55 protein-coding genes (2 of these 55 running past the window's edge) are annotated in these 55,622 nt (G+C 64.6%); 22 read left to right on the top strand and 33 right to left on the bottom strand.

Annotation, left to right across the window (positions count from 1 at the left end):
* The 4 genes in view from DUGA2_RS01115 to DUGA2_RS01100 are tightly spaced (at most 23 nt apart) and all read right to left on the bottom strand, a layout consistent with a single transcriptional unit that may run on beyond the window.
* Positions 1–165, bottom strand: the 5' portion of a protein-coding gene (locus DUGA2_RS01115) for a hypothetical protein (protein ID WP_008448473.1). It extends 123 nt beyond the left edge of the window; the window shows 165 of its 288 coding nt (coding positions 1–165); it begins with the start codon at positions 163–165; its stop codon lies off the left edge, out of view.
* Between the two features lie 23 nt (positions 166–188).
* Positions 189–965: an enoyl-ACP reductase FabI gene (gene fabI, locus DUGA2_RS01110; protein WP_070266695.1), complete on the bottom strand. Its 777-nt coding sequence runs from the start codon at positions 963–965 to the stop codon at positions 189–191.
* Positions 962–2,155, bottom strand: a complete 1,194-nt coding sequence (locus tag DUGA2_RS01105) for an acetate/propionate family kinase (RefSeq protein WP_070266694.1) — start codon at positions 2,153–2,155, stop codon at positions 962–964. The genes fabI and DUGA2_RS01105 overlap by 4 nt, the downstream gene beginning before the upstream one ends.
* A gap of 4 nt (positions 2,156–2,159) precedes the next feature.
* Positions 2,160–3,110, bottom strand: a complete 951-nt coding sequence (locus DUGA2_RS01100; protein ID WP_083296154.1) for a phosphate acetyltransferase — start codon at positions 3,108–3,110, stop codon at positions 2,160–2,162.
* Between the two features lie 165 nt (positions 3,111–3,275).
* Here DUGA2_RS01100 and DUGA2_RS01095 point away from each other — a divergent pair, with 165 nt between their 5' ends.
* On the top strand, positions 3,276–6,188 hold the full coding sequence (locus DUGA2_RS01095) for a VIT domain-containing protein (protein ID WP_070266692.1): 2,913 nt from the start codon (positions 3,276–3,278) through the stop codon (positions 6,186–6,188).
* On the opposite strand, the gene DUGA2_RS01090 is transcribed toward DUGA2_RS01095, so the two are convergent.
* The 4 genes from DUGA2_RS01090 to DUGA2_RS01075 all read right to left on the bottom strand — a co-directional run bounded on the left by DUGA2_RS01090 (position 6,181) and on the right by DUGA2_RS01075 (position 9,002).
* Positions 6,181–7,065: a hypothetical protein gene (locus tag DUGA2_RS01090; protein WP_070266691.1), complete on the bottom strand. Its 885-nt coding sequence runs from the start codon at positions 7,063–7,065 to the stop codon at positions 6,181–6,183. The genes DUGA2_RS01095 and DUGA2_RS01090 overlap by 8 nt on opposite strands.
* A complete protein-coding gene (locus DUGA2_RS01085; RefSeq protein ID WP_083296153.1) occupies positions 7,062–7,616 on the bottom strand; it encodes a sigma-70 family RNA polymerase sigma factor in 555 nt (184 codons plus the stop codon). The genes DUGA2_RS01090 and DUGA2_RS01085 overlap by 4 nt, the downstream gene beginning before the upstream one ends.
* A 94-nt stretch (positions 7,617–7,710) precedes the next feature.
* Entirely contained in the window at positions 7,711–7,893 is a 183-nt protein-coding gene (locus DUGA2_RS01080) for a hypothetical protein (RefSeq protein ID WP_070266689.1), read from the bottom strand.
* The gene (locus tag DUGA2_RS01075; RefSeq protein ID WP_070266688.1) at positions 7,890–9,002 is read right to left on the bottom strand and encodes a PepSY domain-containing protein; all 1,113 of its coding nucleotides are present in this window, start codon (positions 9,000–9,002) and stop codon (positions 7,890–7,892) included. The genes DUGA2_RS01080 and DUGA2_RS01075 overlap by 4 nt, the downstream gene beginning before the upstream one ends.
* Before the next feature lie 122 nt (positions 9,003–9,124).
* Here DUGA2_RS01075 and DUGA2_RS01070 point away from each other — a divergent pair, with 122 nt between their 5' ends.
* Positions 9,125–11,305, top strand: coding sequence for a TonB-dependent siderophore receptor (locus DUGA2_RS01070; protein ID WP_070266687.1), 2,181 nt, complete (start codon positions 9,125–9,127; stop codon positions 11,303–11,305).
* Positions 11,306–11,308: 3 nt separating this feature from the next.
* On the opposite strand, the gene DUGA2_RS01065 is transcribed toward DUGA2_RS01070, so the two are convergent.
* From DUGA2_RS01065 to DUGA2_RS01055, 3 genes are all read right to left on the bottom strand, one after another.
* Complete coding sequence (locus tag DUGA2_RS01065) at positions 11,309–12,703, bottom strand: DUF2799 domain-containing protein (RefSeq protein WP_070266686.1); 1,395 nt, start codon at positions 12,701–12,703, stop codon at positions 11,309–11,311.
* Between the two features lie 73 nt (positions 12,704–12,776).
* Positions 12,777–14,153: a cell wall metabolism sensor histidine kinase WalK gene (locus DUGA2_RS01060; protein WP_070266685.1), complete on the bottom strand. Its 1,377-nt coding sequence runs from the start codon at positions 14,151–14,153 to the stop codon at positions 12,777–12,779.
* The gene (locus tag DUGA2_RS01055; RefSeq protein WP_008448446.1) at positions 14,150–14,806 is read right to left on the bottom strand and encodes a response regulator transcription factor; all 657 of its coding nucleotides are present in this window, start codon (positions 14,804–14,806) and stop codon (positions 14,150–14,152) included. Before DUGA2_RS01055 ends, DUGA2_RS01060 begins: the two co-directional genes overlap by 4 nt.
* 169 nt (positions 14,807–14,975) lie before the next feature.
* On the opposite strand from DUGA2_RS01055, the gene DUGA2_RS01050 reads away from it, so the two are divergent.
* From DUGA2_RS01050 to DUGA2_RS01030, 5 genes are all read left to right on the top strand, one after another.
* Positions 14,976–17,720, top strand: coding sequence for a TonB-dependent receptor (locus DUGA2_RS01050; protein ID WP_070266684.1), 2,745 nt, complete (start codon positions 14,976–14,978; stop codon positions 17,718–17,720).
* Positions 17,707–18,852, top strand: coding sequence for a DUF5009 domain-containing protein (locus DUGA2_RS01045; protein WP_070266683.1), 1,146 nt, complete (start codon positions 17,707–17,709; stop codon positions 18,850–18,852). The genes DUGA2_RS01050 and DUGA2_RS01045 overlap by 14 nt, the downstream gene beginning before the upstream one ends.
* 11 nt (positions 18,853–18,863) lie before the next feature.
* A complete protein-coding gene (locus DUGA2_RS01040) occupies positions 18,864–19,925 on the top strand; it encodes an acyltransferase family protein (protein ID WP_070266682.1) in 1,062 nt (353 codons plus the stop codon).
* Between the two features lie 217 nt (positions 19,926–20,142).
* Positions 20,143–20,862, top strand: a complete 720-nt coding sequence (locus DUGA2_RS01035; RefSeq protein WP_070266681.1) for a PEP-CTERM sorting domain-containing protein — start codon at positions 20,143–20,145, stop codon at positions 20,860–20,862.
* Positions 20,863–20,931: 69 nt separating this feature from the next.
* Positions 20,932–21,741: a sterol desaturase family protein gene (locus DUGA2_RS01030; protein ID WP_229214558.1), complete on the top strand. Its 810-nt coding sequence runs from the start codon at positions 20,932–20,934 to the stop codon at positions 21,739–21,741.
* Here the strand turns inward: DUGA2_RS01030 and DUGA2_RS01025 are convergent.
* Positions 21,725–23,263, bottom strand: a complete 1,539-nt coding sequence (locus DUGA2_RS01025; protein WP_070266679.1) for a GMC family oxidoreductase — start codon at positions 23,261–23,263, stop codon at positions 21,725–21,727. The genes DUGA2_RS01030 and DUGA2_RS01025 overlap by 17 nt on opposite strands.
* Positions 23,238–24,395, bottom strand: a complete 1,158-nt coding sequence (locus DUGA2_RS01020; RefSeq protein WP_070266678.1) for an NAD(P)-dependent alcohol dehydrogenase — start codon at positions 24,393–24,395, stop codon at positions 23,238–23,240. The genes DUGA2_RS01025 and DUGA2_RS01020 overlap by 26 nt, the downstream gene beginning before the upstream one ends.
* 145 nt (positions 24,396–24,540) lie before the next feature.
* On the opposite strand from DUGA2_RS01020, the gene DUGA2_RS01015 reads away from it, so the two are divergent.
* A complete protein-coding gene (locus tag DUGA2_RS01015) occupies positions 24,541–25,032 on the top strand; it encodes a hypothetical protein (protein ID WP_070266677.1) in 492 nt (163 codons plus the stop codon).
* Positions 25,033–25,067: 35 nt separating this feature from the next.
* Here DUGA2_RS01015 and fusA read toward each other — a convergent pair whose 3' ends face one another.
* Positions 25,068–27,179, bottom strand: coding sequence for an elongation factor G (fusA, locus tag DUGA2_RS01010; protein ID WP_008448431.1), 2,112 nt, complete (start codon positions 27,177–27,179; stop codon positions 25,068–25,070).
* A gap of 195 nt (positions 27,180–27,374) precedes the next feature.
* Between fusA and DUGA2_RS01005 the strand changes: the two genes are divergently transcribed.
* From DUGA2_RS01005 to DUGA2_RS00990, 4 genes are all read left to right on the top strand, one after another.
* A complete protein-coding gene (locus DUGA2_RS01005) occupies positions 27,375–28,448 on the top strand; it encodes a phospholipase A (protein ID WP_070266676.1) in 1,074 nt (357 codons plus the stop codon).
* 72 nt (positions 28,449–28,520) lie between these two features.
* Positions 28,521–28,877, top strand: coding sequence for a helix-turn-helix transcriptional regulator (locus DUGA2_RS01000; protein ID WP_070266675.1), 357 nt, complete (start codon positions 28,521–28,523; stop codon positions 28,875–28,877).
* Positions 28,864–29,322, top strand: a complete 459-nt coding sequence (locus tag DUGA2_RS00995; protein WP_070266674.1) for an SRPBCC family protein — start codon at positions 28,864–28,866, stop codon at positions 29,320–29,322. The genes DUGA2_RS01000 and DUGA2_RS00995 overlap by 14 nt, the downstream gene beginning before the upstream one ends.
* A gap of 18 nt (positions 29,323–29,340) precedes the next feature.
* Positions 29,341–30,000, top strand: coding sequence for a glutathione S-transferase family protein (locus DUGA2_RS00990; protein WP_070266673.1), 660 nt, complete (start codon positions 29,341–29,343; stop codon positions 29,998–30,000).
* An 18-nt stretch (positions 30,001–30,018) separates the two neighbouring features.
* Here DUGA2_RS00990 and DUGA2_RS00985 read toward each other — a convergent pair whose 3' ends face one another.
* From DUGA2_RS00985 to DUGA2_RS00975, 3 genes are all read right to left on the bottom strand, one after another.
* On the bottom strand, positions 30,019–30,219 hold the full coding sequence (locus DUGA2_RS00985; protein WP_070266672.1) for a hypothetical protein: 201 nt from the start codon (positions 30,217–30,219) through the stop codon (positions 30,019–30,021).
* 132 nt (positions 30,220–30,351) lie between these two features.
* Positions 30,352–30,600, bottom strand: coding sequence for a hypothetical protein (locus tag DUGA2_RS00980; RefSeq protein ID WP_008448427.1), 249 nt, complete (start codon positions 30,598–30,600; stop codon positions 30,352–30,354).
* A 59-nt stretch (positions 30,601–30,659) separates the two neighbouring features.
* Entirely contained in the window at positions 30,660–31,583 is a 924-nt protein-coding gene (locus tag DUGA2_RS00975; RefSeq protein WP_070266671.1) for a methyltransferase domain-containing protein, read from the bottom strand.
* A 199-nt stretch (positions 31,584–31,782) separates the two neighbouring features.
* Here DUGA2_RS00975 and DUGA2_RS00970 point away from each other — a divergent pair, with 199 nt between their 5' ends.
* On the top strand, positions 31,783–32,496 hold the full coding sequence (locus DUGA2_RS00970; protein WP_168167745.1) for a PEP-CTERM sorting domain-containing protein: 714 nt from the start codon (positions 31,783–31,785) through the stop codon (positions 32,494–32,496).
* On the opposite strand, the gene DUGA2_RS00965 is transcribed toward DUGA2_RS00970, so the two are convergent.
* On the bottom strand, positions 32,497–33,174 hold the full coding sequence (locus DUGA2_RS00965; protein WP_070266669.1) for an ankyrin repeat domain-containing protein: 678 nt from the start codon (positions 33,172–33,174) through the stop codon (positions 32,497–32,499).
* A 7-nt stretch (positions 33,175–33,181) separates the two neighbouring features.
* Positions 33,182–33,961, bottom strand: a complete 780-nt coding sequence (locus DUGA2_RS00960; RefSeq protein ID WP_070266668.1) for a TatD family hydrolase — start codon at positions 33,959–33,961, stop codon at positions 33,182–33,184.
* A gap of 68 nt (positions 33,962–34,029) precedes the next feature.
* Here DUGA2_RS00960 and DUGA2_RS00955 point away from each other — a divergent pair, with 68 nt between their 5' ends.
* On the top strand, positions 34,030–35,037 hold the full coding sequence (locus DUGA2_RS00955) for an alpha/beta fold hydrolase (protein ID WP_070266667.1): 1,008 nt from the start codon (positions 34,030–34,032) through the stop codon (positions 35,035–35,037).
* Between the two features lie 15 nt (positions 35,038–35,052).
* On the opposite strand, the gene DUGA2_RS00950 is transcribed toward DUGA2_RS00955, so the two are convergent.
* Genes DUGA2_RS00950 through mltG form a run of 5 tightly spaced genes read right to left on the bottom strand, consistent with a single transcriptional unit; the run spans position 35,053 to position 38,692 of the window.
* Positions 35,053–35,574 carry a GNAT family N-acetyltransferase gene (locus DUGA2_RS00950; RefSeq protein ID WP_070266666.1) on the bottom strand — a complete coding sequence of 174 codons (522 nt, stop codon included), beginning with the start codon at positions 35,572–35,574 and terminating at the stop codon, positions 35,053–35,055.
* A 34-nt stretch (positions 35,575–35,608) separates the two neighbouring features.
* A complete protein-coding gene (locus DUGA2_RS00945) occupies positions 35,609–35,992 on the bottom strand; it encodes a PilZ domain-containing protein (RefSeq protein ID WP_008448417.1) in 384 nt (127 codons plus the stop codon).
* Between the two features lie 10 nt (positions 35,993–36,002).
* Entirely contained in the window at positions 36,003–37,034 is a 1,032-nt protein-coding gene (locus tag DUGA2_RS00940) for a DNA polymerase III subunit delta' (RefSeq protein WP_070266665.1), read from the bottom strand.
* A gap of 41 nt (positions 37,035–37,075) precedes the next feature.
* Positions 37,076–37,699, bottom strand: a complete 624-nt coding sequence (gene tmk / locus DUGA2_RS00935) for a dTMP kinase (protein WP_070266664.1) — start codon at positions 37,697–37,699, stop codon at positions 37,076–37,078.
* Between the two features lie 3 nt (positions 37,700–37,702).
* Positions 37,703–38,692, bottom strand: a complete 990-nt coding sequence (gene mltG, locus DUGA2_RS00930; RefSeq protein WP_141753151.1) for an endolytic transglycosylase MltG — start codon at positions 38,690–38,692, stop codon at positions 37,703–37,705.
* A gap of 157 nt (positions 38,693–38,849) precedes the next feature.
* Between mltG and DUGA2_RS00925 the strand changes: the two genes are divergently transcribed.
* The 5 genes from DUGA2_RS00925 (at position 38,850) to DUGA2_RS00905 (ending at position 44,790) form a co-directional block, all read left to right on the top strand.
* Positions 38,850–39,866: a folate-binding protein YgfZ gene (locus tag DUGA2_RS00925; protein WP_070266663.1), complete on the top strand. Its 1,017-nt coding sequence runs from the start codon at positions 38,850–38,852 to the stop codon at positions 39,864–39,866.
* 1 nt (position 39,867) lies between these two features.
* Positions 39,868–40,155 carry a DUF4936 family protein gene (locus tag DUGA2_RS00920; protein WP_070266662.1) on the top strand — a complete coding sequence of 96 codons (288 nt, stop codon included), beginning with the start codon at positions 39,868–39,870 and terminating at the stop codon, positions 40,153–40,155.
* A complete protein-coding gene (locus tag DUGA2_RS00915; RefSeq protein WP_070266661.1) occupies positions 40,146–40,889 on the top strand; it encodes an NRDE family protein in 744 nt (247 codons plus the stop codon). The genes DUGA2_RS00920 and DUGA2_RS00915 overlap by 10 nt, the downstream gene beginning before the upstream one ends.
* A 59-nt stretch (positions 40,890–40,948) precedes the next feature.
* A complete protein-coding gene (locus DUGA2_RS00910; protein ID WP_141753150.1) occupies positions 40,949–41,752 on the top strand; it encodes a hypothetical protein in 804 nt (267 codons plus the stop codon).
* A 131-nt stretch (positions 41,753–41,883) separates the two neighbouring features.
* Positions 41,884–44,790 (top strand): TonB-dependent receptor domain-containing protein, encoded by a 2,907-nt coding sequence (locus tag DUGA2_RS00905; protein ID WP_070266659.1) that lies wholly within the window; start codon positions 41,884–41,886, stop codon positions 44,788–44,790.
* Here DUGA2_RS00905 and DUGA2_RS00900 read toward each other — a convergent pair.
* The 3 genes from DUGA2_RS00900 to DUGA2_RS00890 are packed head-to-tail and all read right to left on the bottom strand — an operon-like array spanning position 44,787 to position 45,929.
* A complete protein-coding gene (locus DUGA2_RS00900) occupies positions 44,787–45,269 on the bottom strand; it encodes an SRPBCC family protein (RefSeq protein ID WP_070266658.1) in 483 nt (160 codons plus the stop codon). The two genes, DUGA2_RS00905 and DUGA2_RS00900, sit on opposite strands and share 4 nt — an antisense overlap.
* A gap of 11 nt (positions 45,270–45,280) precedes the next feature.
* Positions 45,281–45,715, bottom strand: coding sequence for a GNAT family N-acetyltransferase (locus DUGA2_RS00895; RefSeq protein WP_070266657.1), 435 nt, complete (start codon positions 45,713–45,715; stop codon positions 45,281–45,283).
* Positions 45,693–45,929 (bottom strand): hypothetical protein, encoded by a 237-nt coding sequence (locus DUGA2_RS00890; RefSeq protein WP_070266656.1) that lies wholly within the window; start codon positions 45,927–45,929, stop codon positions 45,693–45,695. Before DUGA2_RS00890 ends, DUGA2_RS00895 begins: the two co-directional genes overlap by 23 nt.
* Between DUGA2_RS00890 and DUGA2_RS00885 the strand changes: the two genes are divergently transcribed.
* Entirely contained in the window at positions 45,928–47,013 is a 1,086-nt protein-coding gene (locus DUGA2_RS00885; protein WP_070266655.1) for a tartrate dehydrogenase, read from the top strand. The two genes, DUGA2_RS00890 and DUGA2_RS00885, sit on opposite strands and share 2 nt — an antisense overlap.
* 51 nt (positions 47,014–47,064) lie before the next feature.
* Here the strand turns inward: DUGA2_RS00885 and DUGA2_RS00880 are convergent, their stop codons facing one another.
* Genes DUGA2_RS00880 through DUGA2_RS00855 form a run of 6 tightly spaced genes read right to left on the bottom strand, consistent with a single transcriptional unit; the run spans position 47,065 to position 53,185 of the window.
* Positions 47,065–47,970 (bottom strand): SDR family oxidoreductase, encoded by a 906-nt coding sequence (locus DUGA2_RS00880; protein ID WP_070266654.1) that lies wholly within the window; start codon positions 47,968–47,970, stop codon positions 47,065–47,067.
* Positions 47,970–48,977, bottom strand: coding sequence for an NADP-dependent oxidoreductase (locus tag DUGA2_RS00875; protein ID WP_070266653.1), 1,008 nt, complete (start codon positions 48,975–48,977; stop codon positions 47,970–47,972). The genes DUGA2_RS00880 and DUGA2_RS00875 overlap by 1 nt, the downstream gene beginning before the upstream one ends.
* A 2-nt stretch (positions 48,978–48,979) precedes the next feature.
* Positions 48,980–49,762 carry an SDR family oxidoreductase gene (locus DUGA2_RS00870; protein ID WP_070266652.1) on the bottom strand — a complete coding sequence of 261 codons (783 nt, stop codon included), beginning with the start codon at positions 49,760–49,762 and terminating at the stop codon, positions 48,980–48,982.
* A gap of 10 nt (positions 49,763–49,772) precedes the next feature.
* On the bottom strand, positions 49,773–50,075 hold the full coding sequence (locus DUGA2_RS00865) for a Dabb family protein (protein WP_070266651.1): 303 nt from the start codon (positions 50,073–50,075) through the stop codon (positions 49,773–49,775).
* A gap of 26 nt (positions 50,076–50,101) precedes the next feature.
* Positions 50,102–52,003 carry an acyl-CoA dehydrogenase gene (locus DUGA2_RS00860; protein WP_070266650.1) on the bottom strand — a complete coding sequence of 634 codons (1,902 nt, stop codon included), beginning with the start codon at positions 52,001–52,003 and terminating at the stop codon, positions 50,102–50,104.
* Between the two features lie 3 nt (positions 52,004–52,006).
* A complete protein-coding gene (locus DUGA2_RS00855) occupies positions 52,007–53,185 on the bottom strand; it encodes an acetyl-CoA C-acyltransferase (protein WP_070266649.1) in 1,179 nt (392 codons plus the stop codon).
* A gap of 203 nt (positions 53,186–53,388) precedes the next feature.
* On the opposite strand from DUGA2_RS00855, the gene DUGA2_RS00850 reads away from it, so the two are divergent.
* Both DUGA2_RS00850 and DUGA2_RS00845 read left to right on the top strand, forming a co-directional pair.
* Positions 53,389–55,086, top strand: a complete 1,698-nt coding sequence (locus tag DUGA2_RS00850; RefSeq protein ID WP_070266648.1) for an MFS transporter — start codon at positions 53,389–53,391, stop codon at positions 55,084–55,086.
* Between the two features lie 126 nt (positions 55,087–55,212).
* Positions 55,213–55,622 carry the start of a hypothetical protein gene (locus tag DUGA2_RS00845; protein WP_141753149.1) on the top strand. It continues 637 nt past the right edge of the window, so only the first 410 of its 1,047 coding nucleotides appear in the window; the start codon lies at positions 55,213–55,215; its stop codon lies beyond the right edge, outside the window.

Genomic DNA, 55,622 nt, shown 5'->3' with positions numbered 1-55,622 from the left:
CCATACCCGTTCGTAGGAATCGGCCACGTCGATCAGCGCCCATGGGTTGTCGTCCATCCCCTCGCGCACCATGTTGACGTGGGTGACGTGGAAGAAGCGCGCCAGGCCTTCGGCGACACTGGTTTCGGTAGCATCGCCATGCAGGCCGGATAAGATGATTTGCATCTGCCGCTCCTTTCTGGTCGCCGTCAGGCGATGATATTCAGGCCGCCGTCAACATACACTGTGCTGCCAGTCAAACGATGCGCATACGGCGAGGCCAGATAGGCGCAGGTATTGCCGACATCGAGAATATCCACCAACTGCCCCAGCGGCGCTCGCGCCACCGCATCCCCGAGCAGCAGTTCAAAGTCTTTCAGGCCGGAGGCGGCCCGCGTTTGCAGCGGCCCCGGCGAAATCGCGTGGACCCGAATGCCCCGATGTCCCAGCTCGTAGGCCAGGTAGCGGCACGACGCTTCCAGCGCGGCCTTCACCGGGCCCATGACGTTGTAGTTCGGGACCACCTTCTCGGCGCCGTGATAGCTCATGGCAAACATGCTGCCGCCGTCCGTCATCAGCGGCGCCGCCAGCTTGGCCATGCGGACGAAGGAGTGGCAGGATACATCCATCGCCTGCAGGAAGCCGTCGAGCGAGCAGTCCAGCAGCCCGCCCTGCAGATCCGCCTTCGGCGCGTAGGCTATCGAGTGCACCAGGATATCGAGCTTGCCATGCCCGGACAGCGCCGTGAACACAGCTTCCAGTTGTCCTGGCTGCGTAACGTCCAGCGGCAGCAACTGCGCGTCGATTTCGGCGGCCAGCGGCGCCACGTGCGGCAAGGCTTTCTCGTTCAGATAAGTGAGCACGACTTCCGCACCGAGCTTGCGGAAAGCCAGCGCACAGCCCCACGCGATCGAATGCTCGTTGGCGACGCCGACGACCAGCGCCCGCTTGCCGGTCAAAATGGGATATACCGTTTCCGTATTCATGCTTGCTCCAGCAAGGTCAATGTGTGGCGGGCGATCATCAGTTCTTCGTTGGCCGGAACCACCCACACCGGCACCTTGCTGCCGGCGGCGCTGATGCGCGCGACGCCGCGCGGATTGGCGGCATTGGCGGCGGCGTCCAGTTCCACGCCCAGCCAGGCGGCGTCGCGGCAGACGGCCGCGCGCAAGGCGACGCTGTTCTCGCCTATGCCGCCGGAGAACACCAGCGCATCCAGTCCGCCCAGCGCCGCCGCCAAGGAACCCAGTTCGCGGCCGATGCGGTACACCATCAGATCGATGGCCGCCCGGGCGCGCGGATCGTCGCTTTGCTCCAGTGTGCGCATGTCCGACGAAATGCCGGAAACGCCGAGCAGGCCGGACTCCTGGTACAGCAGCTTCTGCACCGCGCCCACGTCCATGCCCAGTTCATCGATCAGGTAGAGCACCACGCCGGGATCGAGCGCGCCGCAGCGGGTGCCCATCGGCAGGCCATCGACGGCGGTAAAGCCCATCGAGCTGGCGACGCTGCGCCCGGACGCCATGGCGCACATGCTGGCGCCGTTGCCCAGGTGCGCGGCCACCACCTTGGCGCCCGCCAGCGACGGATCGGCCTCCGGCAGGCGGCTGGCGATATATTCGTACGACAGGCCGTGGAAACCGTAGCGCCGCACGCCCTGCTCCGTGATCCGCGCCGGCAGCGCGAACGCCTGCGCCTGCGCCGGCTGGCCGACGTGGAAGGCGGTGTCGAAGCAGCCCATCTGCGGCACATCCGGCGCCATCGCCATCACCGCGCGCACGGGCGCCAGGTTGTGCGGCAGATGCAGCGGCGCCAGCGGGATCAGTTTTTCCAGCGCCTCCAGCACCTTCACGTCCAGCCGCTGCGGCCCGCTGTAGGCCACGCCGCCGTGGACGATGCGATGGCCGACGGCCACCACGCGGTGGCCGTCCAGGTGCGTTTGAGCGAAGTCGATCAGAAAGCGCATGCCGGCTTCGTGGTCCAGTGGCGCGGCTGGCCAGCTGCGCTCACCGATGGACTGACCTTGCGCGTCCTGCGCGCTGAAACGCGTGACCCCGCTATACAGGTTTTCGATCTTGCCCTTGAATGTCAGCGCCAGCGCGGCGCCGCTGAACAAGGAAAACTTGATGCTCGACGAGCCGGCGTTGATGACGACGATGCTATCGTTGGGTGCCATGCGGTCAGCCTCCCAGGATGCGTTTGCCGGCCAGTTTGCTGTGCGCCACCAGCACCGCCACGGCGCAGGAAGCCAGGCGCGCGGCCACGGAATCGGCACGGCTGGTCAGGATGATCGGCACGCGGGCGCCGAGCACGATGCCGGCCGCCGCCGCGCCGGCCATGAAGGTCAGGCTCTTGGCGAGCATATTTCCCGCCTCCAGATCCGGCGCCACGAGTACGTTCGCCCTGCCCGCAACCGGCGACACCAGGTGCTTGATCTCGGCCGCTTCGGGGTCGATGGCGTTGTCCATCGCCAGCGGGCCGTCGAGGATGCCGCCGGTGATCTGGCCACGGTCCGCCATTTTGCACAGCGCCGCCGCATCTATGGTGGACGGCATCTTGGCGCTGACCGTCTCCACGGCCGCCAGTATTGCCACCTTCACCGGATCGAACTTGAGCACGTGCGCAAGGTCGATGGCGTTCTGGATGATATCGACCTTGTCCTCCAGCGTGGGATTGATGTTGACCGCGGCGTCGGTGATGATCAGCGGCTCGCCGCGGCCCGGCACGTCCATCACGAAGCAGTGACTGAGGCGGCGCCCTGTGCGCAAGCCCGTATCGCCGGCCACCACGGCGCCCATTAATTCATCGGTGTGCAAGCTGCCCTTCATCAGCACCGCAGCCTGGCCTTCGCGTATCAGCTCCACCGCGCGGAACGCCGAGGCGTGACTGTGCTCGGTATCGACCAGCGGCAGCGCCGAAATATCCAGTTTCGCCTCCTGCGCCGCCTGGCGGATGCGCGCCTGCGGGCCAACCAGGATGGGAAGGATCAATCCCATGCTGGCCGCATCCAGCGCGGCCTCCAGCGCATGGCGATCGCAGGCATGCGCCACGGCGACCTTCACAGGGCCGACTTTGCGCGCTGCGGCAATCAGGATTTCGTAGTACGGGTGCGGCGTGTTCATGGCAGTCATCTACTCTCCTCAGCTGTAAGCCTGGGAAATGATAGCAACAAATACAAATAAAGCAATTGAATATTGCTGCGGTGCCGCATACATTTTTTTGGTCCTGTTTAACCCCGTCCGCCGCGCTGCGCCGTTACATGTAGGACGCCGGGCTTTTCCGGCAAAGGAGATGTCATGTTGCGCCCACTGTTTGCGGTTTTCTTATTGAGTGTATCGATGATGGCGCAGGCGCGTACGCCACTGCCGCCCATCATGCCGCCACAGCTGATCGTCCCGCGAGCGCAGACGCCGGTGCGCCTGCAAAGCCTGCATATCACCGCCGACATCAACGGTGGCCTCGCGCAGACCACGGTGGAGATGGTGTTCTACAATCCCAACGCGGTGCAGCTGGAGGGCGAGCTGCAATTCCCGCTGCTGCCCGGACAGCGCGTGACCGCTTTCGCGCTCGATATCGACGGCGCGCTGCGGCCAGCCGTGCCGGTCGACAAAGCCAAGGGCCGCCTGATCTTCGAGCAGGTCGAACGCACCCGCGTCGATCCTGCGCTACTGGAAGCCACGCAGGGGAACAACTTCAAGCTGCGGGTCTATCCGATCCCGCCGCACGGCACACGCACGGTGCAGCTGAAATATGCGGAACCACTGCCTCGCCTCGATGCGCAACGCCTGTATCGCCTGCCGCTGGCCTACGGTGCGGGCGTCGACGAATTTGACCTGGCGCTGAATGTTCATGGTGCGGCCGCACCGCCACAAGCGCGCGGTGCGCTGGGCAGCGTGCAGTTCGAACGGCAGCAGGACGGCTATCGCGCCCGCATCGCCAGGACCAGCTTCCGCGCCGACGGTACGCTGGAACTGGCGCTGCCCACCACGGAGCAGCCGCAGACCTTTGTGCAGGAGTTCGACGGTGACACCTTCTTCCTGAGCGAGATCGCCGTCACCGGCGATAACTCGCATCCGGTACGCCCGCCGCCTGCCGTACTGGGACTGTTGTGGGACAGTTCAGGTTCAGGCGCGCAACGCCAGACCGATGCCGAACTGGCCGTGCTGGATCAGTACTTCAGGACAGTGCGCAATGTGGACGTACGCCTGTTCCGCCTGCGCGACCGCGCCGAGGCCAGCCAGCGGTTCCGCGTCGTCAACGGCAACTGGAGCGCTTTGCGGGCAGCGCTGACCGCCACCGCCTACGATGGCGCCAGCGCCCTGGGCGCGTGGAAGCCGGAGGCGGACGTCAGCGAGTATCTATTGGTCAGCGACGGGCTGTCCAATTATGGTGATGCGCCCTTCCCGGCACTGGCTAAGGGGCAGCGTCTGTATGCTTTGAACTCTGCGCTGGTGTCGGATAGCGCGCGGCTGTCCGCACTGGCGGAGCGCAACGGCGGCCGGCTGGTCCAGTTGCAGGCGGGCCAGCCGGCGCAGGCTGCACAGGCCTTGCTGGCCGATGAACTGCAATTGAGCGACATCTCTGCGAGCGGCGCCAAGGACATCTCATTCGAGGCTCGCGAGCCGCAGGACGGCATGCTGCGCGTCGCCGGCCGCCTGACGCAAGCCTCGGCCGAGCTGACGCTGACCTTGGCGCAGCAGGGCAAGAGCCGCACGATCACGGTCCCTGTCAGCGGGAACGCGCCCTTTCATCCACTGGCCGCCGGCATGTGGGCCAGCTACCGCCTGCATGCGCTGGAAGCGGACTACGATTTGAAACGCGGCGAAATCCGCCGCCTGGGCCAGCGCTTCGGCATGCCGACCCGCGAGACCTCGCTGCTGGTGCTGGACAGGCTGGAAGACTATCTGCGCTATGACATCGAACCGCCTGCGGCCTACAAGGAAGCCTACGCCAAGCTCAAACAGAGCCGCTGGACGCAGCGGCGCCTCATCGCCACGCAGCACAGCGACCAGATCGTGCGCGAGTTCGAGCAGAAAATCGCATGGTGGGAAAAGAGCTATCCCAAGTCCGCCCGGACCAAGCAGGCAGACCTCAAGCCCATGGACGATCCGCAAGTGGAAGCCGCTCCCGTACTGATGGACGCTGCGCGCACGCTGTCCGCGCCGGTTGCGTCGCCACGCGCCATGGGCTCACCACCGCCGCCAGCCCCGGCCCCGGCGCCCGCCGCCTACGGCCGCGCCGATCTGCGCAGGTCCGAGTCGGCCGCAAAACCATACCCGGCGCAGGGCAACGAGACACCGAATGCCGGCATCCAGCTCAAGAAATGGTCGCCGAACGAACCATACCGGGCGCGCATGAAAGCCGCCAAGGGCGCGGACCTGTATGCCGTGTACCTGGACGAGAAGCCCAACTACACCAACAGCAGCGCCTTCTTCCTGGACAGCGCGGACATGCTGCTGGAGCAAGGGCAGCGCGACCTGGCCTTGCGCGTGTTGTCGAATCTGGCGGAGATGGATCTGGAAAACCGCCAGGTCTTGCGGATACTGGGCTACCGCTTGCTGCAAGCGGGGGAACCTGCGTTGGCTATCCCTGTCTTCAAGCAGGTACTGCGCCTGGCCGAGGAAGAGCCGCAATCGTATCGCGACCTGGGCCTGGCATATGCCGCCGCCGGGCAGGTGCAGCCTGCCGTCGACCAGTTGGCCGAGGTGTTGAACCAGCCATGGGATGCGCGCTTCGCGGAGATCGAGCTGGTGACGCTGGCCGAGTTGAATGCCATCGTCGCCAAGGCCGCCGTCAAGCCGGACACCAGCCGTGTCGATCCGCGCCTGCTGCGCAACCTGCCGTTGGCCTTGCGCGCGGTGCTGACCTGGGACGCGGACAATACCGACATCGATCTGTGGATCACCGATCCGAATGGCGAGAAGTGCTATTACGCCAATCGCTACACCTACCAGGGCGGGCGCATGTCGCGTGACTTCACCGGCGGGTATGGTCCGGAAGAGTTTTCGCTGCGTGTGGCCAAGCCTGGCAAATACCGGGTGGAGGTGAATTCATTCGGCCACCGCCAGCAGATCGTGGCGGGAGCAACCACCGTGCAGCTGCGCTTGAGCACAGGCTTCGGTACGGCCAAACAGCGCGATCAGATGGTGACGCTACGGCTGCGCGATACCGGCAGCACGGCGCTGGTGGGAGAGTTCGAGGTCAATTGACGGTTTCGAGTTGTCGCTGGAGTTCTGGCGACACTTCGACGTCGGGATAGCGCATGCGGAACTTGAGCCATTCCGCATGCGCTTCTTTCGTTTGCCCGGCCTTCAGCATTTCCGCCATGCGGGCCAGCCATGCGGGTGCCGACAACGCCGCGGATACGGACATCACTTCAGGCCCAGGCAGAGCCGCATGCGCAGGGACGGGAGCGCGTGCAAGCACCGGCGCTGGCGCGGAAAAAGACAGGGATGACTCCGGCGGCGCCGGCGGCGGAGCGGAGCGCATCGCCAGCGACGGTACGGGCGCGATGTCCGCCATCGGCGCAGGCTCCGCCAATGGCGGCATGGAGGCGGCAGGCTTCGCAGCGCGAACGGGGGCCGAAGCGACAGATAGCCTCGGCGGAGGCGGAGGCGGCTTTGGCGCCTGTGCCGGTACCGGCGCCGCCGCTGGTTCGGCGATGGCCACGGTTGTCTCAGCCACGTCCCGATTCGGCGCTACCTCCGCCATTTTCGCAGCAGGTGGCGCGGATTCCTGAACAACGCCGTCCTGCCGAACCCCAGGCTCAAACGCCTGTGGCATCAAACCGCGGACCATGAACAAAGCCAGCACCACGCTGGCCGCAAGCCCCAACGGCACCCGCGCACGCCGCAGGTAATGCCGCGCAGGCGGAGCTACCGGCGCCCCGCCATGCACCGCATCGTTGGCGGACGCACCCGCCCGCGCACCGTCACCCAGGTCGGCGGCAGCCCGCGCCAGGATAGCGGCAGACAAAGCCTCCGGCACCGGCGGTTGCGGCAGCCTTTGCAGCTGACGCGCCAAATCCCCCTCCCCCTTGAGGAAGTCTTCGAACGCCGCATCGTCAGTGTGATCTTGTGGATTCATGCTCTCGCCTCTTCGGCCGCCGGCGCCAATTCCTGGCGCAGTTTGCGCATCGCATAACGCAGACGGCTCTTCACCGTCTCCACCGGCGCCGCCACCAGCTCCGCGATCTCTTCCAGGCTCATACCGTTAAATTGCTGCAGCACCAGCGCTTCGCGCTGATCGACAGGCAGTTGCCGTATCATCGCATGCAAATGGCTGGCCTGCTGCTTGCGTTCCAACTCTCCGTCCGGAGCCAGTCCGTCGTGCGCCCCATCGGCGACATGCTCGAACCAGTCGTCCTCCCCGCCATCGCTGGCCAGCAGCAGATGTTCATTCAAGCGTATCAGGTCGATCAAACGGTTGCGCGCGATTTGAAAAAGATAGGTGCGGAAGCTGGCGCCCGGCTCATACCGCGCGCGGGCCTGGTGAAGATTGGCCCAGCTGTCCTGCATGATGTCATTGACCCACTCACGCCGTGGCGAACGCCACGTCAGAAACAGATACAAGCCCTGGCTATGGCGCCGATACAGTTCCGCGAACGCAGCCAGATCGCCATCGCGATAGCTGAGCATGAGAACTTCATCGGATCGTGGGGCGGACATGCCACCATGATAACGCAAGCCCCGCGCATCGCAGGCCTGTCTGTTGTTACAAATTATTGCCGCGTCATGAGGTCCGGGCGCGCCGGCGCAGCCCGTGCCAGGCGCCGATCAGCACCGGAATGGCCAACGCGACGGCGGACGCCAGGTCCCATAAGCCGTCGCCAACCAGCGCGCAAACCAGGCCGGCGGTGGTCAACACGGCCAACAGGATCGGTGCGCCCCACAGGCGCATGAACGGGCTTTTCATAGTGCGGCTCCCGCAGGTTTTGCGCTGACGCCGCGCTTAAGCCACAGATATAGGCCGCTCCCCAGCACGATGATGGTGGCCACGTCCAGCAAGGCCCATAGCAGCTGCATCCATCCGCCGCCGTAGTCGCCGAAGTGCAGCGGCTGCGAAATCAGCAGCACCGTCAGATACCAGGGCAGCGCGCGGCGGTCCGTGACGGCAGTGGTTTGCGCATCGATCAGCACAGGCTTGTACAGGCGCGAAGTCAGCGCCGTATCGCCGCGCATGAAGACGCCGTAGTGATGCGGGCTCGCGAACGGCGTCCCCGGGAAAGCGACGAAGCCGATCTTCATGCCCGGCTCCGCGGCGACGGCGTTGGCCAGCGACTTCTGCATCGATCCCAGCACCGCCGGCGGCGACTGCCCTTTGTACGGCGCGATCATTTCCGCCATCTCGGTGAACTGCCAGTACTTCAACAGCAGATCGGCCCAGGTGTTGATCATGCCGGTGGCGCCGACCACCAGCGCCCATGTCAGCGTGACGATGCCCAGCAGGTTGTGCAGGTCCAGCCACTTCACGCGCGGACCGCGCTCGCGCCGCACTTCGCCGAAATCGAGCTTGCGCATGAAGGGCGCATACAGCACCACGCCGGAGATGATGGCGATCACCAGCAACAGCCCCATCAAACCGAGGAACAGCTTGCCCCACAAGCCCGCGTACAGGTCCACGTGCAGATGGAACATCACACCGATAAAGCTGTCCTCAAAGCTGGGCTGCGCCAGCACCTTGGCCGTGCGGGCGTCGACGGCGACGGACTTGTAGCCCTCATCGGTAGGATTGTCGCCCAGCGTCAGGTTCCAGATGTCCGGTTCGTCCGCCTCCTGCGACATGTACATCATCATTTTGCCGGGGTACAGGGCTTTGCCGGCCGCGATCACCGTGTCCAGGTCGGCCTTCGGCGTGGCGGGCGACATCTGCGGCGCTTCGATGCCGTTGCCAAGAAGATGATCGATCTCGTGGTGATAGATGAGCGGCAGGCCGGTCAGGCAAAGCAGCAGCATGAATACGGTGCAGACCAGGCTGCTCCATTTGTGTATCCACGCCCAGCGGCGGACAGTAATCGGTGTCATTTTGAAATCAATTCAGTACTAGAACTACAATGATAATGCAAATCACTCTCATTTAGTGGCGATAATTGACGCACATGGATATAATTGAGAATCACTCTCATTTACTTAATAGAAGCGTAACCATGCAAATGCCTAACCTGCCCCTGTCGCCGTTCGCCCTAGCCGCCATGCTGATGGCCACCGCCTCCGTCCACGCGCAAACAGCGCCGGCCGCAGGCGACGCCAACATCCAGACCGTCGTCATCAGCGCCTCCGCGGATGCTTCGGCCGACGGCCTGTCCAAGGACTACGCGGGCGGCCAGATCGCACGCGGCGGCCGTCTCGGCTTGCTGGGCAACGTGGACATCATGGACACGCCATTCAACACGCTGAACTTCACGCAGGCGCTGATCCAGGACCAGCAGGCGCGCAGCGTGGCGGACGTGCTGCAAAACGATCCATCAGTGCGCGTGGCGCGCGGCTTCGGCAACTACCAAGAGCTGTATGTGATCCGCGGCTTCCCCGTCAACTCCGACGACCTGGCCTACAACGGCTTGTACGGCCTGCTGCCGCGCCAGTTCGTTGCGTCTGAACTGCTGGAACGCGTGGAAGTCTTCCGTGGCGCGAACTCCTTCCTCAACGGCGCGGCGCCGGGCGGCGGCGGCATCGGCGGCTCGATCAACCTGCTGCCTAAGCGCGCAAGCAACAACCCGTTGACGCAGCTGACGGTGGGCGTGGAATCGGGCGGACAAGGTTACTTCGCCGCCGACATCGGCCGCCGCTTCGGCCCCGGCGGCAATACCGGCATTCGCGTCAACGCCGCGCGCCGCGATGGCGACACCGGCATCGACCGCGAACACCGTGAGCTGAACGTGGCATCGGTCGGCGTCGACTTCCAGGCGCGCGATTTCCGCCTGTCCGCCGACGTCGGCTACCAGGACCACAAGCTGAAAGGCGCGCGCCCAAGCGTGACCGTCAACACCGACATCGCCCTGCCCGCCGCGCCTGACGCGGGCAGCAACTGGTCGCAGAAATGGACGCACTCCAACGAGCGCGATACCTTCGGCACCCTGCGCGGCGAAGTCGATCTGGCCAAGGGCGCGGTGGCATGGGCCGCCTTCGGCGCGCGCAGCGGCGACGAATCCAACATCCTGGCCGCACCGACGGTCAGCAAGACCGACGGCGCCGCCAGCATGTACCGCTTCGACAATGAGCGCCGCGACAGCGTGCGCACCGGCGAGATCGGCGTGCGCGCCAAGCTGCGCAACGGCAGCGTAGGCCATAGCCTGAGCGCGACCGCGTCGGCCTACTGGCAGGAGTCGCGCAACGCCTACGCGTTCAGCAGCTTCGCCGGTTTCGCCACCAATATCTACTCGCCGGTGGATGTGGCTGCGCCGGCCGCAGACTTCTACAAAGGCGGTGTGCTGGGCGATCCCAAATTGACCAGCAAGACCATCCTCTCCAGCTACGCCGTGGCGGACACGCTGTCGCTGCTGGACGATAAGCTGCTGGTGACGGTGGGCCTGCGCAACCAGACAATCAAGTCCGACAGCTACAACTACGATACCGGCGCGGGCACGGACCACTACAACGAAAGCAAAGTGACGCCGGTGGCCGGCATCGTCTACAAGGCCGCGAAGAACCTGTCGCTGTACGCGAACTATATCGAAGGCCTGCAGCAAGGCCCTACGCCATCCGGCGCGGGCGTCACCAATTTGAACGAGCTGTTCGCACCGTATGTCTCGAAGCAGAAGGAAGTCGGCGTCAAATATGACGGCGGCACGCTGGGCGCCACCGCCGCGCTGTTCAGCACCAACCAGCCTTCGGCTTATGTGGAGAACAACCGCTTCGGCGTGTACGGCGAGCAGCGCAACCAGGGCCTGGAGCTGACCGTGTACGGCGTGCCGATGCGCGGCCTGCGCCTGCTGGGCGGCCTGACGCTGCTGGACGCCACCCAGCGCGTGACCCAAGGCGGAAAAAATCAGGGCAAGGACGTGATCGGCGTTCCCGGTACCCAGCTGAACATCGGCACGGAATGGGATGTGCCGGGGGTGCATGGCCTGAACCTGAACGCCCGCGTGCTCTACACCTCGTCGCAATACGCGGACGCCGCCAACCAGCAGCAGCTGCCGGCGTGGAACCGCCTGGACCTGGGCGCCAGCTACGCCACCCGCATCGCCGACCGCAACGTGACCTTCCGCGCGCGCGTCGACAACGTCGCCGACAAAAACTACTGGGCCTCGGCCGGCGGCTATCCTAACGCCGGCTATCTGGTTCTGGGTGCGCCGCGCACGGTCGTGATGTCGGCGTCGGTGGACTTCTAAGCCTTAGTAGATCTCGCGGCGCAGGCGCTGCATTTGCTGGTCATGACGCTCCACCCAGCGGCGGGCGTCGTCCAGCTGGCGCTCAAGGCGCTGGGCATAGTCCGACAGGTCGCGGCGTTCCTGCTCGCGGCGGGCGTCCTGCTTCCTGGTGTCGTCGGTGATCACGCGGTCCTTGGCCTCCAGGTTGGAGCGGATCTCCCGCTCCAGGCGGTTCAGGCGATGATGGAGATCGCTCAGACGCCCTGAGATCTCGTTGACATCGTTGATCGCCTGTTGGCGCTTGGCCGCCGTGATCTCGTAATCCTGGCCGCTGACGTAGGCATGCTTCAGCTGGTTGCGCAGTTCAACGCGGCAGACATCGACCGCCATGCCGCTATTGGCGCGGCCGCGTTCAAACGCGTTCTCCGGCACGCAGTACTTGGCGTTCTGATCGTCCCAGGCCGCCGTGTACAGCTCACGCGTGGCGGCGATGACGAAAACGCCGTTGCGGCCCGCGTTGGCGATGCGGTCATCCAGCTGGAACGGCTTGCCGTAGCCGTCATCGGCGCCGGCCTGGCGCCAGTAGTCGGTCAGGCGCGCTTCCCAGGCCTGGCGGTACTCCGACTCGAAAATCTTCAATCCCTTGGCGCGCGCCTCCTTGCTGCGCATGGCGAAGTCCTTGCCGCTGACGGCATCCTGCGTGCCGAGGTTGCGCCAATAGTTGACGATCTCCGCGTTCCACGCGGCGCGGTAGACTTCTTCCTGCACCTGCACGCCGGCGCTGCGGGCGGCCGAGGCGCGCTGGCGGAACTCGCTGTCCGGCGTGCCGTTGCGGGCGTCGGTGTAGCCGGCGTCCTGCCAGAAGGTGCGGTTGCCGATCTGCCAGCCGTTGGTGTACGCCGCTTCATCGAACCGCAGCTGCATGCCGGCGGCGCGTGCGCGCGCGGCATCCTTTTGCGTGGCCAGCGGCTGGCCGTCGGTGCCGGCGTGCTTGCCCTGGTTTTTCCAGTACTCCGAATTGCCGATCGCCCAGCCGGCATCGTAGGCGGGACGGTTCAGCGGTGTCTTGTGTTTGCGGACCTCATCGCTGGCGGCATGCGCTTCGTATTGCGCCTGCAGTCCCTTGCCGCCGTCATTCTGGCCGAGCTGCGACCACAGATCCCAGTTCCCCTGCGCCCAGCCGGCGGTGCACTGCGCCTCGGCGCCGATGGCGGCGGGTTTCTTGTCGTCGGCGTGATCGTCGCAGAACTCCTTGCGCTCGATGTAATCGGCCGGCTCGCCGGCCACGCCGTCCTTGTGGCCGATGGCGGCCCAGTCGCCGACTTTGCAGTCGGCGATGCGCTGCATGGTGGATTGGCAGCCGGCCAGCAACAGCGGCAAGGCGAGGATCAGCGGGCGAAAGCGGGTCAGATAGTTCATGGCGGCGTATGAGAGTGCGTATCGGAGTCTAAGCGGCCAAATTATATGGCATAAATAGCAAAGAAAATATACGTCACTCCCTTACGCCGTCAAAGCTGGCCTCCACCTGCAATCCTGGACCATCGTCGCGGTTGGCCAGATGGATGCGGCCCTGGTTGCGTGCCGCCGCCCGTTCGGCGATCGCCAGCCCCAATCCGCTTCCGGCCTGGTCCTGGTCCGGCAGGCGGAAAAAGCGTTCGAACACCTTGCGCTGCATCTCCGGCGCGATGCCCGGCCCCTGGTCGGCGACCGACAGCACGATGCGGCCGTCCGCCTCGGCTATGGCAACCATCACGCGGCCGCCTTCAGGCGAATACTTGACGGCGTTGCTGACCAGGTTGTCGATCAGCGAGGCCATGCTCTCCAGATGCATGGCCAGCATGCAGCGTTCCGGCGCCTGCAGTTCGATCTCCACATGGCGGGTGGCGGCGATCTGCCCGGCCTGCGCCAGGCGGTCCGCCACCAGCTCGACCAGGTCGCGCGGCATCAGGCTGGTGTGATCGCGGTCGCCGCCGGACCGGGCCAGGGCCAGCAGCTGGTGCACGGTGTGCGTGGCGCGTTCCACCCCCGTGCGCAAGCCCTGCCCCGCGTCTTCCACCCGCTGCGCCGTGCGTGTCGTGGTCAGCGTATCGGCGTTGATCTGGATGATGAACAGCGGCGTCTTGAGTTCATGCGCCGCATCGATGAGGAATTCCTGTTCGCGTTCCAGCCGCTCGGTCAGCCTCTCCATCAGCCGGTTGACCGAGCCGACCAGCGGCGAAAGCTCCAGATATGGCGAAGGCGCCAGCGGCGACAGATCGGTGGCCGAGCGTTCCTCGATCTCGCCGACGATGGACTTCAGCGGCCGCAGCCCGACCCGGATGATGAACCAGGCCGGCAGCAGCAGGAACGGAATGCTGAACAGCAGCGGCGCAAAATAGTAGCCGATGCTGGACACCTGCAGCATCCATTCGCCGATCACCTCCGTCGCCATGCGCACGGTGACGCCGGTGGCGGCATCGGTTTCGACCGAGACCACCCAGCCATCCCTGAGCGGCTGGCCGTACGGCCCGGCGGCGGCGTCGGTCGGCGGAAGGCCCTGGTCGGCGGACGCGTACACCAGCGCACCATGCCGCCACACCTGCGTTTGCAGCGCCGGGATGTACCAGCCCAGTTCCGTGTACAGCGCATAGTGCAGCTGTTCCATCTTGTGCACCAGGGGCTTGATCTGCTCCGGCGGCCGTTCGCCGACGGTCTGCATCAGCACCATGATGCGCAAGGCGCTGGCGCGCAGTTCGCGCTGCATGTCGCGCCGCTTGCTGGTGCGGGTTTCGTAGACGTCCAGCGCCAGGTTGGCCAGCCAGATCAGCAGCATCACCGATATGAAGCCGTACAGCAGGCGCTTGAACAGCGAGCGGTTATGCCGCGTCATTTGTCGACCACATAGCCCACGCCGCGCACGGTGCGGATATAGCCTTCGCCGATTTTCTGCCGCAGGTGCGACATGTGCACGTCCAGCGCCGCGCCTTCGCTGTGCGGCAGCGCGCGCGATTCCAGCTCGCGCCGCGTCAGCACCCGGTCCGGATAGCGCATCAGCGCGTGCAGCAGCGCGAACTCGGTCTTCGACAAGACCACATTGACGCCGCTGCGCGTGAGCAGCATACGTTTATCGTCCAGCACCAGGTCCTTGACCTTCCATACCGGCTCGCCGGATTCGCTCCATCCGGTTGCCCGCCGCATCACCGCGCGCAGCCGCGCCAGCAGTTCCGTGACGACAAAGGGTTTGACCAGGTAATCGTCGGCGCCGCGATCGAGGCCGTTCAGGCGGTCCTCCAGGCTGTCGCGCGCCGTGATCACCAGGATGGGCAATGTATGGCCGCCGGCGCGCAGTTCGCGCAGCACGTCGATGCCGTTCCCGTCGGGCAGGCCCAGGTCCAGCAGCACGGCGTCGAACGGCTCGGTCTCGACCCAGTGGCGCGCGTCGCTGGCACGGCGCACCCATACCACTTCCTGTCCCGCATCCTGCAAGGCCGCTTGCAAGGCCTTGCCCAGTTCCAGGTCGTCTTCGACCAGGCATATCTTCATGTGTCGCTACCTCTTTCGTGAAGCCCGTATCTACGCATCTTCTTAGCGAACTGTCAATCGCCTGCGCGCCACAACGTTAGGGAAACCTTAAGGTTCCTTTTGGATTTCATTAAGGAAGACTGCGGACAATCTGCCCACACTAAAACAATCTTCAAACGAGGGAGACTAGATGGACAGCAAAGCAGGGATGAAAACGGCGCCTACGCCGATCGCGTCGGCAGTGGCGTTGATGCTGGCATGCGCAGCATCGGCGACGCCGGCACTGGCGCAGCAGGCGGCGGACGACAGCGGCAAGCAGCTGGAACAGGTGGTAGTCACCGGTATCCGCGCCTCCCTGCAACAGGCGCTGACCCGCAAGCGCAACAGCGATACGCTGTCCGAAGTGGTATCGGCCGAGGATATCGGCAAAATGCCGGACAAGAACGTGGCCGACGCCATCCAGCGCGTACCGGGCGTGAACATCTCCTCCTCCGCCGGCGGCGAAGGCGGCTTCGCGGAAAACGACCGCGTGAGCATCCGCGGCACCAGCTCCAGCCTGACGCAAACGCAGGTCAACGGCCACACGATCGGCACCGGCGACTGGTTCGTGCTGGACCAGGCGGGCGCGGTGGGCCGCAGCGTCAGCTACGCGCTGCTGCCGTCGGAGATCGTCAGCGCCGTCACGGTGCAGAAAAGCCAGCAGGCCGACATGGTCGAAGGCGGCGTGGCCGGCTCGGTCAATATCGAAACCCGCAAGCCGCTGGACTTCAAGAAGCAGCTGACGCTGGAAGCATCGGCGCAAGCCATCTACACCGACCTGCCGAAGAAAACCGATCCGCAACTGAACGCGCTACTGGGCTGGAAGAACGACGCCAAGACCTTCGGCGTGCTGGTGCAGCTGTTCTCGGAAAAACGCCATGAACGCCGCGACGGCCAGGAGTTCTATGGCTACACCCCCATCGCCGCCGACAGCAACGCCGCCAAGGCGCATCCCGAACTGGCGGGCATACTGGCGCCGGCCGGCATCAGCGCCTCGCTGTTCGAGCAGACACGCAAGCGCACCGGCGGCGCCTTCGACCTGCAGTTCAAGCCGAGCAAGGACCTGACCTTCGACATCAACGGTTTCAGCTCCACGCTGGACGCGGCCAACTACAACCGCAGCTTCTACAACAACATCGCCGCCAACATCAACGCCACCAATGCGGACACCGGCGCCTCGGTCGGCGTCATCCCGTCCGCCTACACCATCAAGAGCGGCACGCTGGTGGCGGCGACGATACCGGCTTCGCAATATCCGGGCGTCAGCGCCACGCAGACCTACAACTCGCAGCTGTACTCGGCCTTCGGCGACCAGATCTACCGTCCCGGCTCGACCTCCTCGTCGGCCTACATCGACCTCGATGGCAGCTACAAGGTCAATCAGGACCTGCGCGTGACCGGCTCCGTGGGCTACACGCGCGGCTCCGGCAAGACCCCGGCCGATATCGGCTACGAGGCCGGCCTGACGGGCGCCGGGTCCAGCTACACCTTGAACGGCCTGTCGCCGGCCACCATGTCCTTCCCCGGCGCGGACACGTCCAAGTTCACCAACTACGTCACCGCCTCCGCCTGGGGCTCGCACGTGATCACCAAGGACAGCGAAAAATACGCGCAGGCCGACGGCGAATTGCGGCTTGACCGCGGCGTATTCGAATCGGCCAAGTTCGGCGTGCGCTACGCCGAGCACCATCGCAGCGTCAGCCAGCCGGAGAACCGCAGCTGCAAGGCCTGCGACGGCACCACCTCGGCGCCGCTGCCCGCGTGGAGCGGCACCACCTATCCGTCCAACTTCGGCAACGGCATCAGCAACGCCGCCGACTTCCTGCGCAACGTCTGGCAGATCAGCCCTGGCAATATCGTCGCCTGGGCGGACAAGTACGACCTGGCCGGCGGCCCGACCACCCAGAACTGGGCCGGCGAGATGGATGTGAGGGAAAAGTCCAGCGCCATCTACGCCATGGTCAACCTGGCCGGCGACGGCTGGCGCGGCAATGTCGGCGTGCGCTACGTGCACACCAACCAGGCCACCATCACCAACATTCCCGGCGGCGACCATCCTATCGGCCAGGACAACATCAACGGCGTCTACACGCCGACCTTGAACAAGAGCGGCTACAACGACGTGCTGCCTAGCGCGAACTTCAAGATCGACCTGTCGCCAAACCTGGTGGGTCGCGCCGCTATCGCCAAGACCATGGCCCGTCCCGACTTCAGCGCCATGGTCGGCGCCGTGACGCTGAACGACACCAACCTGACCGGCAGCAGCGGCAACGCCAACCTGAAGCCGGTCCGTTCGACCAACTACGACGTCGCGCTGGAATGGTACTTCTCGCCCAAATCGCTGCTGTCGGCCGGCTTGTTCTACATGGACATGTCGTCCTACGTCACCTTCGGCACGGCCAACCTCACCTACTTCAACAGTTCGTTCAAGCGCTTCGACAGCTACGCGATTTCGTCGCCGACCAATAACACCGCCAAGAACAAGGGCGTGGAGCTGGCCTACCAGCAGTACCTGTTCGGCGGCGTCGGCGTGGTGGCCAACTATACCTACACCGACGGCACGGCGGGCGACGGCAAGCCGGTGGTGGGCAATTCGAAGAACACCTACAATGCCGAGACCTACTACGAGGACGACCGCCTGAGCGCGCGCCTGGCCTACACCTATCGTTCCAGCTTCTCCGGCGGCTTGTACAACAGCTTCCCGCAGGTGATGGCGGGCACCGGCAACCTGGCGGCGTCGGTCAGCTACAAGATCAACGAGAACCTGTCGATCACCTTCGATGCGCTGAACCTGAACAACGCCGTGCTGCGCTACTACGGCGAAAACAAGGACCAGCCTATCGCCTCGTATTCGAACGGCCGCCAATACTACCTGGGACTGCGTGGCAAACTCTAAACCCGCGCGGATACTGGCGATCGACGCCTTCCGCGGCATCACCATCCTGGTCATGATCTTCGTGAACACGCTGGCGGGCGTGCGCGGCATGCCCGCCTGGATGGAGCATGCCCCCGCGGACGCCGACGCCATGACCTTCCCGGACGTGGTGTTCCCGGCCTTCCTGTTCATCGTCGGCATGTCGATACCGTTCGCCATGGCGCGGCGGCAGGCGGCGGGCGACACGGCGGCGGCCCGCTGGCTGCACGTGCTGGCGCGCGCCGCCGGCCTGCTGGTGCTGGGCGTCTTCATGGTCAACGCGGAAGGCGGCTACAACGAAGCGGCGATGGGCATGTCCATCCATTTGTGGTCGCTGCTGTTCTACGGCTGCGCCATGCTGGTGTGGATGGTCTACCGGTTCAAGAGCAAGGCGCTGGCCTGGGCCTTGCGGGCGGCCGGCGTCGCCGGCCTGCTGGCCCTGGCGCTGGCGTTTCGCGGCGGCCCCGATGGCAGCCTGCGTCTGGCGCCGCAATGGTGGGGCATACTGGGACTGATAGGCTGGGCGTACCTGTACAGTGCCGTGGCATGGGAGCTGACACGCGCACGCCTGCTTCCGCTCGCCGCGCTGGTGCTGGCCTGCACAGGCCTGTACTGCGCCACCCATGGGGATTCCCCGCAGGCCGAAAACGCGGTGCACACATCGATCGCGCTATGCGGCATGCTGACGGCGCAGATCGTCTTCGGCCGCCAGCGCGGCCGGCCGTTGCGCGATGCGCTGCTGCTGGCGGCGGGATTGGCGGCGCTGGCCTTGCTACTCCAGCCCTACTTCAAGATATCGAAGATCCAGGCCACGCCCAGCTGGGCGCTGTACAGCTCCGCCATCTGCGTGCTGCTGTTTGCCGCGCTGTACTGGGTGGTGGACCTGAAGCGCCATGGCGCCTGGACCGCGCTGGTCCGCCCGGCGGCGGCCAACCCGTTGCTGGTCTACCTCATTCCCTACATCGTCTATGCGCTGATGCAGTACCTGCAACTCGCGTTCCCCGGCGTGCTGGATTCCGGCTTGCCCGGATTTTTCTGGGCCATCGCCTACGCCATGTTCGTCATGGCGCTGGCCGCTGGCCTCAACCGCTTGCACATCAAACTGCAGCTCTAAAACATACAACTATGCGCATCAATTCTATCGACGCAGTGCGCGGCCTGACGGTGGCCGCCATGCTGCTGGTGAACGACGCCGGCGACTGGTCGCACGTCTACCCCTGGCTCGAACACGCCGAGTGGCACGGCTGCACGCCGCCGGATTTCATCTTCCCCATCTTTATGCTGATCGTCGGCATATCGATCAATCTGGCGCTGAGTCCCCGCCTGGACGCCGGCGCGGCCACCGCGCCGCTGGCCCGCTCGGTGCTGCTGCGCGCCGTGCGCATCGTGTTGCTGGGTCTTGCGCTGCATGTGGTGGCGATGCTGCTGCTGAACGGGCGCGGCTTCCGCCTGTTCGGCGTGCTGCAACGGACGGGCATCTGCTTCGCGGCCGCCGGCCTGCTGGCGATCCACGTGCGCGGCGCCCGCGCGCAATGGGCCGTCTTCGCCGCCATCCTGCTGGCCCACTGGGCCTTGCTGCTCGCCGGGGGGACGCTGGAGCCGGGACTGAACCTGTCCGACCGCATCGACAGCGCGCTGCTGGGCCACCTGGCCTACCAGTACGACGCCGCCACCGGTATCGGCCACGATCCCGAGGGCATCCTGGGCACGCTGCCTTCGCTGGCCACCGTCATTCTCGGCCTGCGCGCCGGCGACTGGCTGCGCTCGGGCCAGACCCGCAAACTGGCGCTGGCCGGCGTGGCGGCGATGCTGGCAGGCGGCCTATGGTCGCTGGCGCTGCCGTTCAACAAGCAGTTGTGGACCTCGTCGTTCGTGCTGTGGACCGGCGGCTTCGGCATGCTGGCGATCGCGCTGGCGCACCAGCTGATCGACGTGCGCGACTGGCCGCCTTTGGGCCGGGCGATGGGCGTCAACGCCATCGCCGCGTATGCGGGATCATGGATCGCAACTTGCGTCATCGAAGGCAGCGGCATCATGGGGCCGCTGTACGCCCGCGTTTTCAGCCAGCCTTTGACGCCGCTTTTCGGCCCCTGGGCCGCATCGATGGCGTTCGCGCTGGCCTTCACCGCCGTGTTCTGGCTCGCTATGGCAGGCGCCGACCGGCGCGGCTGGCGGATGACGATTTGAGGGCGCCATTTACTTTCATCTTGCTATGGAAGCGCTCCCGCTTCGTAGCACAAGGTTTGAGTTAAATGCAACTTTCTTTACAAATTAAAAATATTCCTTTTTAAACTATTTTTAAGCATAATGCTTTCCGAACAAGATCATTGCTTTTTAGCCAGTGATCTTTCCTTACCGCCGGCGGCCGGGTGCCCGTCCGAATTGAGAATTCTGGAGCTACATTATGCGTATCAAATCCTTGCTGCTGGCCGTCACCGCCGCAGCCGCACTGAGCACCGGCGCGGCCAGCGCCTCCACCGAACTGATCGTCAACGGCGGCTTCGAAACCGGCGACTACGGCCAGATCAACTGGAACGGCCATCAGCTGTCCGGCTGGACCAGCAACGGCTACAACTTCCTGTTCAACGGTTCGAACGTGGACAACGGCGGCACTTCGGGCAGCTACGGCAACCTGGAACTGTGGGGCCCGAACAATGGCGCCTCGAACGGCCTGCAAGCGAGCCCGGTCGGCGGCAACTTCGTCGCAGCCGATGGCGCATTTGAAATGGCTCCGCTGCAGCAGACCGTCAACGGCCTGGTCGCCGGTCAGCAATACAACCTGACCTTCTACTGGGCCGGCGCCCAGCAGTCCGGCTTCGACGGCGCGACCACCGAACAATGGCAGGTATCGCTGGGCACTCAAACCCAGTCGACCGCCATCAAGAACAATGTCAACCACGGCTTCACCGGCTGGCAGAAAGAGACCTTCACCTTCACCGCGTCCGGCGCCAGCGAAGTGCTGAGCTTCCTGGCCGTGGGCACGCCTGCCGGCGTTCCACCGTTCTCGCTGCTCGATGGCGTGTCGATGGTCGCCGTGCCGGAACCGCAAACCTGGGGCATGCTGGGTCTGGGCCTGGGCCTGGTCGGCTTCGCCGCCCGCCGCCGCAAGGCCAAGGCTGCCTAATCCGCAGCCGCTGTTCATCGATGCCGGACCTTCGCGTCCGGCATTTTTATTTCCGCTATGATGCACGCCATGACACCGATAAACGACCTACTCGCCTACCTGCCCACCTTCGCCGTCAACGTGGCCCGGCTGTGCGTATGGCTGGTGTTGCTGTCGCTGGTGTTTGTGCCGCTGGAGCGCTGGCTGGCCGTGCGCAAGGCGCACCTGCCGCGCCGCGCGCTGGCCGCCAATCTCGGCCTGTATTTTCTGAACAGCCTGCTGCCTGCCGCCGTCGTCGGCATGCTGATGGCGGTGGTGGCCGCCGCCGCGCAGGCGGCGCTGCCGGCCGCACTGCCCGCCGCTGTGGGCGCGCTGCCGCTGGCGGTCAAGCTGCCGCTGTCGCTGCTGATCGCAGAGATCGGCTTCTATTGGGGCCACCGGCTGAGCCACCGCTGGCCGTGGCTGTGGCACTTCCATTCGGTACACCACAAGCCCGAGCATCTGTACTTCCTGATCAATACGCATGCGCATCCGGTCGACATGGTCGTCACCCGGCTGTTCGGCATGACGCCGCTGTACATCCTGGGCCTGGCCGGCGCCAGCGCGGGCGGCAGCGCCACGCCGGCGCTGGTGATCGTCATCGGCACGATCTGGGGCTTCTTCATCCATTCGAATCTGCGCGTGCGCCTGGGGCCGCTCGAATCGCTGATCGCCACGCCGGCCTTCCACCACTGGCACCACACCAGCGTCGCGCCGCTGGACCGCAACTTCGCTTCGACGCTGCCCTTCCTGGATAGGCTGTTCGGCACCTGGCATCTGCCGGACAGCTGGCCGGCGGCGTACGGGCTCGCCGAACCCGCCGCCAGCGCGCCGCCGCAGCCTGCTACCACGACGCCTTGATGGTGTCGGCCAGCTTCTCGGCCATCATGATGACGGTCGGGTTCAGGTTGATCAGCGGGATCTCCGGGAAGATCGACGCATCGATCACCCGCAAACCCTGCACGCCGTAGACGCGGCCCTGTTCGTCCACCACCGCGGCCGGGTCGTCCGGCAAGCCCATCGGCGCGGTCGCGCAAGGATGCTGCAGCGTACCCACGCCTTGCGCCAGCGCCTTCCGTATTTCGGCATCGCTGTCGCCGACGGCGGGACCAGGATACATTTCCTCGACGATCATGCTCTTCAACGGCTCCGTCGCGGCCAGCTTGCGGGCCAGGCGGAAGCACTCCACCATGCGCGCCATGTCGTCCTCGCTGGTCAGGTGGTTCAGTTCGATCAGCGGCGCGGCCTGCGGATCGCGGCTCTGCAGGCGAAGGCGTCCCTCGGAGGTACAGTGCATCAGCTCCAGGCCGAGCGAGAACGCCACGCCCGTCGGGCTGCTGGCCGGGTCGAGCAGGTGCGATGGCGAGATGCCGATATCGAGTTCACGCTTCGATCCCGCCCGCGACGAGTTGGTCCACAGCTGGGCGCCGACCACCGGGTGCTCCTGGCCTTTCAGCGCTGCCTGCCCGCTGAAGTTCATCCAGTAGAACGCGTGGTCCAGCAGGCGCACGCCGACCGGCGCGTCCTTGACCACCGGAATATCCAGCGCCTCCAGATCGGCTTTCGGCCCGATGCCCGAGCGCAGCAGGATTGCCGCCGAGCCGTACGACCCCGCGCTGAGGATGGCTTCCCTGCCCCGCACCACGCGGCCGTCGGCCAGCAGCACCGATTGCACCTTGCCGTCCTCGATCGCCAACCGGTCGATCAGGCTGCGGTCCAGGATGGTGAGGTTGCTACGGGCCCGCACGGCGCGGTTCAAATAAACCATACCGGTGTTGACGCGCACCCCGTTGACGATGTTCATCGGATTGGGACCGGCGCCGTTGTTGGCCTCCGGGTTGTTGAAGTCGTCGACGCGATCCACGCCCAGCGCCCAGCACGCCTCCACCATCGCCCGCTGCACCGGCGTGATGTAGTCCATGCTCATCTGGTGGATGGGCAGCGGGCCGCTACGGCCATGCCAGCGTTCGTCGCCGTGCGGCGCGCTTTCCATTTTTTTGTAGTACGGCAGCACTTCTTCAAAGCTCCACCCTTTCAAGCCCTTGGCGGCATAGCGGGCGAAGTCGAACGGCAAGGCCCGGCACGCCACCGCGCCATTGATGGCGGAGCTGCCGCCGAGCACCTTGCCGCGCGGCGCATACACAGGCTGGGCCTGCTCCACCGCTTGCGCGTGGTAGCCCCATTCATAGCGCGGGTCGCCCTTGGCGGCGATGATGTTGCTGCTGTAGATCTCTTCGGGATAGGCGTCCGGATCGAAGGCGCGGCCGGCCTCGACCAGCAGAACCTGATGCCGTCCGTCTTCGGACAAACGGTTGGCCAGCACGGCGCCGGCCGAGCCGCCGCCGAGGATGACGAAATCAAAAACTTTGCTGAGTACGGTCATGGTAGTCCTGGGTTGTTGAAGCGTCCGGATGCGGCATGACGACGATGGCTTTCACCACGGCGCCGGAGATGCCATCCTCGATAGCCTGGTTGATGTCGGCCAGCGGATACAGGCGGGAGATTTTCTCCAGCGGCAGCTGGCCTTGCCGATAGAACTCGACCAGGCGCGGAATGAACTGCGACGGCAGGCAATCGCCCATCACGCTGCCCCGCACGGTGCGGCCGCGCAGCAGTTGCCAGGCGTCGAACTCCACCACGCTGCCTTGCGGCAGCACGCCGGTGATCACGCAGGTGCCGCGTTCGCGTATCGCCGTCAACGCGGCGCCGATCACGCTTTTCACGCCGCTCGATTCGAAGGCGTTGTGCGCGCCCAGGCCGTCCGTCAAGGCGCGGACCTGTGCGGCAACGTCGGCATCGGCGGTGGCCAGGATGGTGTCGGTGGCGCCCAGTTCGCGCGCCAGCGCCAGCCGCTCCGGCTTGTTGTCGACCACGATGCGGCGGCTGCAAGCGACGATCTTGCTGGCCATCAGCGCGCTCAAGCCCACCGTACCGGCGCCGAAGATGACGATGCTGGTGCCGGCCTCCGGCTTCAGCGTGTTGATGACGCCGCCCGCGCCGGTCATCACGCCGCAGGCGAGCGGCCCCAGCCAGCGAAGGTCCACGTCATCCGCCACCTTGACCAGCGAACTCTGGTGCGCCACCGTGAAGCTGGCGTGCGACGATTGCGAGAAGAAATGGCTGTGCACGCGCTCGCCGTGCTCGTGCATGCAGACCGAGCCGTCCGGGCGCGAGCCCATGAAGTTCAGCGGCACGTGCTGCACGCAGTAGGCCGGCATGCCGACCTGGCAGGACGGGCACACGCCGCACGAGCCCATCGACATGACCACGTGGTCGCCGGGCGCGAACTGGCGCACCAGCCGGCCCACGCGCACGACCACGCCGCTGCCCTCATGGCCGAGCACGACCGGCGTGGGCGTAGGCAGATAGCCGTCGCGCACATCGATATCGGTGCGGCAGATGCCGCTGGCGACAACGCGGACCAGCACCTCGTCATCGCGCGGCTCGTCCAGCTCCAGCTCCGTGACGGCCAGCGCCTGTCTGGCGCCGCGCGCCAGTGCTGCGGTAATTTTCATGTTAGTCCCCCGAAAAGAACGGCAGTCTACGATCCGGCAAGGCGGACAACTAGACCATGAAAACGGGCAGCACCTTCCCATCCCGCGAACCAGCGCCAACCTTCGCTATAATCCATCGTCCCCAACATGACGAAGAAAGCTTCGGATGATCAAAAGTTTGCGTATAGCCGGCGCCCTGCTGCTGGCCGGCCTGTCGGCTGGAGCGATGGCCGACACCTTCGAGACCATCGAATCGGCGCCGCTGAAGGAAGTGTGGCTGAACGGCGGCTTCTACTCCTACCACTTCCAGCGCGACAAGGGCCTGAACGACAGCAACCCCGGCCTGGGCGGCGAGTACCGTTTCTCGACGGTGGCGTCGGCCACGGCGGGCCGCTTCTACAACAGCGACCGGGCTTATTCGAACTACGTGGGCGTGTACTACCAGCCGTGGAAAGTCGGGCCGGTGCGGTTGGGCGCGGTGGCGGGCGGCTTCAGCGGCTACCCCAGGATGCGCGAGGGCGGATGGTTTCTGGCGGCCATCCCGACCGCCAGCTTCGAATACAAGAGCGTAGGCGTCAATGTCGCCATAGTGCCGACCTATAAGGACCGGCTCTATGGCGCCATTTCCGTCCAGCTCAAGCTGAAGGTCTTCGAATAAATCCGGGGTCAGGTCTGACCTGACCCCGGTGTGGTTTAGTGGCGCGCCTTCGACGAGACGGCGATCTGGTCGAGGATGTGCTTCGGCACGGCGGCGTAGTGCTTGAACTCCATCGTGTACGTCGCCCGGCCCTGCGTCAGCGAACGTAGCGTGGTGGAGTAGCCGAACATCTCGGCCAGCGGCACCAGCGCGCGGATGATCTTGCCTCCGCCGCCAGGGATTTCGTCCATGCCCTGCACCATGCCGCGCCGCGCCGTCAGGTCGCCCATGGCGTTGCCCATGAACTCTTCCGGCGTTTCCACTTCCACCTGCATCATCGGTTCCAGCAGCACGGGGTCGGCGCGCTTCATGCCGTCCTTGAAGGCCATCGAACCGGCCATGCGGAAGGCGTTCTCGTTCGAGTCGACATCGTGGTACGAGCCGAAGGTCAGCGTCACCTTGACGTCGACCACCGGATAGCCGGCCAGCACGCCGCTGCGCAAGGTTTCCTGCACGCCCTTGTCGACCGCAGGAATGAACTCGCGCGGCACCACGCCGCCCTTGATGGCGTCGACGAACTCATAGCCCTTGCCCGCCTCCAGCGGTTCCAGCGTCAGCACCACGTGGCCGTACTGGCCGCGTCCGCCGGACTGCTTGACGAACTTGCCTTCGACATCGCTGGCCGTGCGCTGGATGGTCTCGCGATAGGCCACCTGCGGCTTGCCCACCGTCGCTTCGACGCTGAACTCGCGGCGCATGCGGTCCACCAGGATCTCCAGGTGCAGCTCGCCCATGCCGGACATGATGGTCTGGCCCGATTCCTCGTCCGTATGCACGCGGAACGACGGATCCTCCTGCGCCAGCCGGTTCAGGGCGATGCCCATCTTTTCCTGGTCGGCCTTGGTCTTCGGTTCGACCGCCTGCGAGATCACCGGTTCCGGGAAGATCATCTTTTCCAGCACGATCACGTGATCCGGCGAACTCAAGGTATCGCCGGTGGTCACGCCCTTCAGGCCGACCGCCGCCGCGATGTCGCCGGCGTAGACTTCCTTGATCTCCTTGCGCTCGTTGGCGTGCATCTGCAGGATGCGGCCCAGGCGCTCCTTCTGGCTCTTGGTCGGGTTGTAGACCGTGTCGCCGGAATTGACCACGCCGGAATACACGCGGAAGAAGGTCAGCTGGCCGACGAACGGATCGGTCATGATCTTGAACGCCAGCGCCGAGAACGGATCGCTGTCGGTCGGATGGCGTTCGATCGGATTGTCATCCTCGTCGTGGCCGGCGATAGCAGGCACATCCACCGGCGACGGCAGATACTCGACCACCGCGTCCAGCATCGCTTGCACGCCGCGGTTCTTGAAGGCGCTGCCCGCCAGCATAGGCACGATCTCGTTGCGGATGGTGCGCAGGCGCAGTCCGGCCTTGATCTCTTCCTCGCTCAGCACGCCGCCGTCCAGGTATTTCTCCAGCAGCTCGGGCGTGCCTTCAGCGGCGGCCTCGACCATCTTGTCGTGCCACTCCTGCGCCAGCGCCTTCAGGTTCTCCGGGATGTCCTCGTAGGTGAACTTGACGCCCAGGCTCTCGTCGTCCCAGTTAATCGCGCGCATCTTGACCAGGTCCACCACGCCGTGGAAGTTGTCCTCGGCGCCCAGCGGAATCTGGATCGGAATGGCGACGCCCTTCAGCCGCGTGGCGATCTGCTCGCGCACGCGGAAGAAGTCCGCGCCGACGCGGTCCATCTTGTTGATGAAGGCGATGCGCGGCACGGCGTACTTGTTCGCCTGCCGCCACACGGTTTCCGACTGCGGCTGCACGCCGCCGACCGCGTCGTACACCATGACGGCGCCGTCGAGCACGCGCATCGAGCGCTCGACTTCGATGGTGAAGTCGACGTGGCCCGGCGTGTCGATGATGTTGATGCGGTGCTCGGCGAAGTTGCCCGCCATGCCTTTCCAGAAGGCGGTGGTGGCGGCGGAGGTGATGGTGATCCCGCGTTCCTGCTCCTGCTCCATCCAGTCCATCGTCGCGGCGCCATTGTGCACCTCGCCGATTTTGTGGTTGACGCCGGTATAAAACAGGATGCGTTCCGTGGTCGTGGTCTTGCCAGCGTCGATGTGGGCGCTGATGCCAATGTTGCGGTAACGCTCGATGGGTGTCTTGCGGGTCATCATTCTCTCCTTGTTGCAGTTGTCATGCAGGAAGTCGTAGATATGGCGCATGCGATGTAATTCAAGCCCAGCAGTGCGACATGACTGACGGCAATTACTGTAGTCTATGGAATATTTTATAAGTTTACCTGAAAGTACCACATGACCGTGCCTATCAAAACCGTACTTCTTCTCTCCTTAGGCGTAGCGCCGACCATGGCATTGGCCCAAGCCGCTTCCGACCTGGAGCTGCGCATCGAGCGCTGCTCCGTGCTGGGCGACGCCAGCGCCCGCCTGGCATGCTACGACAGCCTGTCCAAAGCCGGCCCCGCGATTCAGGCCGCCGCCGGCGCCGCGGTCGGCGTGCCGGACGCCGCCAAGAACAGCAAGCTGGCGGTCGCCCTGGCGCTGCCGTCCAGCACCCAGCCCGCCGAGCCGCCCGCGCCGCCGGTGTTGCCGCCCACGGTCGCCGCACTGACGACGATACCGCCGGAAGACACCGTCTCGCGCATGGTGCAATGGTGGGAGCTGGACCGCTCGGCCAAGCGCGGCGTGTTCAACGTCCGCCCGCACCGCGACACCTATCTGCTGCTGGCCAATTACAGCACCAGCTCCAATAATGCACCTTTTGAAGACTTCACGCCTGCCGGCGTCGAGGCGAAACACGTCGAACTGACCTATCAACTCAGCTTCAAGATGAAATTGATCGAGCAAGCCTTCAAGACGCCGGTCGACCTGTGGTTCGGCTACACCCAGAACAGCTTCTGGCAAGCCTACAACCGCGCCGCCTCCAGCCCCTTCCGCGAGACCAACTACCAGCCCGAGCTGATGCTGACCACGCCGCTGAACATCGACCTGGGCAGCGCGCTCGACGTGCGCTACCTGACGCTCGGCATGGTGCACCAGTCTAACGGCCAGACCTCGACGCTGTCGCGCAGCTGGAACCGGGTGTATGCGGAGGTGGGCGCGGAGCACGGCAAGTTCGCCGCGCAGTTCCGCCTGTGGAAGCGGCTGGACAACGCCCGCTCGGACAACGACAACATCGACATCACCGACTACCTGGGCCATGGCGACCTCAACCTCAGCTACCGCAACAACGGCCACGAATTCTCGCTGATGGCGCGACGCAATTTCTCCACGCGCCACGGCGCGCTGCAGGCTGGCTGGGCCTTCCCGGTGCTGGCCAATCTGAAAGGCTATGTGCAAGCCTTCAGCGGCTACGGCCAAAGCCTGATCGACTACAACTACTCGCAGAAATCGCTGGGCGCCGGCTTCCTGGTCGACTTCTAAACCCCTTCCAAACCAGTCGCACCGTTCCCGTCAGCTGTTGACAGGAACGGTTTTTCAGTTTAATTTAACCTTATGGTTAAATACGAAACTCAGCTGGATGCGATTTTCACGGCGCTGGCCCACCCTGTCCGCCGGGCGATGCTGGCGCGCCTGGGCATAGGCGATGCCACGGTGGGCGAACTTGCCCAACCGTTCGACATGTCCATGCCGGCCGTCACCAAGCACCTGAAAGTGCTGGAAAGGGCCAAGCTGATCAGCCGTGGAAAGAACGCCCAGTGGCGGCCCTGCCGTCTGGAAAAAGCGCCTTTTGAAACGGCATCGGGCTGGATTGACGAGCAGCGCAGCATCTGGGAGTCCCGTCTGGACCGCCTTGAAGACTACCTGCATACCCTGGAAAACAAGAAAGGACCACGCAATGACCACGAGTGAAAAAGAACGCGAATTAGTGCTGCAGCGAGAATTGCCTTTTGCCCGCGAGCTGATCTGGGAAGCCATGACCCTGCCCGAGCACGTGAACCGCTGGTGGGGCCCGGACGGTTTCAGCAACGAAAAAGTGAGCATGGATTTCCGGGTCGGTGGCGAGTGGACCTTTGACATGGTTGGGCCGGATGGCACCCGCTATCCCAATCACTCGATATTCAAGGAAATCACGCCGCCATCCCGGCTGGTGTACGACCATGGCGACGGCGAGCGGATCTGGTTCGAAGCCAGCATCACGCTGCAGGAAACCGCCGGCGGCACCCTGCTCACGATGCGCCAGCTCTATCCCAACAAGGAGTCGCGCGACGAGGTGGTCGAGAAGTACGGCGCCATCGAAGGGGGCAAGCAACACCTGGCGAAACTCGAAGCCTACCTCAAACAGAACCTGGCCTGAGCTACCGGAGACGCCAACATGCCGCTCGCACTTTACGGACATCCATTTTCGTCATACACACAGAAAGTGCTGATCGCGCTTTACGAAAATGACCTGCCATTCGAATTTCGCAGCCTGGGCCCGGACACGCCGCAGCATGCGGCCGAGTGGCAACGGCGCTGGCCGTTACGCAAGTTCCCGCTGCTGGTGGACGACGATCGCAACGTCGTCGAAACCAGCATCATCATCGAGCACCTGCAGCTGCAGCATCCGGGACCGGTGCGCCTGATCCCCACGGACGCCGCGGCCGCGCTGGAAACGCGTTTTCTCGACCGCTTTTTCGATCTGCATGTGATGAGCCCCGTGCAGCATGCCGTGGGCGAGGCACTGACTGGCATTGCGGAGAAAAAGGAGGAAGGGCTCGCCTACGCGGCGAGCAAGCTGGAAGCCGCGTATGCGTGGCTTGAAGAATATCTTGTCGACAGGACTTGGGCCACAGGCCAGGATTTCTCCATGGCCGACTGTGCCGCTGCGCCGGCGCTGTTTTACGCCGACTGGGTATTTCCGATTGCCGAGCGCTTCCCGGTGCTGCGCGCCTACCGTGCGCGCTTGCTGGCGCGCCCGTCGTTCGCCCGCGCGGTGGACGAGGCGCGCTACTTCCGGCCCTACTTCCCGCTCGGTGCGCCGGACCGCGACTGACACCGCAGTCCGCGCGTGTCAGCGGCCTGGCGAGCCGCCCAGGATGCGCGCCGGCAGCATGACTATGGCGCGCAGCACTTCGAACAAACCCTCAACGCCGATGCCGATCAGGCGGAACGGCAGCGTGATCAGCCAGAACACCGGATAGAGCACCAGCGCCAGCAAAGCCAGCGGCCAGCAAAGGAACAGCAAAACCAGCCACAGCATAAATCCGAACATGAGATGCTCCCGATGCAGTTAATGCGTTGTCAATGCTGTCACTTTAGTGCGGCTGGTCTCCGGCGGCAATTCTCATGCGACCAACTGCAGAAACACTGCGGTCAATCGCGTGAAATGGCGGATGAATGGGAATTACTGGCCGACGCAGATGATCTTGGTGACGTACTCGTGGGCGTTCGGTTTCTTCTTGGCTGCCCATTCGATGGCCTGGTTGGCCTGCTCGATGGTCAATATCGAGGCCTTTTCCTTCGATTTAATGAAGGAAACGCCTTCGAACACGCCTTCCTTGCTGCGCATGACTTTGGCGAAGACGGGTGGTTTCTGGTCGCCGTCGGCGATCTTGTTCTGCTGGATGAGGTAGCGTTGGTCGTTCTGTTCCATATATTTCTTTCTGCAAAAGACGAAATATACGCTTCAGAACGACCTGCGGGAAGGGCTTTTTAAGCGTAGGCCGGCACGTAGCTGGCCGGTTGCAGCGCGGCTTCGTAGAGGATTTCGGCGCGCAGCGAGGCTTGCAGCGACGGAATCGAGCCGCCGGCGCGGTACTGGAAGCTCACTTGCAGCACATCGCCCTCGCGCGCCTTGACCGGCGTGGCCAGCGGCAGCGTCATGTAGTGGTTGAGCCAGTCGATGGTGGTCGAGCGCTCGGCGACCACGGCCAGGATGTTCTTTGTGACGAAGCGCATGGCGTTGATCTCGCCGTTGCGCTCGACCACGAACTTGCCCTGCCACGAATAGGTCAGCTCGTTCGGCTGGTTGAAGTCGATGATGCTGTAGACCGCAGGCTGGGACATTTCCACGGTGCCCGGGTAGATCACGGTGGTTTCCTGGAACTGCACGATGGGCGCGTAGAAGCCTTCGAAATCGTATTCCTGCTGCAGCGGCTGCACCGCCATGATCACGGCCTCCGGCAGGAACACCGGCAGCGGGCCGCCGAAACGCTCGGTATAGCGGCGCTTGAACGATTCGATCACCTCCACCTGCTTCTCGCGCAGCATGCCGACGTGGATCATCTCACAGATGACGACATCGACCGGCTCCGGCGGCAGGTATTCGAAGGCGTCGGCATGGACGACTTCGACCTTTTCGCCGTTGGGATTCAGCGCCAGCATCTTGCGCGCTTCCTTGACCATGTCGGGATTGAACTCGACGCAATACACCTTGGACGCCTTGGCCGCCGCGAACCACGACAGCACGCCGGTTCCGCCACCCAACTCCAGCACCTTGGCGCCGGGCTTGACCGCGTAGTCGATGGCCGACTTGAAGCCGTGCATGCGGTTTTGATCCATCAGCATGTTGTGATGGTAGTGGACTGGAATGAATTGCCCCAGATAGCAGCTTTCAATCTCGCGTTCGTTCAGCATGGGTATCCTTGGTTAATGAGCATTGTGTCTGGAAGCAATGCACTGGAACCATTATCGCCAACAAGCACCGGCCCCGAAGCGGCGAACTGCGATCAAAAGACCTGTCAATTCCGATCTTGCATATTTAACAGTTATCTCCGTGTAAATATATTAAATACAATATATAATTAAAAATAACTTAACCCGAAAGGTAGCAATGATGAATAAATTTACCAAGCTGGCGACCGCCGCCGTACTGTTCGCGTCCGCCTTTGGCGCACACGCGCAAGTGATCGACTTCAACGGTCTTGCGGGAGCGGACATGGCTGGAGGAAGCGCTAGTAGTGTTAACGGATATACCTATTTCTATCCAGGCGTCTCTTCCCATGTCGCTGGCTATACCTTTGCGTCGGCCGATGAACAACGATACATGGGCTCCTACTATGCCACCGTGTGGTCGACCGGCCTCGTCGGCCACGCCGTCGACAACGGCACCGATTACCTGACCACGAGAAAGCCGGTGGAAATCAGCCGGACGGGTGGCGGCTCCTTCAATCTGAACTCACTCGATCTGAGCAATTTCTACGATGATCCGTACCCGTGGGTGCAGTATCACATTTCGCCGCAAGCTTCCTTCGTCATCACAGGAAAACTGGCTGCCGGTGGAACGGTGAGCACCATCGTGACGCTCGACGATTTGTCCAATATCGAAACACGCGGAACTGCTGCGGCATTCAACCATTTTTCGTTCACCGGCTTCACCAACCTCACATCGTTTGAAATCCATCGCCTCGATACGGGCGGTTTCCCAGAAGAAGCCGGCATCGCGCTGGACAATCTGAACGTCTCTGCGGTGCCGGAGCCATCGTCGTGGGCGATGATGGGTCTGGGCCTGCTGGGCCTGGCCGCTTACGCCAAGCGCCGCAAGGCCTGATCAGCGCCTGGCCTTCGCGGCCAGGTGGGCATTGATGGTTTTCGCGATCCAGGGCTTGTCGGCCTTGGTCGCGAACTCGGCGGCTGTCAGGTGGAAGCCGCCGTCCTTCAGGGTCGCGTCCGCGCCCTGCTCCAGCAACAACTCCACCACTTTTTCCTGCCCTTCGCGCGCGGCGATCATCAGCGGCGTCATGCCGGACGGCGATTCGGCGTCGATATAGGCGTGCTTGTCGAGCAGGATGGTGGTGATCTCGGTGCTGCCGGCCGCTGCCGCATAATGCAAGGCGGCCCAGCCTTTCTGGTTGACCTGGGCCCCGCGCTTGATCATGTCCAGCACGGTTTCCTTGTTTTGACGGAAGGCCGCCATCATCAGTGCAGTATTGCCGTTCGGCGCTTTCGCTTCCAGGTCAATGCCGGGCTGGTCCATCAGCAACTGGGCCACCCGGTAGGCTTCATAGCGCATCGCGACGATCAGCGCCGTTTCGCCACCCGGTTCGCGCACATTCGGACTCAGGCCGCGCGCCAGCAGCTTCTTCACTGCGGACAGGTTGTCCAGCTGTATGGCGCGGAACAGGTCGACTTCATCCTCGGTCTGCTCCGCGGCGAAGACCGGCACGGCCACAGCCAGTGCCAGGGCCAGGGCCGCCAGCAGCGTGCGGCGTTTTGATGGATTCAGCATAGGAAGGTCACGCCGCCACGTTGAACAGTTTGAAGAAATTGGCCGTCGTCTGTTCGGCGACCTGCTCCACCGGCACGCCCTTGAGCTTGGCGATGTACTCGCCGACGTGGGCGACGAAGCCCGGCTCGTTCATCTTGCCACGGTGCGGCATCGGCGCCAGGTAGGGCGAATCGGTCTCGATCAGGATGCGTTCCAGCGGCACTTCCAGCGCCACCGCCTGCAAATCCTTGGCGCTCTTGAAGGTGACGATGCCGGAGAAGGAAATGTAGAAGCCCATCTCGATCGCCGCGCGCGCCACTTCCAGCGACTCGGTAAAGCAATGCATGACGCCGGCCACGCCGCCCGCCTCGGTGCCTGCGCCCTCTTCGCGCATGATGCGGATGGTGTCTTCGCTGGCGTTGCGGGTGTGGATGATAAGCGGCTTGCGCGTGATGCGCGATGCCTTGATGTGCGTGCGGAAGCGCTCGCGCTGCCACTCGAGGTCGCCTTGCAGGCGGAAGTAGTCCAGCCCGGTCTCGCCGATGGCAATGATCTTCGGATCGTTGGCCAGCTCGACCAGCTGTTCGACGCTCGGTTCGGGCGTGTCTTCATAATCCGGGTGCACGCCGACCGAGGCGTAGATATGCGGATATTCGTGGGCCAGCGCCAGCACCTGAGGGAAATCCGGTAAGTCGACCGACACGCATAGCGCGTGGGTCACTTTGTTGTCGGCCATCCTGGCCAGGATTTCGGGCATGCGAGCAGCCAGCTCGGGGAAATTAATGTGGCAATGGGAATCGATAAACATGCCGTGATTGTAACTCAAGCGCGCCTGGCCTAGAATCGGCGTTCCCAATCACTGCCGGAGTCCGCCTGATGTTCAGCCGTCTTGCCCCCGCCCTCGTGCTCGCCCTGCCCCTGGCCGCCACCGCCGCCGATGCACCGCCCCAGCAATTCGCCGACCTCGGCGATGTGCATCTGGAAAGCGGCGCCGTCATCAAGGATTGCAAGCTCGGCTACCGCACCATCGGCACGCTGAACGCCGCCCGCTCCAACGCGGTCGTGTTCCTGCCGTGGCACACCGGCACCAGCGCCGAGGCGGTCGAGCTGCTGGGTCCGAAAGGCCTGCTCAACACGGCCGGGCATTACGTGATCGTGATCGATGCGATAGGCAATGGCGTGGCCTGCTCGCCCTCCAACAGCGCGACGCAGCACGGCACCGCCTTCCCGGTCTTTACCGTGCGCGATATGGTGCAGTCCGAGTTCCGGCTGTTGAACGACAAGCTGGGGCTCAAGCACGTGCACGCGATCGTCGGCTATTCGATGGGCGCCACCCAGACCTTCCAGTGGATCGTGAGCCATCCCGGCTACATGGACGTGGCGGTACCGATTGCCGGCACGCCGCGCCAGACCAGCTACGACCTGCTGTTCTGGCGCACCGAGGAAGCGGCGATGCTGGCCGATCCGGAATATGCCAACGGCGAGTACAAGCAGAACCCCAGGCTGCCGCTCTACCACCAGATCTTCGCTACGCACTTCGACACGCCGGCCTACCGCAACGCCAGGACCAAGCCGACGGAGGTCGAGAAGTTCATCGCGAAGACAGTGGAGCCAGACCCGGATGCGGCCGACGCCAACGACATGCGCTGGCAAATCCGCGCCTTCCTGGCGCAGGACATCGGCGACGATGCCGCCGGCAAGGTAAAGGCCAAGGTCCACATCATCAACCCGCGCCAGGACTTGATCGTCAATCCCGAGCCGGCGCTGGCGTTCGCGCGCAAGGTGCGGGCCACGACCACGGTGCTGGAGGGCGATTGCGGCCACTCGGCGGTGGTGTGCGCCACCGGCCAGATACGCGCAGCCGTCGACCGCGCGCTGAAGTAACGATCAGGAAAATGCTCAGGCGACGCGCTTGCCCAGGATGATCAGGTCGCGCTCGACGCCGTCCAGATTGGCCACCTTGGGCAGGTTGGCCCAGGTGGCAAAGCCGAACTTGGCGAACAGGCCCAGGCTAGGCTGGTTGTGGCCGAAGATAAAACCCAGCAAGGTATGCACCTTGATCGCCGGCGCATGGGCGATGGCCTGCGCGATGCAGTAGCCGCCGACACCCTTGCCGCGCCACGCTTCGGCGATGTAGATCGAAATCTCCGACGTGCCCGAGTAGGCTGGGCGGCCATAGAAGTTCGAGTACGACATCCAGCCCAGCGTTTCCGGTTGGGCGGCCGCATCATCGGCGCGTTCGATGATCCACAGCGGGCGCTTGTCCGGCGTGTGCTCGTGGAACCACGGCAGGCGCGACTCCACCGACACCGGCTCGGTATCGGCCGTGACTTCGCGCGAGGCGATGGTGGTGTTGTAGATGGCAACGATGGTCGGCAAATCGTCGAGCGTGGCAAGGCGGTGGCGGAAAGCTGTGGTCATGTCGTTCGGAGCAGTGGGGAAATTAAAGCGTGGATCAAAGCGTATGCGTGGCGCGCGACGAACGCAGCGCGGCGCCGAGTATCTCTTCGATGCGCAGGCGGGCGCGCTGGCCGCTCTCGTCTTCCGGGAAGTGCACGCCTATGCCCTGCGCCTTGTTGTTGTGCGCGCCGGCCGGCGTGATCCAGGCGACCTTGCCGGCGATCGGATATTTGTTGGGGTCGTCCATCAGCGCCAGGATCAGGTAGATCTCGTCGCCGATCTTGTAGGGCTTCTGGGTCGGCACGAACATGCCGCCGTTTTTCAGGAAAGGCATATAGGCCGCGTACAGCGCGGCTTTTTCCTTGATGGCCAGCGATAATACCGTCGGCCGCGCAACGGCAGGCGCGGCGGTCGGGTCGAGAGGGCTGGCAGCGGACATGGACTCCCTTTCAGGCGCAGCAGGCGGCGTAATCGAGCAACATATCCTCCAGGAACAGCTTCGGCGACAGCGGATGGTCGGCGGTGGCCCGGCGTTCATTCGCTCCCTTGATCGCTGCCATCAGACGGCTGACGTGGATCTTGCCCGCCAGGCTGGCCAGTTCCTTCTGGTAGCGCGGATAGTACCGGATGTTACCTGCCAGTTTGTAGGAAAACAGGTCATAAAGCCAGCGCTGCAACCAGGAAACCTGTGCACCAAGCGGCACTTTTTGCAGTTTATCAGCAACTTTTAACGCACCCTCGACGCTGGGATGCGCCAGCAATTGCAGCAACACCTCCAGATCGTCGCGGTTGCCGGTTTCCGCCTGCGTCATCGCGGCCAGCGGCGCGCCGCCCTGCTCGCGCAGCCAGCTGTCGGCGTCCGGCACGCCCTGGGCCTTCAGCCAGGCCAGCGCCTCGGCGTGGGTGGGCATGGGCAGCGCGAACTTGCGGCAGCGCGACAGGATGGTCGGCAGCAGCCGGTCCAGGCTGTTGGAGGCCAGCAGGAATACCGTACCCGGCGGCGGCTCTTCCAGCGTCTTCAGCAAGGCGTTGGAGGCCGGCATGTTCAGCGCCTCGGCCGGGTACAGCACCACCACCCGCAAGCCCTGGCGGTGGGTGGAAATGTTCATGAAATCCGACAGGTTGCGGATTTGCTCGATCTTGATCTCTTTGGATGGCGCCTTGGCCGACTTGGCGGTCTTCTTGGCCTCGCCTTCGCCCTCTTCGCTCTCGGCGGGCTCGTCCTCCAGCGCTTCCGGCCGCACACGGCGGTAGTCCGGGTGGTTTTGCTGGGAGAACCAGCCGCAGGACGCGCACTGGCCGCAGGCGTGGCCGTCCGGCAGCACGGCCTCGCACAACAGGCCCTGGGCGAAGCGTTCGATGAAGTCGGACTTGCCTATCCCGGCGGCGCCATGGAACAGGATGGCGTGCGGCATGCGCTGGCGCAGCAGTTGCAGCTGCTGCCAGGACGATTCTTGCCACGGATATATGGAATTACTCATTATTGGTATTCTGTTTTAAAACAATCGCTTATGCAATACTTTTAAAGTGCAAGCATTTCATCGAGGATGGCCGCGATCCTCACCTGGATGTCCGGAATCGACTGGGTCGAATCGATCACGCGGAAGCGGGCCGGGAACTGCGTGGCGCGGCGCAGGTATTCGTTGCGGGTGGCGGCGAAGAAGTCGGCCTTTTCCTGCTCGAACTTGTCCAGCGAGCGGGTGGCGTCCAGGCGTGCGCGCGCCACTTCCAGCGGCACGTCGAACAGCAGCGTCAGGTCGGGCTGCAGATGCGGGTGCACCCACTGCTCCAGCGCCTCCAGCTTGGCCAGGTCCATGCCCCGGCCGCCGCCCTGGTAGGCGAAGCTGGCGTCGGTGAAGCGGTCGGAGATGGCCCACGCGCCACTGTGCAGCGCCGGCTCGATCACCTGGGCGATGTGCTCGCGGCGGCTGGCGAACATCAGCAGCGCCTCGGTTTCCAGATGCATTTTTTCGTGCAGCACCAGGTCGCGCAGCTTTTCGCCCAACGGCGTGCCGCCCGGCTCGCGCGAGCTGACCAGCTTGATGCCCTTGTTTTTCAGATAGTCGCCGACAAAGGCGATGTGGGTCGATTTGCCGGCGCCGTCTATGCCTTCGAAGGTGATGAACTTACCGCGGTGTTGAGTCATGAATTATCTTTGGTACTTGTTGACCGCCCGGTTGTGGTCGGTCAAATTATCGGAGAACTGGCTGGTGCCGTTGCCCTTGGAAACGAAATACAGCGCCGCCGTCTTGGCCGGCGCCAGAGCCGCCGCCAGCGATTGCACGCCCGGCAAGGCGATCGGCGTCGGCGGCAGGCCGGTGCGGGTATAGGTATTGTACGGGGTGTCGGTCTCCAGATCCGATTTGCGGATCTTGCCGTCGTAGCGGTTGCCCATGCCGTAGATCACGGTCGGATCGGTTTGCAGCAACATGCCCAGCTTCAGGCGGTTGACGAACACGCCGGCGATCATGCCGCGTTCGGACTTCTGGCCCGTTTCCTTTTCGACAATCGACGCCATGGTCAGCGCCTCATACGGGGTTTTGTACGGCAGCGCCGGATCGCGCTTTTCCCAGGCCTCGTTCAGGCGGGTGAGCAGGATGCCGTGCGCCTGCTTGTAGATCTGCAAATCGCTGGCGCCCTTGGCGAACAGATAGGTATCGGGGAAGAACATCCCCTCCGGCTGCTTGTATTCCGAGCCGATCGCGCTCATCACTTCCTTGTCCGACAGCGCCACCGTATCGTGCTTCAAGCCCTTGTGGGCGGCGATGGCGGCCCGCATCTGGCGGAAGGTCCAGCCCTCGATGATGGTCAGCTGCTCCTGCGCGAACTCGCCGCGCACCAGTTGCTCGATCAGGCGCAGCGGCGTGGTGCCCGGCTTCAGTTCGTAGGCGCCGGCCTTCAGCTTGCCGCTTTTATTGGTCACGCGCGCCAGCAGGTTGAACAGCAACGGCTGGATCGGCACGCCGGCTTCGGCGATCTGCTGGCCGGCGGCGTGGGCGCCGCTGCCGGGCGCGATGGTGAATTCGATGGGTTCGATCTCATCGCCGATGATCGGGTGCTGGGACCAGTAGACAAAATAGCCGCCGCCGGCGATGGCCAGCATGATGCACAAGGTGATGATTTTTTTTATAAAAGCCATTGTTTAAAGCCGTTGGGTTGGATCAAGTCGCACAGCTTGCCACTTCTTGGCACAGTCCGCCAGTGCCGCGTTTTGCGCGGCATCCGACGCGATCCGTCCGACATCACTATAATGAGCCCGTAATGATAATGCTTTAATCGTCAAATTATTGGAAATTATGTCTTCTTGGAATGAACTTTTAGTACAGCAAGCCCAGCCGCTGACCACCACCCAGCTGGCCGTGGGCTTTGTCGCGCCGATCGGCGACCAGGGCCTGATCGCGCTGGACGGCGAGGAATCGGCCGGTTTCCTGCACAACCAGCTGACCAACGACGTCGAGCACCTGGGCCTGGACGAAGTTCGCCTGGCCGGTTACTGCTCGCCCAAAGGCCGGCTGCTGGCCTCGTTCCTGATGTGGCGTAACGCCAGCACCATCTTCCTGCAACTGCCGCGCGAGATCCAGGCGCCGGTGCAGAAGCGCTTGTCGATGTTCGTGCTGCGCGCCAAGACCAAGCTCAGCGATGCGGGCGAACTGCCGGCCAACCAGGTCGTGCTGGGCCTGGGCGGGGGCATGGCCGAAGATGCGCTGCAAAACTGGTTCGACCCGCTGCCGGCAAAACCGTTCACCAAACTCGACCATCCGCTGGGCACGTTGCTGCGCGTGGCCGATGCCTTCGGCGCGGCGCGCTACCAGTGGCTGATGTCGGCCGAAGTGGCGCAGACCGTGGTGCCGGAGCTGGCAGCCAAGCTGTCGGTCGGCCGCACGGACGCCTGGCATCTGTCGGAAATCCATGCCGGCATTCCGCAAATCACCAAGGCCACGCAGGAACAGTTCGTCCCGCAGATGGTCAACTTCGAGCTGCTGGGCGGCGTCAACTTCAAGAAGGGCTGCTATCCGGGGCAGGAAATCGTCGCCCGCAGCCAGTACCTGGGCAAGCTGAAGCGGCGCACCACGCTGGTCAGCATCGCCGACGCGGCCGCCGCGGCCGGTGTCGAAGTGTTCGCCACGGCCGATCCCGAACAGCCATGCGGCATGGTGGTCAACGCCGCGCCCAACGGCAAGGGCGGCATCGATGCGCTGGTCGAAATGAAACTGGCCGCCATCGAAGCGGCCTCGGTCCGCCTGGGCTCGCCCGACGGCGCACCGCTGACCTTCCTCGACATGCCTTACGTGCTGGACCCACTCGATCTCTAGCATGGATCTCTACATCTACTATCAGGTCAAGGATGGCGACGCGCCATCCTTGCTGGCGGCGGTCGTCCCCATGCAGGCCGCGCTGGGCGCGCTGCACGGCGTCGCCTGCCAGCTCAAGCGCCGGCCGCAGGCGACCGACGGCAAGCAGACATGGATGGAAGTCTATGCCGCCACGCCCGACGGCTTTGCCGCCGCGCTGGAGCGCGCCGTCGAACAGGCCGGATTGTCGGCCTGGATCGTCGGCCCGCGTCATACCGAAGTTTTTACGGATTTAGTCACATGTGCCTGATCGTTTTTGCCTGGCGGGTCATACCGGCAGTACCGCTGGTGGCTGCGGCCAACCGTGATGAGTTCTACCAGCGCGCCACCGCGCCGGCCGCCGCGTGGCCGGAACACCCGCAAATCTACGCCGGCCGCGACCTGCAGGCCGGCGGCAGCTGGATGGGCATCACCCAACCGGCAGCGGGCCGCAACGCCTCGCGCTTTGCCGCCATCACCAATATCCGCGCGCCGTCCGAGCACCGCGACGACGCCCCGTCGCGCGGCCACCTGGTCGCCGACTTCCTGGCCGGCAGCATGACGCCGCAGGAATACGTCGACGCCATCCGCGCCGACGCCGGCGCCTACAACGGCTTCAACCTGGTGCTGAGCGACGGCGACACGCTGATCTGGTTCTCCAACCGCGGCGACGCCGACCCGCGCAACGGCCTGCCGCTGGAGCCGGGCGTGTACGGCCTGTCGAACGCGCTGCTCGATGCGCCGTGGCCGAAGGTGGTCAAGACCAAAGCCCAGTTCGCCAGCCTGCTATGCCTGGGCGCGCCGGACGACGCCTTCTTCGAAATGCTGGCCGACACCACGCCCGCGCCCGACCAGCGCCTGCCGGAAACCGGTGTGCCGCTGGACCTGGAACGCGTGCTGTCGGCGGTGCGCATCGAAAGCCCCAGCTACGGCACCCGCACCTCCACCGTGGTGAAGCTCTACGCCGATGCACCGGCGACCTTGCAAGAGATGCTGATACACTAGCGAACAGACCCGTCTGCGTCCGGCCATCCCGGCCCGCCGCAGGACTTGCTATTTGTGCCATGCCTATGCGTGTAACGCTGCTGCTGTCCTTACCGATGTTAACCTTGCTGGCCGGCCAGGCCGCAGCGGCCTGCGCGCCACTGCGCTTCGGCTACACCGACCAGGCCGTTCCACCCTACTACCTCGGCAACGGCCCCAATGAAGCCAAGCCGGCCGCCGGCGCGCTGGCCGAGCTGACCCGCGACGCCGCCGCCAGCGCGGGCTGCGAGACCGTGATGGTGCGCATGCCGCCGCCGCGCCTGCGCATGAGCATGGAAGCCGGCAAGATCGACGCCACCTCGCTGTTTTCCCCGGACGTGGTCGGCGCTTCGCCGCACATCGTTTATCCACTCGACAAGCACGGCAAGCCCGACCCCACGCGCGGCATGGCCTTGTACAGCGTGGTGTTCGTGCGCACCGCCGACGGCCTGCCCAAGAACGGCGACCCGGCCGTGGTGATGCGCGGCCGTATCATCGGCCTGTCGCATGGCGCGCCGCACATCAAGGTGCTGCGCGAGCGCGGCGTGCAGGTCGACCAGGGCGCCGCCAATCCCGACACCAATTTCGAAAAGCTGCGACGCCGCCGCATCGATGGCTTTGCCGTATCGCTGGCCTCGCAGGACGATATGGACGCCACCGTGGCTGCGCGCTACGGCAAGGAGTTCACCCGCCTCGACAAGCCGCTGTTCACCTCCACCGCCTGGCTGGCCCTGAGCAAGACCTACTACGACCAGAATCCCAAACAGGCCGAAGCCATCTGGCAGTGGTACGGCACGCACGGCCCGGCGCGCCTGGGCGCCCTGCTCAAAAAGTACGGCCAGTAAGCCTGTTGCGTTTACGGACGAGAACGACGTAAATTGTTTACACCCTCCCACCTTGTTGCGTAAAGTGTTCTGTTAGAAATAGAACGCTAGCAACCAGCAATCCTGTTTTCGTCCATCCAGGAGGGTTAGCCATGACAAGAACAATCTCGCGCCGCAACGCATGGCGCGCCTTGGGGGCCTGCGGCATGGCGCTCGGCAGCCAGTCTGTCTGGGCCCAGGACGGCGCGACCGACATACCGACCGTGCACGTCACCGGCACCAGGCTGGCCGCGCCCGGCGCGGAATCGCCCTCGCCGCTGCAAATCCTCAGTGCGGCCGACATCGCCGCCTCCGGCGCCACCAACCTGCAGGAACTGCTGCAAAAGAACCCGACGCTGGGCGCGCCCGCGTTCAGCCGCAACAATTCCAACTTCCTGCCGACCGGCGGCGGCGTCACCAGCGTCAACCTGCGCAACCTAGGCGACGCCCGCACACTGGTGCTGGTCAACGGCCGCCGCTTCGTGGCGGGCGTGTCCGGCAGCAGCGCGGTCGATCTCAACGCCATCCCCACCGACTTCATCGAACGCATCGAACTGCTGACCGGCGGCGCGTCGGCCACATATGGTTCGGATGCCGTGGCCGGCGTCATCAACATCATCCTCAAGCGCAATCTGAGCGGCTTGAGCTTTGACGCCAGCACCGGCCGCAGCAGCCACGGCGACGACTTCAAGAAGAAAATGGCGCTCAGCTACGGCTACGACAGCGCCGACGGCCGCACCAGCCTGATGGGTCATCTGGCCTACACGCGCCAGGGCGCCGTGTCCTCGCGCGACCGCGACATGTCGGCCCAGGACCAGATTTCCAAGATGCTCAGCAGCGGGCTGGCGGCCGATGCCTTTGTCCCGGTGCGCAATTACTCGGTGGCCGCGCCGCAGGGCCGCTTCTTCTACAACAAGGACGCGGCCGGCAAGGCCGGCAACTACACCTACGATGCGCAGGGCAATGTGATCCCCTGGTCCACCAACGGCGACGCCGCGCTCGGCCTGGCCGCGACCGGCTTCAACCGCTCGGCCTTCCGCACCATCGCCGTGCCGACCGAGCGCTATCTGCTGGCACTGAACGGCGAGCACGCCTTCACGCCCGCCGTCATCGGCTTCGTCGAGGGCAACTACAGCAGCACCAAGGTGCGCACCATCATCGAGCCGCTGGCCTTGTCCTCGGCGGACTTCTACAAAAGCAGCAACGGCCAGGTGCCCGCCGAAACCATGGTCAACGGCGTGGCGGTGCGCAATCCGCTGGTGCCGCAATACCTGTACGACCGCAGCGCCGACAGCACCGGCGACGGCCTGCGCGACTACAGCTTCAGCCGCCGCCTGGCCGAGATCGGCAACCGCCAGGCCGGCATCGACCGCGACACCTCGCGCCTGGCCACCGGCTTGAAAGGCACGCTGGACGGCTGGCGCTACGACAGCTATCTGGTCTACGGCAAGACCCGCGAACACCAGCGGGCCGACGGCCAGGTCGACCTGCAGAGATTCCGCAACGCCATGCAAGCCATTCCCGACGCCGGCGGCGCCGCCGTCTGTGCCGATGCGGCGGCCCGCGCCCAAGGCTGCTCGCCGCTGAATATTTTTGGCTACAACACCATCTCGCCGGCCGCGCTGGCCTATGTGACGGTGCCCAGCATACTGGATGTGGAGATCACGCAAAAACTGGCCGGCGCCTCCATCAGCGGCGAAGCGTTCGCGCTACCGGCAGGCAAAGTCGGCGTGGCGGCCGGCTTCGAATGGCGCAAGGAGAGCTCGTCCAGCATTCCCGATGCGCTGACCCAGGGCGGCCTGATTTCCGGCGCAGTCCTGCCCGCCACGTCGGGCAGCTTCTCGGTGCGGGAGTTCTTCGCCGAGGCGCGCGTGCCGCTGCTGAAGGACCGCGCATACGCCAAAGACCTGAGCTTCCTGGGCGCCTTCCGCTCCGGCCGCTACTCCACCATCGGCACCGCCAACAGCTGGAACGCCGGCCTCGAATGGCGCACGGCGGATACGCTGAAACTGCGCGCCACCCGCGCCCTGTCGACACGGGCGCCCAATATCAACGAGCTGTACCTGCCGCCCAGCCAGGTCTTCCCGACCGGCATCGTCGATCCGTGCAGCGGCGTCACGGCCAACTCGACCGGCGCGCGCGACACCGCCTGCCGCGCCGACGCCGGCGTGCTGGCCAACATCAACGCCAACGGCAAATTCACGCTCAGCCAGCCGGACATCCAGGCGCTGAGCGGCTACAACCGCGGCAACCCCGGCCTGAAGGCGGAGAAAGGCCGCTCCAGCACGGTCGGCCTGGTGTACACGCCGGCCAGGTTCACCTTCACGGCGGACTACTTCAACATCAAGATCGCCGACGCCATCGTCACCACGCCACGCCAATATGCGCTCGACCAGTGCTACAACGGCGGCAACAGCAGCTTCTGTCAATTCATCACGCGCCGCGCCAGCAATTCCGGCGCCTTCAGCGCCGGTGCGCTGACCTATATCGACAGCGCCGTCACTAACAGCGGCGGCACCGGCACCTCGGGCGTCGACCTGACCGGCGCCTGGACCGGCACGCTGGGACCGGGGCGCCTGGCCGTCCGGCTCGCCTACACGTATCTGAAGGAGTTCTACAGCATCCCGCTGCCGGGGACGCCTGCCGACCAGGCCGCAGGCGAAGTGGGCTATCCTCGCAACAAGGCCATGCTCAACCTGGGTTATCAATGGCGGGAATGGAGCATCAGCTCGACCACCAGCTACGTCGGCGCCTCGGCCCTGGATGACCAGTTGCTGGCGCAGTTCAAGCTTGCGGCCGGCAGCGTCAAAGTAGGCGCCAAAGTCGTCAACGACTTCCAGCTCAGCTACGCGCTGCGCAAGACGGTGTCGCTCTACCTCGGTATCGACAACGCCTTCAATACCAAGCCGGCGCCGGTGATCAGCGGCCTGACCGGCGACACCATCGGCACCGAGACCAACGCCAGCGTCTACGACCCGATCGGCCGCCGCTATTACTTGGGCGTGCGCGGCAGCCTTTAAAGCTGCTTCATGTAGGCGACCAGCTGGTCGAGGGCCTTGCCCCAGCCTTCCTTGAAGCCCATCTGCTTGTGCGCCTCGACGGTGGCCTCGTCCTTGTGGCGGGCGCAGGCGATGTAGCGTGTGCCGCCGTTGGGCAGCGGCTCCATCGACACCACGGCGGTGATGAACGCATTACCGGTCGGGCGGTAGCCGGGGCCCAGCGCGTCGGTCCAGGTCAGGCGGCGGTTTTCCACCACCTCCAGGTAGCAGCCGTGATTGTGGTGGCGCTCGCCGTTCGGTCCGGCCATCACCGAGCTGAACAGGCCGCCCGGACGCAGGTCGCTGTGCGCTTCCAGGGTCTTCCACGGCGACGGCGTGAACCAGTGCACCAGATGCTCGGGCTTGGTCCACGCGGCCCACACCAGTTCCGGCGCGATGTCGATGTCGCGTTCAAATACCAGGTCCAGCTTGGGGTCGAAATTCTCTACGATGTGCGTCATGGCCGTGCTCCTTAAAAGGTGTACTGCATGTTGATATGGGCGATGCCCGCCTCAAAGAATTCTTCGCCGTCGATGGCGAAGCCGTGGCGCTCGTAGAACGGCGCGGCGTGCGATTGCGCGCTGAGCACCACCTGCCGGTCGCCACGGGCGCGCGCCTGCGCCATCAGCACTTGCAGCAAGGCGCCGCCGACGCCGCTGCCGCGCCCGGCCTGGCGCACCGCCATGCGGCCGATGTGGCCATCCGGCAGCAGGCGGCCGGTGCCGACCGGCGTGCCGTTCGCATCGTAGGCCACTGCATGCAGGCAGACCGCATCCATGTGGTCCATTTCCAGTTCGGCGGGGACTTTCTGTTCTTCGACGAAGACTTCAAATCGTATCAGTTTGGCGTCGGCCTGGAGTGCGGTCCAGTCTCCGGTGCGGATCTCATGGCTGGCGGTGTTGTTCATCGGCGTGCGGGCGAGTTGGCGATGCGCGATTGTCGCACGCCAGATGCCGCTCCAGGAAGTCCACGCACACGCGCACCTTGGCCGAGCCGGCCAACCGTTGCGGATACACCTCCCACACATTGGCCGCCTCCTCCAGCATGCCGACGCGCTTGCTGACATAGGCCGGCGACATGCCCAGGATCGCGCTATCCTGGTCGCCAAGGAGAACGCCCATGAAAACGCACAAAATCGCAGTGATCGCCGGAGACGGCATCGGCAAGGAAGTCATGCCCGAAGGCATACGCGTGGTCGAGGCCGCGGCCCGCCGCTTCAACATCCAGATCGAATGGACCCGCTTCGAGTGGGCCAGCTGCGACTACTACGCCGCACACGGCAAGATGATGCCGGACGACTGGTTCGAACAGCTACAAGACTACGAAGCCATCTTCTTCGGCGCGGTCGGCTGGCCGGCGCTGGTGCCCGACCACATTTCGCTGTGGGGATCGCTGCTGAAGTTCCGCCGCCAGTTCGACCAGTACGTCAACCTGCGGCCGGTGCGCCTGATGCCCGGCGTGCCTTGCCCGCTGGCCAACAAACAGCCCGGCGACATCGACTTCTACATCGTGCGCGAAAACACCGAGGGCGAATATTCGTCCGTCGGCGGCCGCATGTTTGAAGGGACGGAGCGCGAGTTCGTGCTACAGGAAGCCATCTTCACCCGCACCGGCGTGGACCGCGTGCTGCAATACGCCTTCGACCTCGCGCAGAGCCGGCCGCGCAAGCACCTGACCTCGGCCACCAAGTCGAACGGCATCTCGATCAGCATGCCGTACTGGGACGAACGCGTGGCCGAGATGGCCAGGGATTATCCGGACGTGACGTGGGACCAGTACCACATCGATATCCTGGCGGCCCGCTTCGTGCTGTCGCCGGAACGCTTCGATGTGGTGGTGGCGTCCAACCTGTTCGGCGACATCCTTTCCGACCTCGGCCCGGCCTGCACCGGCACGATAGGCATCGCGCCGTCGGCCAACCTGAATCCTGATCGGCAATGGCCGTCCTTGTTCGAGCCGGTGCACGGCTCGGCGCCCGACATCTACGGCAGGAATATCGCCAATCCGGTCGCCATGATCTGGTCCGGCGCGATGATGCTGGACTTCCTCGGCAACGGCGACGCCAGCTACCGCGCCGCGCACGACGCCATCGTCGCCGCCATCGAAGCCTGGCTGCTGGACGGCCAGCGCACGCCGGACATGGGCGGCACGGCCAGCACCACGGAAGCCGGCCAGGCCATCGCCGCCAGGCTGCAAGCGGACTAAGACGTCACGGGGCGTCCGGCTGGAACGCCGCGATGCGCGCCTTTTGCACCATCAGCCCAGCTTCATCTTCGCCCGCAGCGCCTCGCGCACATGCGGCGTGGCGGCATACGGATCGCCGGGATTGGTGCCGGCGACGACGTGCTGCATGCGCTCCTGCACACCGGCCAGCGCGCCCGGATGCGAGTAGATGTAGAAGTCGCCGTCGGCGATGGCCTTGAAGGTGATCTCCGCCACGTCCTGCGCCGACACCTTGCCCGACGATACAGCCTTGTCCGTCATGGCTTGCGCCGCCAGCTGGCTGGCGGTCGGGCCTTGCGTCATGCGCACGTCCTCGGGACGGTTGCGGTGCGACTGGCTGATCCCGGTCGGCACGAAATACGGACACAGCACCGACGCGCCAATAGGCGCACCAACCAGCTGCAAGTCCTGGTACAAGGTCTCCGACAGCGCCACCACCGCATGCTTGGAGACGTTGTACACGCCCATCGCCGGCGCATTGAGCAAGCCCGCCATCGACGCCGTGTTGACGATGTGGCCTTCGAACGATGGATCGCCCTTGGCCGCCTCCAGCATCAGCCTGGTGAAGATGCACACGCCGTGGATCACGCCCCACACGTTCACGCCCATCACCCATTCCCAGTCGGCCTCGGTGTTCTCCCAGATCAGCCCGCCCGAACCGACGCCGGCGTTGTTGAACACCAGATGCACGGCGCCGAATTCGGCGACCGCCGCATCGGCCAGCGCCTGCACCTGCTCGCCCTTGCGCACGTCGCACAACTGCGAAATGACGCTGGCGCCCTGCGCCTTCAACTCCTCGACGGCGCGTTGTAGCGCGTCGCCCTGCACGTCCGCCAGCACCAGCTTCATGCCTTCACGCGCCGCCACGTTGGCGAATTCGCGGCCCAAACCACTCGCGCCGCCGGTGATGACGACGACCTTGCCTCTGAATGTTTTCATTAGATGAGCTTGACCAGTTGTTTGCCGATGTTTTGCCCTTGCAGCAGGCCCATGAACGCTTGCGGCGCGGCCGCGAGGCCCTCCGCTACCGTTTCGCGGTATTTGATCTGGTGGTTGGCGACCAGCACGGCCAGTTCCTGCAAGCCCTGCTGCCAGAATTCCATGTGTTCGGTGATGATGAAGCCGCGCAGCGTCACACGGTTGAGCAGCAGCAGGCGCGAATTCTTGATCGGCATTTCCTGGCCGTTGAAGCCGGCGATCAGGCCGCACAGCGCCACGCGCGCAAACGCGTTGGTGCGCGCCAGCGAGGCGTCGAGGCAGGCGCCGCCGACGTTTTCAAAGATGGCGTCGACGCCGTCCGGCGTGGCGGCGGCCAGGTCGGCCTCCAGGTTGCCGGCCTTGTAGTCGACGCAGGCATCGAAGCCCAGCTGCCTGACCACGTACTCGCACTTCTCCGGCCCGCCGGCGATGCCAACCACGCGGCAGCCGCGCAGCCGCGCCAGCTGTCCGACCACGCTGCCCACCGCGCCGGCTGCGGCCGACACCACCACCGTATCGCCGGCGCCAGCTTCGAGTATCTGGTTGAAGCCGTACCAGGCCGCCATGCCCGGCATGCCGACCACGCCCAGGTAGGCCGACAGCGGGATGCGGGTGGTGTCCAGCTTGCGCAGCAGGACGCCGTCCGACACGCCCATCTCGGCCCAGCCCAGCACGCCGCCGACGAACTCGCCAACCTGGTAGTAGTCGTTGCGCGAGGCCACCACCTGGCCTACCGTGCCGCCTATCATGGTCTGGTCCAGCGGCTGCGAGCTGGCGTAGCTCTTGGCCGAGCTCATGCGGCCGCGCATGTACGGATCCAGCGAAAGATAGTGGTTGCGTATCAGGACTTCGCCGTCTGCCAGTTGGGGCACGTCCAGCGTCTCCAGCCGGAAGTTTTCCGGCGCCACCGGGCCGCGCGGACGCGCCGCCAGCACGATGCGCTGGTAAGTCTTGGGAATCTGCACCATGGTCAGACCGCCGACACGCCGCCGTCCACCGCCAGGATCTGGCCGGTGATGTGCTTGCCCGCGTCGGAAGCGAACAGCACGGCCGCGCCTTTCAAGTCCTCGTCGTCGCCGAGGCGGCCCAGCGGCGCATCCTTGGACAATTCGTCCGGGCCCAGTTTCTCCAGCAAGCCCTTGGTCATCTTGGACGGGAAGAAGCCAGGCGCCAGCGCGTTGACGGTGATGCCGTGGCGGCCCCACTCGCCGGCCAAGGTGCGCGTGAAGTTGACCAGCGCGCCTTTCGAGGTGTTGTAGGCGATGGTCTGCATGGTGCCCGGCGGATTGCCGGCCAGGCCGGCGATCGAGGCGATGTTGATGATGCGGCCGTAGCCACGCGGGATCATCGAGCGCTTGCCGACCAGCTGCGACACCACGAAGATGCTGCGGATGTTCAGGTTCATCACCTTGTCCCACGCTTCGACCGGATGGTCTTCGGCGGGCGCGCCCCAGCTGGCGCCGGCGTTGTTGACCAGGATGTCGATGTGACCGAGGTGGGCCAGCGCGGCCGTCACCAGGGCGTCCGCGTGCGCGTCCTGAGACAGATCGGCGGCGACGGCGTGGGCGTCGATGCCGTGGCTGGTCAGGTAGGCCACGGCCTCATCGAGGTCGGGCTGCTTGCGCGAGGAGATGACGACCTTGGCGCCCTGCTCGCCCAGCGCCAGCGCCATTTGCAGGCCCAGGCCGCGCGAACCGCCGGTGATCAGCGCGGTCTTGCCGGACAGGGAAAACAATTCTTGAGTTGTACGCATCGCGGGTTCCTTAGATTTCATAGTCCATGCACTGGCGCGCATCGCGCACCGCGACGAAGAATGGCTTCATCGCCACGTGGTCGGGATGGTTCTGGTATGCGTCCAGCGCGGCCTTGTCGCTGAATTCCGAGTACAGCATGACGTCATAGGTCGCCTCCAGGCCGGGCTGGGCGATGACCGCCTCCAGCTTCAGCAGGCCGGGCACCAGGCCGACGCAGCCGTCCAGCAGCGCTTTCATCCTGGCCGCGTTGGCGGCGCGGTCTGCGCCTTCCGCATGGTCTTTCAGTTTCCACATTACGATGTGCTTGATCATTGTGTCTCGCTTTAGTTATCGCTTGTTCAGAACCACGCGTCGCGCATGTCGAGCGTGGTGGTGTCTATGCTGGCCAGCAGTTCCAGCTGCTGTTCGACTTTCGGCAATTCCCAGCGGAAGAAGTAGCGGCAGGCCTGCAGCTTGCCGCGATAGAAATCGGCATCGCCGCCATCCAGGGCCGCAGCGGCCAGCAAGGCCTGCTGCAACCAGATCCAGGCGACCACGACGTGGCCGACCGCTTCCAGGTACAGGCTGGCGTTGGCCAGGGTTTCGTTCATGTCGCCGGCAGCATACAGCTTTTGCGTGACGAGTTCCACTGCCTGCCACGCGGCGTCGAGCGCGGCGGCATGGGCCAGCAGCTCCCGGCTGATGTTGGCCAGCTCGGCCAGTTCGGCCGGCAGCGCATCCGGCGCGCCGACGCTGCCGCGCACCTTGCGCACCGTCTTGCGCAACTCGGCGCCGAAGGCCTTGAACAGCGCGCCATCCTGCATGCTGGCCTTGCGGCCCAGCAGGTCGAGCCCGTGGATGCCGTGCGTGCCTTCGTGGATGGCGTTCAGGCGGTTGTCGCGGTAGAACTGTTCGACATTGTATTCGCGCGTGTAGCCGTAGCCGCCGTGCACCTGGATCGCCAGGCTGTTGGCTTCCACGCACCACTGCGATGGCCAGGATTTGGTGATCGGCGTCAGGAAGTCCAGCAGGCGGGCCGCATGTTCGCGGGCTTCCGGCGTTTCCGCGCTGTGCTGCTCGTCGACCAGGCGGGCGCTGTACAGCACCAGGCCCAGGCCGCCTTCCACATAGGCCTTTTGCGCCAGCAGCATGCGCCGCACGTCGGTGTGTTCGATGATGGGCAGCTGCGGCTGGGCCGGGTCTTTCTGCGCCGGGTGGCGGCCTTGCGGACGGTTGCGGGCATAGTCGAGCGCGTGCAGATAGCCGGTGTAGCCCAGCACTGCCGCGCCCAGGCCGACGCCGATGCGCGCCTCGTTCATCATGTGGAACATCTGGGCCAGGCCCTGGTGCGGATTGCCGACCAGGTAGGCGATGGCGCCGCCCTTGCCTTGCGGCTGGAACTTGCCTTCGCCGAAGTTGAGCAGGCAGTTGGTGGTGCCGCGATTGCCCATCTTGTGGTTGAGGCCGGCCAGTACGACGTCGTTGCGTTCGCCAAGGCTGCCGTCTTCGTTGACCAGGAACTTGGGCACGATGAACAGCGAGATGCCTTTGACGCCAGGAATCAGCTTGCCGTCCGGGCCGGGTATCTTGGCCAGCACCAGGTGGACGATGTTGTCCGACAGATCGTGCTCGCCGGCCGAAATCCACATCTTGTTGCCGCTCAGGCGGAACTGGCGCTCGCCGTCCACGCCGGGCTGCGGGTCGGGCACCGCGCGGCTGGCGATGTCGGACAGGCTGGAGCCGGCCTGCGGTTCGGACAGGCACATGGTGCCGAAGTAGCGGCCCGCGAACATCGGATCGACATAGCGCCGCACCTGTTCCGGCGTGCCGCATTTGAGCAAGGTGTTGGCATTGCTCATCGTCAGGAAGGTGTAGGCGCTGGTGGCGACATTGGCCGCCGTGAAGTAGGCGGCCAGCGCTTTCTCCACCACCACCGGCAGCTGCATGCCGCCACGCTCGTAGTCCTGGCCCGCCGCCATCAGGCCGGCGGCCGAGAACGCTTCCAGCGCCGTCTTCACCTCGTCGATGATGCGGACGTCGAGGCAGTGCTCGCCTGGCACGGCCTGCGGTTCCTGCTGGTCGCTCTTTTTGTTATGCGGCGCGAACAGCCCGGTGGCGAGCTGCTCGGCCGTGTCGAGGGCGGCGTCGAAGGTCTCGCGGTTGTGGTCCTGGAAGCGGGCGCGCCGCGTCAGCGCCTCCGCATCCAGCCATTCGTACAGCATGAAGGCGATATCGCGCCGCGACAGCAGTAGCGACTGCATCGCTTACACCACTTCGAACAGGCCCGCCGCTCCCTGGCCGCCACCGATGCACATGGTGACGACCACATATTTGACGCCACGGCGCTTGCCTTCCAGCAGCGCGTGGCCGGTCAGGCGCGCGCCCGACACGCCATACGGGTGGCCGACGGCGATCGCGCCGCCGTTCACGTTCAGCCGGTCCATCGGGATGCCCAGCGTGTCGGCGCAGTACAGCACCTGCACGGCGAAGGCTTCGTTCAATTCCCACAGGCCGATGTCCTCGACCTTCAGGCCGGCTTTTTTCAGCAGCTTGGGAATCGCGAACACCGGGCCGATGCCCATCTCGTCCGGCTCGCAGCCGGCGACGGCGAAACCACGGAAGATGCCCAGCGGCTGCAAGCCCTTGGCCGCTGCGGCCTGCGCGCTCATGACGATGGACATCGAGGCGCCGTCCGAGAACTGGCTGGCGTTGCCTGCGCTGATGACGCCGCCGGGCACGGCGCTGCGGATCTTGGAGACGGCTTCATACGTTGTATCGGCGCGGATGCCTTCGTCGGCGGAGATCGTCACTTCGCGCGTCAGCAGCATGCCGCTGGCCTTGTCGGCCACGCCCATGGTGGTGGTCATCGGCACGATCTCGGCGTCGAACAGGCCGGCGGCCTGGGCGGCGGCGGCGCGCTGCTGGCTTTGCACGCCGTACTCGTCCTGGCGCTCGCGGCTGATGTTGTAGCGCTTGGCCACGGTTTCCGCCGTCTGCAGCATCGGCCAGTAGATTTCCGGCTTGTGCTGCGACAGCCAGACTTCCTTGTACATGTGCATATTCATCTCCTGCTGCACGCAGGAGATCGATTCCACGCCGCCGGCGGCGTAGATGTCGCCTTCGCCGGCGATGATGCGCTGGGCGGCGGTGGCGATGGTCTGCAGGCCCGACGAGCAGAAACGGTTGATGGTCATGCCGGCGGTCGTCACCGGGCAGCCGCCACGGATGGCGATCTGGCGCGCGATGTTGCCGCCGGTGGCGCCCTCGGGATTGGCGCAACCGATCAGCACGTCCTCAACCTCGCCCGCCTCGATGCCGGCGCGGCTGATCGCCGCCTGCAGCGCGTGGCCGCCCAGCGTGGCGCCGTGCGTCATATTGAACGCGCCTTTCCACGATTTGGCCAGGCCCGTGCGGGCGGTTGAAACGATGACGGCGTCGATCATGAATGTCTCCTGTAGGTATAGGTGGGTGTTTTCAGTGAAATCAGAATAGCATATTTTAGTACGGTCGTTCGCAAATTATTTCTGTAAGTTTCGCGTAAGTTTGAAGCAAGCCTGACGTAAGGTTCGCAGTACACACTGCGCTCAAGCTGACGAAAATGTAACTATCTCGGCTGGGGAAATCCAAAAAATTAACGGAGACAAAAATGACGACAACATCAGGCACCGCCGACCCGCGCAACCTGCCCAAGTCCGGCAGCATCACGCCGGAAGAACGCAAGGTGATCTTTGCGTCCTCGCTGGGGACGGTTTTCGAATGGTACGATTTCTATCTGTACGGTTCGCTCGCTCCCATCATCGCCAAGCAGTTCTTCATCGGCGAGCCGACCACCACCTTCATTTTCGCACTGCTGGCGTTTGCCGCCGGTTTCATTGTGCGTCCGTTCGGCGCGCTGGTGTTCGGCCGCCTCGGCGACATGATCGGCCGTAAGTACACCTTCCTGATCACCATCCTGATCATGGGCGCCTCCACCTTCATTGTCGGCCTGCTACCCGGGTACGCGGCCATCGGCATCGCGGCGCCCATCATCCTGGTCTCGCTGCGCATCCTGCAGGGCCTGGCGCTGGGCGGCGAGTACGGCGGCGCGGCCACCTACGTGGCCGAGCATGCGCCGCACGACAAGCGCGGCTCGTTCACCTCGTGGATCCAGACCACTGCGACGCTGGGCCTGTTCCTGTCGCTGCTGGTGATCTTGGGCACCCGTACCGCCGTCGGCGAAGAAGATTTCGCTGCCTGGGGCTGGCGCGTGCCGTTCCTGGTGTCGGTGCTGCTGCTGGGTATTTCGGTGTGGATCCGCCTGTCGATGAATGAATCGCCGGCCTTCGCCAAGATGAAAGCCGAAGGCAAGACCTCGAAAGCGCCGCTGAGCGAAGCCTTCGGCCAATGGCGCAACCTGAAAGTGGTGATCCTGGCGCTGCTGGGCCTGACCATGGGCCAGGCCGTGGTCTGGTACACCGGCCAGTTCTACGCGCTGTTCTTCATGACCCAGGTGCTGAAGATCGATGGCGCCAGCGCCAACATCATGACCGCCGTGTCGCTGGCTCTGGCCACGCCGTTCTTCATCTTCTTCGGCATCCTGTCGGACAAGATCGGCCGCAAGTGGATCATCCTGGGCGGCTGCGTGCTGGCTGCGGCGACCTACTTCCCGCTGTTCGGCGCCCTGACCCACTACGGCAACCCGGCGCTGGAAGCCGCGCTGAAGAACTCGCCAGTGGTGGTGGTCGCCGATCCGGCTTCGTGCCACTTCCTGTTCAACCCGACCGCCACCAAGAAGTTCCCTTCGTCGTGCGACATCGCCGCCGGCATGTTGTCCAACGCTTCGGTGAACTACACCACGCAGGAAGCGCCGGCCGGCAGCGTCGCCAAGATCAAGGTGGGCGACAAGGAAATCACCGCCTTCAACGCCACCATGACGCCTGACGGCCTGAACTTCGACAAGGCCAGCAAGGATGCCGAAGCCGCGCTGAAGAAGGAAGTGGGCGGCGCCATCAAGGCCGCAGGCTATCCAGCCAAGGCCGACGACACGCAGATCAACAAGCCGATGATGGTGCTGGTGCTGTTCATCCTGGTGCTGTACGTGACCATGGTGTACGGCCCGATCGCCGCCATGCTGGTCGAGATGTTCCCGACCCGCATCCGCTACACCTCGATGTCCCTGCCTTACCACATCGGTAACGGCTGGTTCGGCGGCCTGCTGCCGACCATCTCGTTCGCGCTGGTGGCGTTCAAGGGCGACATCTACTACGGCCTGTGGTATCCGATCATCATCGCCCTGATCACGGCCGTGATCGGTGCGCTGTTCGTCGGCGAGACCAAGAACAACAACATCTACGCCAACGACTAAGCCTGCTTGAGCAGCGCAAAATAGCCGCCAGCGATGGCGGCTATTTTTTTGTCTTTTTGAGTTATAGTCTGCATCATCAAAAACCAAATATTGACTACCATGATACGACGGACGCTGGCCAGCCTGATGCTCCTCCCACTCGCCGGCGCCGGCGCGCAGCAGGCGCCGGATGAGCAGGAGACGGAAGCGGTCCCGACCGTCGAAGTCAGCGGCATCAAGCATCCCGAACTGCGCTCCTACCGCAACCTGCTGGCGGGCCTGGACACCTTCGAGCGCGAGCACAAGCTGGCGCCGCATGCCGACACGCTGCGCTTCATCCTCAAGCCGCAGCAGCCGGGCGCGGTCATCGATGGCGTCACGCTGCGCATCGCCGGCGGCGATACCGACATCGCCGTGCCGGTGGCGGCCGACGGCGGCTTCGTGCTGCCGCGCAGCCAGGCGGCCGACGACGACAATGCCGACCTGGTCCTCAACCGCAAACGCGGCACTTTCAGCGGCAAGCCGGAAATCCGCAGCGCCAATGTGCCGGCCACCAT

The organism is Duganella sp. HH101 (assembly GCF_001758795.1).
Lineage (GTDB): Bacteria > Pseudomonadota > Gammaproteobacteria > Burkholderiales > Burkholderiaceae_D > Rugamonas > Rugamonas rivuli.
Note: the sequence above shows the minus strand (reverse complement) of the source record. Positions and strands in the feature narration are given on the sequence as shown.

Coding starts and splice junctions, on each gene's coding strand:
- mltG (WP_141753151.1), bottom strand. CDS start 38,692: ATGGCTTTTATAAAAAAAATCATCACCTTGTGCATCATGCTGGCCATC.
- DUGA2_RS00940 (WP_070266665.1), bottom strand. CDS start 37,034: ATGAGTAATTCCATATATCCGTGGCAAGAATCGTCCTGGCAGCAGCTG.
- DUGA2_RS01095 (WP_070266692.1), top strand. CDS start 3,276: ATGTTGCGCCCACTGTTTGCGGTTTTCTTATTGAGTGTATCGATGATG.
- DUGA2_RS00955 (WP_070266667.1), top strand. CDS start 34,030: ATGTTCAGCCGTCTTGCCCCCGCCCTCGTGCTCGCCCTGCCCCTGGCC.
- DUGA2_RS00965 (WP_070266669.1), bottom strand. CDS start 33,174: ATGCTGAATCCATCAAAACGCCGCACGCTGCTGGCGGCCCTGGCCCTG.
- DUGA2_RS01030 (WP_229214558.1), top strand. CDS start 20,932: ATGACACCGATAAACGACCTACTCGCCTACCTGCCCACCTTCGCCGTC.
- DUGA2_RS00990 (WP_070266673.1), top strand. CDS start 29,341: ATGCCGCTCGCACTTTACGGACATCCATTTTCGTCATACACACAGAAA.
- DUGA2_RS01050 (WP_070266684.1), top strand. CDS start 14,976: ATGGACAGCAAAGCAGGGATGAAAACGGCGCCTACGCCGATCGCGTCG.
- DUGA2_RS00885 (WP_070266655.1), top strand. CDS start 45,928: ATGAAAACGCACAAAATCGCAGTGATCGCCGGAGACGGCATCGGCAAG.
- DUGA2_RS00925 (WP_070266663.1), top strand. CDS start 38,850: ATGTCTTCTTGGAATGAACTTTTAGTACAGCAAGCCCAGCCGCTGACC.
- DUGA2_RS01015 (WP_070266677.1), top strand. CDS start 24,541: ATGATCAAAAGTTTGCGTATAGCCGGCGCCCTGCTGCTGGCCGGCCTG.
- DUGA2_RS01035 (WP_070266681.1), top strand. CDS start 20,143: ATGCGTATCAAATCCTTGCTGCTGGCCGTCACCGCCGCAGCCGCACTG.
- DUGA2_RS00870 (WP_070266652.1), bottom strand. CDS start 49,762: ATGCGTACAACTCAAGAATTGTTTTCCCTGTCCGGCAAGACCGCGCTG.
- DUGA2_RS00850 (WP_070266648.1), top strand. CDS start 53,389: ATGACGACAACATCAGGCACCGCCGACCCGCGCAACCTGCCCAAGTCC.
- DUGA2_RS01040 (WP_070266682.1), top strand. CDS start 18,864: ATGCGCATCAATTCTATCGACGCAGTGCGCGGCCTGACGGTGGCCGCC.
- DUGA2_RS00995 (WP_070266674.1), top strand. CDS start 28,864: ATGACCACGAGTGAAAAAGAACGCGAATTAGTGCTGCAGCGAGAATTG.
- DUGA2_RS00915 (WP_070266661.1), top strand. CDS start 40,146: ATGTGCCTGATCGTTTTTGCCTGGCGGGTCATACCGGCAGTACCGCTG.
- DUGA2_RS00905 (WP_070266659.1), top strand. CDS start 41,884: ATGACAAGAACAATCTCGCGCCGCAACGCATGGCGCGCCTTGGGGGCC.
- DUGA2_RS01080 (WP_070266689.1), bottom strand. CDS start 7,893: ATGAAAAGCCCGTTCATGCGCCTGTGGGGCGCACCGATCCTGTTGGCC.
- DUGA2_RS01025 (WP_070266679.1), bottom strand. CDS start 23,263: ATGACCGTACTCAGCAAAGTTTTTGATTTCGTCATCCTCGGCGGCGGC.
- DUGA2_RS01005 (WP_070266676.1), top strand. CDS start 27,375: ATGGCATTGGCCCAAGCCGCTTCCGACCTGGAGCTGCGCATCGAGCGC.
- DUGA2_RS00950 (WP_070266666.1), bottom strand. CDS start 35,574: ATGACCACAGCTTTCCGCCACCGCCTTGCCACGCTCGACGATTTGCCG.
- fusA (WP_008448431.1), bottom strand. CDS start 27,179: ATGACCCGCAAGACACCCATCGAGCGTTACCGCAACATTGGCATCAGC.
- DUGA2_RS01055 (WP_008448446.1), bottom strand. CDS start 14,806: ATGAAGATATGCCTGGTCGAAGACGACCTGGAACTGGGCAAGGCCTTG.
- DUGA2_RS00945 (WP_008448417.1), bottom strand. CDS start 35,992: ATGTCCGCTGCCAGCCCTCTCGACCCGACCGCCGCGCCTGCCGTTGCG.
- DUGA2_RS01065 (WP_070266686.1), bottom strand. CDS start 12,703: ATGAACTATCTGACCCGCTTTCGCCCGCTGATCCTCGCCTTGCCGCTG.
- DUGA2_RS00900 (WP_070266658.1), bottom strand. CDS start 45,269: ATGACGCACATCGTAGAGAATTTCGACCCCAAGCTGGACCTGGTATTT.
- DUGA2_RS00875 (WP_070266653.1), bottom strand. CDS start 48,977: ATGGTGCAGATTCCCAAGACTTACCAGCGCATCGTGCTGGCGGCGCGT.
- DUGA2_RS01100 (WP_083296154.1), bottom strand. CDS start 3,110: ATGACTGCCATGAACACGCCGCACCCGTACTACGAAATCCTGATTGCC.
- DUGA2_RS00880 (WP_070266654.1), bottom strand. CDS start 47,970: ATGAAAACATTCAGAGGCAAGGTCGTCGTCATCACCGGCGGCGCGAGT.
- DUGA2_RS00860 (WP_070266650.1), bottom strand. CDS start 52,003: ATGCAGTCGCTACTGCTGTCGCGGCGCGATATCGCCTTCATGCTGTAC.
- fabI (WP_070266695.1), bottom strand. CDS start 965: ATGAATACGGAAACGGTATATCCCATTTTGACCGGCAAGCGGGCGCTG.
- DUGA2_RS00960 (WP_070266668.1), bottom strand. CDS start 33,961: ATGTTTATCGATTCCCATTGCCACATTAATTTCCCCGAGCTGGCTGCT.
- DUGA2_RS01075 (WP_070266688.1), bottom strand. CDS start 9,002: ATGACACCGATTACTGTCCGCCGCTGGGCGTGGATACACAAATGGAGC.
- DUGA2_RS00970 (WP_168167745.1), top strand. CDS start 31,783: ATGAATAAATTTACCAAGCTGGCGACCGCCGCCGTACTGTTCGCGTCC.
- DUGA2_RS00920 (WP_070266662.1), top strand. CDS start 39,868: ATGGATCTCTACATCTACTATCAGGTCAAGGATGGCGACGCGCCATCC.
- DUGA2_RS00855 (WP_070266649.1), bottom strand. CDS start 53,185: ATGATCGACGCCGTCATCGTTTCAACCGCCCGCACGGGCCTGGCCAAA.
- DUGA2_RS00865 (WP_070266651.1), bottom strand. CDS start 50,075: ATGATCAAGCACATCGTAATGTGGAAACTGAAAGACCATGCGGAAGGC.
- DUGA2_RS00980 (WP_008448427.1), bottom strand. CDS start 30,600: ATGGAACAGAACGACCAACGCTACCTCATCCAGCAGAACAAGATCGCC.
- DUGA2_RS01070 (WP_070266687.1), top strand. CDS start 9,125: ATGCAAATGCCTAACCTGCCCCTGTCGCCGTTCGCCCTAGCCGCCATG.
- DUGA2_RS00910 (WP_141753150.1), top strand. CDS start 40,949: ATGCCTATGCGTGTAACGCTGCTGCTGTCCTTACCGATGTTAACCTTG.
- DUGA2_RS00895 (WP_070266657.1), bottom strand. CDS start 45,715: ATGAACAACACCGCCAGCCATGAGATCCGCACCGGAGACTGGACCGCA.
- DUGA2_RS00985 (WP_070266672.1), bottom strand. CDS start 30,219: ATGTTCGGATTTATGCTGTGGCTGGTTTTGCTGTTCCTTTGCTGGCCG.
- DUGA2_RS01090 (WP_070266691.1), bottom strand. CDS start 7,065: ATGAATCCACAAGATCACACTGACGATGCGGCGTTCGAAGACTTCCTC.
- DUGA2_RS00975 (WP_070266671.1), bottom strand. CDS start 31,583: ATGCTGAACGAACGCGAGATTGAAAGCTGCTATCTGGGGCAATTCATT.
- DUGA2_RS01085 (WP_083296153.1), bottom strand. CDS start 7,616: ATGCTCAGCTATCGCGATGGCGATCTGGCTGCGTTCGCGGAACTGTAT.
- DUGA2_RS00890 (WP_070266656.1), bottom strand. CDS start 45,929: ATGGGCGTTCTCCTTGGCGACCAGGATAGCGCGATCCTGGGCATGTCG.
- DUGA2_RS01020 (WP_070266678.1), bottom strand. CDS start 24,395: ATGAAAATTACCGCAGCACTGGCGCGCGGCGCCAGACAGGCGCTGGCC.
- DUGA2_RS01060 (WP_070266685.1), bottom strand. CDS start 14,153: ATGACGCGGCATAACCGCTCGCTGTTCAAGCGCCTGCTGTACGGCTTC.
- DUGA2_RS01000 (WP_070266675.1), top strand. CDS start 28,521: ATGGTTAAATACGAAACTCAGCTGGATGCGATTTTCACGGCGCTGGCC.
- DUGA2_RS01105 (WP_070266694.1), bottom strand. CDS start 2,155: ATGGCACCCAACGATAGCATCGTCGTCATCAACGCCGGCTCGTCGAGC.
- tmk (WP_070266664.1), bottom strand. CDS start 37,699: ATGACTCAACACCGCGGTAAGTTCATCACCTTCGAAGGCATAGACGGC.